Origin of the sequence: Bacillus sp. FSL K6-1033 (assembly GCF_038630765.1) — a bacterium.
GTDB lineage: Bacteria > Bacillota > Bacilli > Bacillales > Bacillaceae > Bacillus > Bacillus altitudinis.
In genome coordinates, this window is the sequence record NZ_CP152041.1 from 1,228,530 (window position 1) to 1,284,991 (window position 56,462).

General features: G+C 40.8%; 63 protein-coding genes, 1 pseudogene, 4 riboswitches and 1 other annotated feature (2 of these 69 cut by a window edge). Of the genes and pseudogenes, 49 read left to right on the forward strand and 15 right to left on the reverse strand.

Features of this window, described 5'->3' with window-relative positions; genetic code table 11:
- On the forward strand, positions 1 to 77 hold the end of the coding sequence (locus MHH31_RS06195; protein ID WP_008358910.1) for a hypothetical protein. The gene continues 253 nt to the left of window position 1, outside the view; only the last 77 of its 330 coding nucleotides appear in the window; its start codon lies beyond the left edge, outside the window; the stop codon is at positions 75 to 77.
- A gap of 13 nt (positions 78 to 90) precedes the next feature.
- Here the strand turns inward: MHH31_RS06195 and MHH31_RS06200 are convergent, their stop codons facing one another.
- On the reverse strand, positions 91 to 1,416 hold the full coding sequence (locus tag MHH31_RS06200; protein WP_024719606.1) for an amino acid permease: 1,326 nt from the start codon (positions 1,414 to 1,416) through the stop codon (positions 91 to 93).
- Between the two features lie 329 nt (positions 1,417 to 1,745).
- Here MHH31_RS06200 and MHH31_RS06205 point away from each other — a divergent pair, with 329 nt between their 5' ends.
- Positions 1,746 to 2,696, forward strand: coding sequence for a ring-cleaving dioxygenase (locus tag MHH31_RS06205; RefSeq protein ID WP_342495383.1), 951 nt, complete (start codon positions 1,746 to 1,748; stop codon positions 2,694 to 2,696).
- 42 nt (positions 2,697 to 2,738) lie between these two features.
- On the opposite strand, the gene MHH31_RS06210 is transcribed toward MHH31_RS06205, so the two are convergent.
- Entirely contained in the window at positions 2,739 to 4,058 is a 1,320-nt protein-coding gene (locus MHH31_RS06210) for a trypsin-like peptidase domain-containing protein (RefSeq protein WP_342495384.1), read from the reverse strand.
- Positions 4,059 to 4,227: 169 nt separating this feature from the next.
- Between MHH31_RS06210 and proG the strand changes: the two genes are divergently transcribed.
- From proG to MHH31_RS06260, 10 genes are all read left to right on the forward strand, one after another.
- Entirely contained in the window at positions 4,228 to 5,052 is an 825-nt protein-coding gene (gene proG, locus MHH31_RS06215) for a pyrroline-5-carboxylate reductase ProG (protein ID WP_061418776.1), read from the forward strand.
- Between the two features lie 189 nt (positions 5,053 to 5,241).
- Positions 5,242 to 6,066, forward strand: a complete 825-nt coding sequence (locus MHH31_RS06220; RefSeq protein ID WP_041092312.1) for a M55 family metallopeptidase — start codon at positions 5,242 to 5,244, stop codon at positions 6,064 to 6,066.
- Between the two features lie 18 nt (positions 6,067 to 6,084).
- A complete protein-coding gene (locus MHH31_RS06225; protein WP_008346233.1) occupies positions 6,085 to 7,020 on the forward strand; it encodes an ABC transporter permease in 936 nt (311 codons plus the stop codon).
- Positions 7,017 to 7,979, forward strand: a complete 963-nt coding sequence (locus MHH31_RS06230; protein ID WP_024719611.1) for an ABC transporter permease — start codon at positions 7,017 to 7,019, stop codon at positions 7,977 to 7,979. Before MHH31_RS06225 ends, MHH31_RS06230 begins: the two co-directional genes overlap by 4 nt.
- A 7-nt stretch (positions 7,980 to 7,986) precedes the next feature.
- Positions 7,987 to 9,000 (forward strand): ABC transporter ATP-binding protein, encoded by a 1,014-nt coding sequence (locus tag MHH31_RS06235; protein ID WP_342495385.1) that lies wholly within the window; start codon positions 7,987 to 7,989, stop codon positions 8,998 to 9,000.
- Positions 8,997 to 10,616 carry a peptide ABC transporter substrate-binding protein gene (locus tag MHH31_RS06240; RefSeq protein ID WP_268361372.1) on the forward strand — a complete coding sequence of 540 codons (1,620 nt, stop codon included), beginning with the start codon at positions 8,997 to 8,999 and terminating at the stop codon, positions 10,614 to 10,616. Before MHH31_RS06235 ends, MHH31_RS06240 begins: the two co-directional genes overlap by 4 nt.
- A 115-nt stretch (positions 10,617 to 10,731) precedes the next feature.
- On the forward strand, positions 10,732 to 11,673 hold the full coding sequence (locus MHH31_RS06245; protein ID WP_017367085.1) for an LD-carboxypeptidase: 942 nt from the start codon (positions 10,732 to 10,734) through the stop codon (positions 11,671 to 11,673).
- Positions 11,670 to 12,749 (forward strand): dipeptide epimerase, encoded by a 1,080-nt coding sequence (locus MHH31_RS06250; protein WP_342495386.1) that lies wholly within the window; start codon positions 11,670 to 11,672, stop codon positions 12,747 to 12,749. The genes MHH31_RS06245 and MHH31_RS06250 overlap by 4 nt, the downstream gene beginning before the upstream one ends.
- Positions 12,749 to 13,666, forward strand: coding sequence for an NlpC/P60 family protein (locus MHH31_RS06255; protein WP_342495387.1), 918 nt, complete (start codon positions 12,749 to 12,751; stop codon positions 13,664 to 13,666). Before MHH31_RS06250 ends, MHH31_RS06255 begins: the two co-directional genes overlap by 1 nt.
- Positions 13,656 to 14,624, forward strand: coding sequence for an oligopeptide/dipeptide ABC transporter ATP-binding protein (locus MHH31_RS06260; RefSeq protein ID WP_008346217.1), 969 nt, complete (start codon positions 13,656 to 13,658; stop codon positions 14,622 to 14,624). The genes MHH31_RS06255 and MHH31_RS06260 overlap by 11 nt, the downstream gene beginning before the upstream one ends.
- 61 nt (positions 14,625 to 14,685) lie before the next feature.
- On the opposite strand, the gene MHH31_RS06265 is transcribed toward MHH31_RS06260, so the two are convergent.
- Positions 14,686 to 15,546 (reverse strand): dimethylarginine dimethylaminohydrolase family protein, encoded by an 861-nt coding sequence (locus MHH31_RS06265; RefSeq protein ID WP_342462462.1) that lies wholly within the window; start codon positions 15,544 to 15,546, stop codon positions 14,686 to 14,688.
- 179 nt (positions 15,547 to 15,725) lie between these two features.
- Here MHH31_RS06265 and MHH31_RS06270 point away from each other — a divergent pair, with 179 nt between their 5' ends.
- From MHH31_RS06270 to MHH31_RS06290, 5 genes are all read left to right on the forward strand, one after another.
- Complete coding sequence (locus tag MHH31_RS06270; protein ID WP_008346212.1) at positions 15,726 to 16,247, forward strand: acyl-CoA thioesterase; 522 nt, start codon at positions 15,726 to 15,728, stop codon at positions 16,245 to 16,247.
- 114 nt (positions 16,248 to 16,361) lie between these two features.
- Positions 16,362 to 16,688 (forward strand): PadR family transcriptional regulator, encoded by a 327-nt coding sequence (locus tag MHH31_RS06275; protein ID WP_019743451.1) that lies wholly within the window; start codon positions 16,362 to 16,364, stop codon positions 16,686 to 16,688.
- 4 nt (positions 16,689 to 16,692) lie between these two features.
- Positions 16,693 to 17,445 (forward strand): hypothetical protein, encoded by a 753-nt coding sequence (locus MHH31_RS06280; RefSeq protein ID WP_342495388.1) that lies wholly within the window; start codon positions 16,693 to 16,695, stop codon positions 17,443 to 17,445.
- Positions 17,446 to 17,555: 110 nt separating this feature from the next.
- On the forward strand, positions 17,556 to 18,044 hold the full coding sequence (locus MHH31_RS06285) for a small multi-drug export protein (protein WP_007498817.1): 489 nt from the start codon (positions 17,556 to 17,558) through the stop codon (positions 18,042 to 18,044).
- Positions 18,045 to 18,060: 16 nt separating this feature from the next.
- Positions 18,061 to 18,606 carry a GNAT family N-acetyltransferase gene (locus tag MHH31_RS06290; protein WP_039168722.1) on the forward strand — a complete coding sequence of 182 codons (546 nt, stop codon included), beginning with the start codon at positions 18,061 to 18,063 and terminating at the stop codon, positions 18,604 to 18,606.
- A gap of 18 nt (positions 18,607 to 18,624) precedes the next feature.
- Here the strand turns inward: MHH31_RS06290 and MHH31_RS06295 are convergent, their stop codons facing one another.
- A complete protein-coding gene (locus MHH31_RS06295) occupies positions 18,625 to 19,668 on the reverse strand; it encodes a trifunctional transcriptional activator/DNA repair protein Ada/methylated-DNA--[protein]-cysteine S-methyltransferase (RefSeq protein ID WP_024719619.1) in 1,044 nt (347 codons plus the stop codon).
- Positions 19,669 to 19,867: 199 nt separating this feature from the next.
- Positions 19,868 to 19,977: riboswitch (guanidine-I (ykkC/yxkD leader) on the forward strand.
- 66 nt (positions 19,978 to 20,043) lie between these two features.
- On the opposite strand from MHH31_RS06295, the gene MHH31_RS06300 reads away from it, so the two are divergent.
- Complete coding sequence (locus MHH31_RS06300) at positions 20,044 to 20,373, forward strand: multidrug efflux SMR transporter (protein ID WP_024719620.1); 330 nt, start codon at positions 20,044 to 20,046, stop codon at positions 20,371 to 20,373.
- Positions 20,370 to 20,684, forward strand: coding sequence for a multidrug efflux SMR transporter (locus tag MHH31_RS06305; protein WP_025207223.1), 315 nt, complete (start codon positions 20,370 to 20,372; stop codon positions 20,682 to 20,684). Before MHH31_RS06300 ends, MHH31_RS06305 begins: the two co-directional genes overlap by 4 nt.
- A 33-nt stretch (positions 20,685 to 20,717) precedes the next feature.
- Here MHH31_RS06305 and MHH31_RS06310 read toward each other — a convergent pair whose 3' ends face one another.
- Positions 20,718 to 20,903: a hypothetical protein gene (locus MHH31_RS06310; protein ID WP_024719622.1), complete on the reverse strand. Its 186-nt coding sequence runs from the start codon at positions 20,901 to 20,903 to the stop codon at positions 20,718 to 20,720.
- Between the two features lie 163 nt (positions 20,904 to 21,066).
- On the opposite strand from MHH31_RS06310, the gene purU reads away from it, so the two are divergent.
- The 6 genes from purU to MHH31_RS06340 all read left to right on the forward strand — a co-directional run bounded on the left by purU (position 21,067) and on the right by MHH31_RS06340 (position 26,637).
- Complete coding sequence (gene purU, locus MHH31_RS06315; protein ID WP_007498809.1) at positions 21,067 to 21,969, forward strand: formyltetrahydrofolate deformylase; 903 nt, start codon at positions 21,067 to 21,069, stop codon at positions 21,967 to 21,969.
- A 43-nt stretch (positions 21,970 to 22,012) separates the two neighbouring features.
- Positions 22,013 to 22,232, forward strand: a binding site (T-box leader).
- Between the two features lie 56 nt (positions 22,233 to 22,288).
- On the forward strand, positions 22,289 to 23,386 hold the full coding sequence (gene proB / locus MHH31_RS06320; RefSeq protein ID WP_138278441.1) for a glutamate 5-kinase: 1,098 nt from the start codon (positions 22,289 to 22,291) through the stop codon (positions 23,384 to 23,386).
- A 12-nt stretch (positions 23,387 to 23,398) separates the two neighbouring features.
- Positions 23,399 to 24,646: a glutamate-5-semialdehyde dehydrogenase gene (locus MHH31_RS06325; protein WP_342495389.1), complete on the forward strand. Its 1,248-nt coding sequence runs from the start codon at positions 23,399 to 23,401 to the stop codon at positions 24,644 to 24,646.
- 125 nt (positions 24,647 to 24,771) lie between these two features.
- A complete protein-coding gene (locus tag MHH31_RS06330; RefSeq protein WP_342495390.1) occupies positions 24,772 to 25,908 on the forward strand; it encodes a Rap family tetratricopeptide repeat protein in 1,137 nt (378 codons plus the stop codon).
- On the forward strand, positions 25,898 to 26,032 hold the full coding sequence (locus tag MHH31_RS06335; RefSeq protein WP_008346190.1) for a hypothetical protein: 135 nt from the start codon (positions 25,898 to 25,900) through the stop codon (positions 26,030 to 26,032). The genes MHH31_RS06330 and MHH31_RS06335 overlap by 11 nt, the downstream gene beginning before the upstream one ends.
- 176 nt (positions 26,033 to 26,208) lie before the next feature.
- Entirely contained in the window at positions 26,209 to 26,637 is a 429-nt protein-coding gene (locus tag MHH31_RS06340; protein ID WP_007498801.1) for an organic hydroperoxide resistance protein, read from the forward strand.
- 33 nt (positions 26,638 to 26,670) lie between these two features.
- Here the strand turns inward: MHH31_RS06340 and MHH31_RS06345 are convergent, their stop codons facing one another.
- On the reverse strand, positions 26,671 to 27,117 hold the full coding sequence (locus MHH31_RS06345; protein ID WP_008346188.1) for a MarR family transcriptional regulator: 447 nt from the start codon (positions 27,115 to 27,117) through the stop codon (positions 26,671 to 26,673).
- Between the two features lie 161 nt (positions 27,118 to 27,278).
- On the opposite strand from MHH31_RS06345, the gene MHH31_RS06350 reads away from it, so the two are divergent.
- On the forward strand, positions 27,279 to 27,695 hold the full coding sequence (locus MHH31_RS06350; protein ID WP_039170286.1) for an organic hydroperoxide resistance protein: 417 nt from the start codon (positions 27,279 to 27,281) through the stop codon (positions 27,693 to 27,695).
- Positions 27,696 to 27,771: 76 nt separating this feature from the next.
- Here MHH31_RS06350 and MHH31_RS06355 read toward each other — a convergent pair whose 3' ends face one another.
- The 3 genes from MHH31_RS06355 to MHH31_RS06365 all read right to left on the reverse strand — a co-directional run bounded on the left by MHH31_RS06355 (position 27,772) and on the right by MHH31_RS06365 (position 32,093).
- Entirely contained in the window at positions 27,772 to 28,242 is a 471-nt protein-coding gene (locus MHH31_RS06355; protein ID WP_056407829.1) for a nucleoside deaminase, read from the reverse strand.
- Between the two features lie 141 nt (positions 28,243 to 28,383).
- Positions 28,384 to 30,672, reverse strand: a complete 2,289-nt coding sequence (metE, locus tag MHH31_RS06360) for a 5-methyltetrahydropteroyltriglutamate--homocysteine S-methyltransferase (protein ID WP_274660234.1) — start codon at positions 30,670 to 30,672, stop codon at positions 28,384 to 28,386.
- Positions 30,673 to 30,827: 155 nt separating this feature from the next.
- Positions 30,828 to 31,020, reverse strand: a riboswitch (cobalamin riboswitch).
- 113 nt (positions 31,021 to 31,133) lie between these two features.
- Positions 31,134 to 32,093 (reverse strand): S8 family peptidase, encoded by a 960-nt coding sequence (locus tag MHH31_RS06365; RefSeq protein WP_007498796.1) that lies wholly within the window; start codon positions 32,091 to 32,093, stop codon positions 31,134 to 31,136.
- A 416-nt stretch (positions 32,094 to 32,509) separates the two neighbouring features.
- Here MHH31_RS06365 and MHH31_RS06370 point away from each other — a divergent pair, with 416 nt between their 5' ends.
- The 9 genes from MHH31_RS06370 to MHH31_RS06410 all read left to right on the forward strand — a co-directional run bounded on the left by MHH31_RS06370 (position 32,510) and on the right by MHH31_RS06410 (position 39,303).
- Positions 32,510 to 32,812 (forward strand): hypothetical protein, encoded by a 303-nt coding sequence (locus MHH31_RS06370; RefSeq protein ID WP_041092341.1) that lies wholly within the window; start codon positions 32,510 to 32,512, stop codon positions 32,810 to 32,812.
- The gene (locus MHH31_RS06375) at positions 32,802 to 33,017 is read left to right on the forward strand and encodes a helix-turn-helix transcriptional regulator (RefSeq protein WP_169476040.1); all 216 of its coding nucleotides are present in this window, start codon (positions 32,802 to 32,804) and stop codon (positions 33,015 to 33,017) included. Before MHH31_RS06370 ends, MHH31_RS06375 begins: the two co-directional genes overlap by 11 nt.
- A gap of 199 nt (positions 33,018 to 33,216) precedes the next feature.
- Entirely contained in the window at positions 33,217 to 33,903 is a 687-nt protein-coding gene (locus MHH31_RS06380) for a response regulator transcription factor (RefSeq protein ID WP_019743445.1), read from the forward strand.
- Positions 33,904 to 33,906: 3 nt separating this feature from the next.
- Positions 33,907 to 35,256, forward strand: coding sequence for an ATP-binding protein (locus MHH31_RS06385; RefSeq protein ID WP_268361394.1), 1,350 nt, complete (start codon positions 33,907 to 33,909; stop codon positions 35,254 to 35,256).
- 66 nt (positions 35,257 to 35,322) lie between these two features.
- On the forward strand, positions 35,323 to 36,012 hold the full coding sequence (locus MHH31_RS06390; RefSeq protein WP_144666439.1) for a PepSY domain-containing protein: 690 nt from the start codon (positions 35,323 to 35,325) through the stop codon (positions 36,010 to 36,012).
- 93 nt (positions 36,013 to 36,105) lie between these two features.
- Positions 36,106 to 36,624, forward strand: coding sequence for a PepSY domain-containing protein (locus MHH31_RS06395; protein WP_327872317.1), 519 nt, complete (start codon positions 36,106 to 36,108; stop codon positions 36,622 to 36,624).
- 174 nt (positions 36,625 to 36,798) lie between these two features.
- Positions 36,799 to 36,942 (forward strand): hypothetical protein, encoded by a 144-nt coding sequence (locus MHH31_RS06400; RefSeq protein WP_008346168.1) that lies wholly within the window; start codon positions 36,799 to 36,801, stop codon positions 36,940 to 36,942.
- A 131-nt stretch (positions 36,943 to 37,073) separates the two neighbouring features.
- Positions 37,074 to 37,237: riboswitch (M-box (ykoK) riboswitch) on the forward strand.
- A gap of 207 nt (positions 37,238 to 37,444) precedes the next feature.
- The gene (mgtE, locus tag MHH31_RS06405; protein WP_007498785.1) at positions 37,445 to 38,803 is read left to right on the forward strand and encodes a magnesium transporter; all 1,359 of its coding nucleotides are present in this window, start codon (positions 37,445 to 37,447) and stop codon (positions 38,801 to 38,803) included.
- A 101-nt stretch (positions 38,804 to 38,904) separates the two neighbouring features.
- The gene (locus tag MHH31_RS06410) at positions 38,905 to 39,303 is read left to right on the forward strand and encodes a lipoprotein (RefSeq protein ID WP_039170299.1); all 399 of its coding nucleotides are present in this window, start codon (positions 38,905 to 38,907) and stop codon (positions 39,301 to 39,303) included.
- A 144-nt stretch (positions 39,304 to 39,447) separates the two neighbouring features.
- On the opposite strand, the gene MHH31_RS06415 is transcribed toward MHH31_RS06410, so the two are convergent.
- A complete protein-coding gene (locus tag MHH31_RS06415) occupies positions 39,448 to 40,311 on the reverse strand; it encodes a LysR family transcriptional regulator (protein WP_039170301.1) in 864 nt (287 codons plus the stop codon).
- Between the two features lie 208 nt (positions 40,312 to 40,519).
- Here MHH31_RS06415 and MHH31_RS06420 point away from each other — a divergent pair, with 208 nt between their 5' ends.
- A complete protein-coding gene (locus tag MHH31_RS06420) occupies positions 40,520 to 40,882 on the forward strand; it encodes a cupin domain-containing protein (RefSeq protein ID WP_081105410.1) in 363 nt (120 codons plus the stop codon).
- Positions 40,883 to 41,140: 258 nt separating this feature from the next.
- Here the strand turns inward: MHH31_RS06420 and MHH31_RS06425 are convergent, their stop codons facing one another.
- Entirely contained in the window at positions 41,141 to 41,470 is a 330-nt protein-coding gene (locus MHH31_RS06425) for a MerR family transcriptional regulator (RefSeq protein ID WP_007498778.1), read from the reverse strand.
- Positions 41,471 to 41,662: 192 nt separating this feature from the next.
- Here MHH31_RS06425 and MHH31_RS06430 point away from each other — a divergent pair, with 192 nt between their 5' ends.
- The 3 genes from MHH31_RS06430 (at position 41,663) to MHH31_RS06440 (ending at position 42,843) form a co-directional block, all read left to right on the forward strand.
- A complete protein-coding gene (locus tag MHH31_RS06430; RefSeq protein WP_008346151.1) occupies positions 41,663 to 41,818 on the forward strand; it encodes a hypothetical protein in 156 nt (51 codons plus the stop codon).
- Positions 41,819 to 41,856: 38 nt separating this feature from the next.
- Entirely contained in the window at positions 41,857 to 42,021 is a 165-nt protein-coding gene (locus MHH31_RS06435) for a hypothetical protein (RefSeq protein ID WP_045034954.1), read from the forward strand.
- 357 nt (positions 42,022 to 42,378) lie between these two features.
- Complete coding sequence (locus MHH31_RS06440; RefSeq protein WP_088004396.1) at positions 42,379 to 42,843, forward strand: MarR family transcriptional regulator; 465 nt, start codon at positions 42,379 to 42,381, stop codon at positions 42,841 to 42,843.
- A gap of 30 nt (positions 42,844 to 42,873) precedes the next feature.
- On the opposite strand, the gene MHH31_RS06445 is transcribed toward MHH31_RS06440, so the two are convergent.
- A complete protein-coding gene (locus tag MHH31_RS06445) occupies positions 42,874 to 45,297 on the reverse strand; it encodes an EAL domain-containing protein (RefSeq protein ID WP_342495391.1) in 2,424 nt (807 codons plus the stop codon).
- A gap of 247 nt (positions 45,298 to 45,544) precedes the next feature.
- Here MHH31_RS06445 and MHH31_RS06450 point away from each other — a divergent pair, with 247 nt between their 5' ends.
- The 4 genes and pseudogenes from MHH31_RS06450 (at position 45,545) to MHH31_RS06465 (ending at position 49,393) form a co-directional block, all read left to right on the forward strand.
- A complete protein-coding gene (locus tag MHH31_RS06450; protein WP_039169164.1) occupies positions 45,545 to 46,159 on the forward strand; it encodes a DedA family protein in 615 nt (204 codons plus the stop codon).
- A gap of 78 nt (positions 46,160 to 46,237) precedes the next feature.
- A riboswitch (yybP-ykoY riboswitch) is annotated at positions 46,238 to 46,344 on the forward strand.
- A pseudogene (locus tag MHH31_RS06455) lies at positions 46,340 to 47,232 on the forward strand (TerC family protein). (Overlaps the previous riboswitch by 5 nt.)
- A 215-nt stretch (positions 47,233 to 47,447) precedes the next feature.
- A complete protein-coding gene (sigI, locus tag MHH31_RS06460; protein ID WP_008346139.1) occupies positions 47,448 to 48,203 on the forward strand; it encodes an RNA polymerase sigma factor SigI in 756 nt (251 codons plus the stop codon).
- Positions 48,200 to 49,393, forward strand: coding sequence for an anti-sigma factor domain-containing protein (locus tag MHH31_RS06465; RefSeq protein ID WP_342495392.1), 1,194 nt, complete (start codon positions 48,200 to 48,202; stop codon positions 49,391 to 49,393). The genes sigI and MHH31_RS06465 overlap by 4 nt, the downstream gene beginning before the upstream one ends.
- 39 nt (positions 49,394 to 49,432) lie before the next feature.
- Here MHH31_RS06465 and MHH31_RS06470 read toward each other — a convergent pair whose 3' ends face one another.
- Positions 49,433 to 49,627, reverse strand: coding sequence for an alpha/beta-type small acid-soluble spore protein (locus MHH31_RS06470; RefSeq protein WP_008346135.1), 195 nt, complete (start codon positions 49,625 to 49,627; stop codon positions 49,433 to 49,435).
- Positions 49,628 to 49,751: 124 nt separating this feature from the next.
- Complete coding sequence (locus MHH31_RS06475; RefSeq protein ID WP_024719639.1) at positions 49,752 to 50,468, reverse strand: DUF1836 domain-containing protein; 717 nt, start codon at positions 50,466 to 50,468, stop codon at positions 49,752 to 49,754.
- Positions 50,469 to 50,748: 280 nt separating this feature from the next.
- On the opposite strand from MHH31_RS06475, the gene htpX reads away from it, so the two are divergent.
- The 5 genes from htpX to MHH31_RS06500 all read left to right on the forward strand — a co-directional run bounded on the left by htpX (position 50,749) and on the right by MHH31_RS06500 (position 54,303).
- Positions 50,749 to 51,648 (forward strand): protease HtpX, encoded by a 900-nt coding sequence (gene htpX, locus MHH31_RS06480; protein ID WP_008346130.1) that lies wholly within the window; start codon positions 50,749 to 50,751, stop codon positions 51,646 to 51,648.
- A 143-nt stretch (positions 51,649 to 51,791) separates the two neighbouring features.
- Positions 51,792 to 53,138: a TrkH family potassium uptake protein gene (locus MHH31_RS06485; RefSeq protein WP_007498761.1), complete on the forward strand. Its 1,347-nt coding sequence runs from the start codon at positions 51,792 to 51,794 to the stop codon at positions 53,136 to 53,138.
- Positions 53,139 to 53,439: 301 nt separating this feature from the next.
- Complete coding sequence (locus MHH31_RS06490) at positions 53,440 to 53,967, forward strand: YetF domain-containing protein (RefSeq protein ID WP_008346127.1); 528 nt, start codon at positions 53,440 to 53,442, stop codon at positions 53,965 to 53,967.
- Positions 53,964 to 54,128, forward strand: a complete 165-nt coding sequence (locus tag MHH31_RS06495; RefSeq protein ID WP_217967280.1) for a hypothetical protein — start codon at positions 53,964 to 53,966, stop codon at positions 54,126 to 54,128. The genes MHH31_RS06490 and MHH31_RS06495 overlap by 4 nt, the downstream gene beginning before the upstream one ends.
- Positions 54,121 to 54,303 (forward strand): hypothetical protein, encoded by a 183-nt coding sequence (locus tag MHH31_RS06500; RefSeq protein ID WP_008346122.1) that lies wholly within the window; start codon positions 54,121 to 54,123, stop codon positions 54,301 to 54,303. Before MHH31_RS06495 ends, MHH31_RS06500 begins: the two co-directional genes overlap by 8 nt.
- Positions 54,304 to 54,336: 33 nt before the next feature.
- Here the strand turns inward: MHH31_RS06500 and MHH31_RS06505 are convergent, their stop codons facing one another.
- The gene (locus MHH31_RS06505; protein WP_007498757.1) at positions 54,337 to 55,356 is read right to left on the reverse strand and encodes an acyltransferase family protein; all 1,020 of its coding nucleotides are present in this window, start codon (positions 55,354 to 55,356) and stop codon (positions 54,337 to 54,339) included.
- 293 nt (positions 55,357 to 55,649) lie between these two features.
- Here MHH31_RS06505 and MHH31_RS06510 point away from each other — a divergent pair, with 293 nt between their 5' ends.
- On the forward strand, positions 55,650 to 56,462 hold the beginning of the coding sequence (locus MHH31_RS06510; protein ID WP_342495393.1) for a PAS domain S-box protein. Its footprint extends 1,383 nt past the window's final position; the window shows 813 of its 2,196 coding nt (coding positions 1-813); its start codon is at positions 55,650 to 55,652; its stop codon lies beyond the right edge, outside the window.

Sequence of the window (56,462 nt, forward strand, 5' to 3'; positions counted from 1 at the left end):
GGGTTTTAAGTAAGCCATACCGGCTGATGAGATATTTAAACGAATCTTATAAGGTCATTAAGCAATATAAAAAATAAAGCAGAGGCTGTCTTAGCGCTCTGCTTTATTTTGTGTTTTTTTCATGTAGTAATAAATCGGCAGTCCAGCAATGCCGATCAGCATGGAGATCAGGCAGCTTTGCCAATCGGTGATCATGGTGCTGATTAAGACAAAGAAAGAGCCGATAATTGCAATGATCGGTGTGAGCGGGTAAAGTGGTACGCTATAAGCGCGCTTCATTCCCCTGTTTTGTTTTCTTAGCTTAAAGACAGCGAAAAAGGCCATCACATAAAAGATGTAAATCATGAAAATTGAAACTTCTGACAGCTTCTCGGGATTACTGACGATCATAAACACAATGGCAATCAAAATCTGTACAAATACAGCGATCCAAGGTGTTTGAAAAGTAGGATGAATGCGTGAAATGGCTTTGGCAAACGGAATTTGTTTTCGTTCTGCCATCGCAAAAATGACACGCGGGAACGAAAGAACCTTTCCATTCAAACAGCCAAAGATACTAATGATGATTCCGATACTAATAATTTTACCGCCAATTGGACCAAAGAGCATTGTAGCAGCTGTGCTTGTTGCATTTTCACCTAGTTGAACGATTTGATCAGCTGGTAACACATGCAAAAGGGCGATGTTAATAAAGAGATAACATGCTGTGACAATTAAAATACCGCCTGCCATCGCGCGAGGAAGCAGTTTCTCTGGATTTTTCATTTCACCGCCAAGCGCTGCAAGCAAAATCCAGCCATCATAGGCGAATAACGTCGCCAAAATTGCTGCACCGAAGTTCATTTGTGCGATACTCTCATTGACGGCTGTGAAAATATGTTCATTTCCTTTCCATAAGCCAAACACAATAATTGCTGCAATTGGAACAAGCTTTCCGATCGTGGTCAGTCCTTGGACAAAACCACCGTATTTCGTTCCCATGATGTTGATCACACATAAAAAAAGAACGGTGATAATGCCAATCGTTGTAGCCCATAAAGAAGAAAGAGAAAATAAATTAGCTAATAATGAACCAAAATAAAGACCAAGAGCACCAATAATCGCTGGCCCGTAAATAATAATTTGCACCCAGCCACATAAGTAGCCCCAAAATTCACCGTATATTTCTTCAAGATAGGCATATAAACCGCCAGTACGTGGGATTTGTGTACCAATTTCAGCGACTGTGAGTCCGCCTGCAAGGGTTAAGATCCCGCCTAACAGCCATGCGAATAAGGCGATGCCTGAGCTTCCTGAATAAGAAAGGACGTTGCCAGGCTTCATAAAAACGCCAGATCCAATAATTGTTCCGATGACAAGAGATAGGGCAAAAAATAAGCCGATGTCTTGTTTTAACGCTGGTTGTTCTTTGTTCATTACACACGACCTCCTGCATCACTTTCGTACGTTACTGTGACATGTATTTTGTTCATTGTAATACGATTTTAGGAAAACTAGAATTAAAAAAATTTTCTGATTTTCGTATTTGTATTTAAAAGTGTTCATTTATTGGAGATATTAGGATGAATGTTATCTTAAAAGCGAACAATAGAAGATTATTTTTGATTTAATGTTAATTTAATAGGCGGAAGCCGAACGTCCAATAAAGATGCAGCCGAATGGTTGACTTTTCTTCTAAAATGACCTATTTTATTCATAAGGATATTATCTTGAATTCGAGATATTTTATAATAGGAGTGAACACAATGAAAATAAATGGGATTCACCACGTATCAGCACTAACAGCAAATGCTCAGAAAAACGTTGATTTCTACCGCCAAATCCTTGGCTTAAAACTGGTGAAAAAAACAGTCAATCAAGATGATCCATCGATGTATCATCTATTTTATGGAGATGAGGTCGCCTCACCTGGTACAGAGCTGACGTTTTTTGAAATACCGATGCTCGCCCGCCGGTTGGACGGAACAAATGCGATCTCACGCACAGGTTTGACTGTCACTTCAGAAGAGGCACTCACATTTTGGGAAAAGCGCTTTGAAGAAAAAGGTGTAAAGAAAGAAACAGCTTCTTTAAGAGGCGGCAGACCTGCTTTGAAATTTACAGATCCAGAAGGACAGCAGCTGTTTTTGACTGTAGAACCAAACGTGCAAGATGGAGCGAAGCCACCAGTGCATGATGAGATTCCTGCTGATTTTGCGATCAGAGGTTTGGGACCAGTAGAATTAACAGTCGCAGAAGCAGATAAAACGATCAGTGTGTTAACGAGCATCCTTGGTTTCACAGAAAAAGCACGTGAACAATCAAATGATGGGGAAATCGTGACGATTTTTGAATCAGGACAAGGCGGAGCTGGAACAGAGATTCATGTCATTGAAAAAGCAGAAGGACCTGCTGAGCGATCTGGCAGAGGGAGTGTTCATCACGTAGCTTTTCGTGTAGCGGACGCAGAAGAGCTTGAAAAATGGCATGATAAAATAGCCAAAGCCGGTTTCACCAACTCTGGTGTTGTAGAACGTTTTTATTTTAAAGCCCTATATTTTAGAGAGCCAAACGGCATTTTGTTTGAAATCTCAACAGACGGTCCGGGATTTACAGTGGATGAAAGCGTGGATGAACTTGGTGATCAATTAGCACTTCCGCCATTTTTAGAGCACAAACGAGCAGAAATTGAACAAAGATTGGTCCCAATCAAGTGAACATGAAAAAAGCAGCTCAATTTTTATGAGCTGCTTTTTTCGTTAAGAACTGACTTGCTTTGATTCAGATTGCGTTAATGTCACTTGTTTTGTTTCTTCTTTTCCATTACGAACGAGTGTGATGCTGATGGTATCTCCTACTTTTGCATTCGTGTAAAGCTCGTGGCGTAATTCACTGCCGGTTGTCACTTTTTTGCCATTGATGGCGGTGATAACATCCTCTGCCTTTAATCCAGCTTTTGCAGCAGGTGAGCCAGCAGCGATTTCTTTTACGTACACGCCTTTATCCAGCTGACTGCTTGTCAGTCCAAGCGTTTCCTTCTGATAAGCATCTGGTACTTGTTCGAGATCCAGCATGCTGATACCGATATAAGGTCGTTCGATTTTTCCTTTTGTGAGAAGCTGCTCTGCAATTGGTTTGACATCATTGATTGGGAGCGCAAACCCGATACCTTCCACACCTGTTTCAGAAATTTTCATACTGGTGATCCCCACAACCTTTCCGTCTGTTGTTAAAAGCGGTCCGCCGCTGTTACCGGGGTTAATGGCGGCATCTGTTTGAATGACATTAATACTGCTTTCGCCAGCTGATGTATCCATAGAAACTGTTCGATCCACACCGCTGACAATTCCTTGTGTCACTGTTCTTGATAAATCTTCACCAAGCGGGTTTCCGATTGCGATGACGGTTTCTCCCGCACGAAGGGATGAGGAGTCTCCAAGTTCAGCGACTTTTGTAACGCCGCTGCTGCTAATTTCCACGACAGCAAGATCAGTCAGCGGGTCAGAACCAACCACTTTTCCTGCTACCGTCTTGCCATTATGCAAGGAGACTGTTAATTTATTTGCTCCTTCAATCACATGGTTGTTTGTTAATACATAGGCTTTACTGCCGGATTTTTTGAAAATAACCCCTGATCCGGTACCGCTTTCTTGTTCTTGACTGCTGCTGTTTTGATTTTGCTGTGATCCACCAAAAGGTGTGTTCATATCGCCAAAATCTGTGGTTGTTTGACTTTGTGTTTGATAGTTTGTAATGCCGACAATGGCTGGTGATACGTTTTCGACCATATTTGAAATACTGCTGGTCGAATTCGATGTTTGTGACGCTGTTGTTTTTGACGAATTTGTACTTGTATCATTTGTCGATACAGCGGCTGTTTTCGTTGACGAATCAGTTGAACTATTTTCTGAATGCTGAGCATATGGAGTTAGAACGTAAACACCTAACGCTAACGTACCTCCTACAATCCCGCTGACAAATGGCTTCAGCCAGCCACTTGGCTTCTTCTGCTTTTTTTTCGGCTGTTCAATGGTTTGTAATTCATAAGAAGTGTGTTTTTCATCTTTGTGATGTGTCATCAAGATCACTCTCTTTCATCGATTTTTACATGTATGTGTTTAAGGTGATTGACCGTATGTGGTGGATACTGACTTTATCGTAAGAAAAAAGTGTGGGATAAAAATGAAAACATTGTGGGAAATTGTTAAAATAAGTAGTGAATCTAAGCAAAATAGAGGAGATTAAACTGTGGAGACTATTGGAATCATTGGATATGGAAGCATGGCAGATATGATGGTACAAAAATGGCTGGACAAAGGAGTACTTCATGCCAGTCAGTTTATGATCCATACAAGAAGTGAAACGGAGCGGCTGCAACAGCTGAAAGAGAAGAACCAGCATGTCAACATTTGCTCTTTAGATGACATCTCTGCATCATGTGATGTCGTGTTTGTTTGTGTACCACCGCTTGCTGTACTTGATGTATTAGATCAGCTGAGCCCCGCAAAGACATCTCTTCATATCGTATCAGTGGCAGCGGCTGTCACGTTAGACAAATTAATGCAACATACGAATCAGCCGGTTTCTAGATACATTCCCACTTTGACATCAGCCGTAGGGACGGGTGTATCCCTTGTGGCGCATGGTGAAACTGCTGGACAGGAGGCACAAGAACGACTCCACCGCCTGCTTTCAGCTTTTAGTATCGTCAGGGAAGTGGAAGAGGACCGGTTTGATGCGGCGAGTAATTTGACAAGCTCTTCTCCGGGCTTTATTGCAGCAATCTTTGAAGAAATGGCGAGAGCCGCTGTTCGGAATAGTGAGCTTTCTTTAGAAGAAGCCTATGAATTTTTAACATATGCGCTGCTCGGTACAGGACAAGTTCTTGTTGAACACGGACTGACATTTGCTGAAACGGTGAATAGGGTCGCAACAAAAGGCGGGATTACAGGAGAAGGCGCTGCAGTCATCCAGCAGCAGGCACCGCAAATGTTCGATGACTTGTTTACACAAACGATGAAAAAATATGCGCAGCTAAAATCGCAAATCGATGAAGCAGACAAACACCACTAAAGACATAGCTAGTGGTGTTTTTTCTGTAAAATAAATCCTTTCGCATCAATGCTTTTGACCTGTATTACCTGAGTCTAATTTCCTTATTTTCAGACATTGTATTGAAAAATCAATCAAGTTCTCATATAATTTTTTAGAAAATTTAGAAAAATATACACAAATTTTAAGTTTAATTAAAGGGGGATGGGGATGAAGCTCTATGTATCAGTCGATATGGAGGGAATTACTGGTCTAGCTGATCATACATTTGTTGATAGCCGCCAGCACAATTATGAGCGCGGGAGAAAAATCATGACAGGTGAAGTGAACGCCTGTGTAGAAGCTCTTCTTACACATGGGGCGACCGATATTTTAGTGAATGATAGCCATTCTAAAATGAATAATCTGTTGATTGAAGATTTGCATGAGGAAGCATCTCTCATATCAGGGGATGTAAAGCCTTATTCAATGGTTCAAGGATTAGATCAAACGTATGATGCCGCTGTTTTTTTAGGCTACCATGCGAGGGCATCAATGAAAGGTGTGATGTCTCACAGTATGATTTTTGGTGTCAGACATTTTTACATAAATGATCATCCAGTTGGTGAAATGGGCTTTAATGCGTATGTCGCAGGTTATTATGGTGTTCCAGTCATTCTTGTATGCGGAGACGATCAAGCGGCACTTGAAGCCGAAAAGTTAATGCCTGGCGTGAAAACAGTGGCGGTGAAAGAAACCATTTCAAGATCTGCTGTGAAATGCTTAACACCAGCGAAAGTAAGCACCCTCATCTCGCAGCAAGTGGAAGCTGCCATGAAACAAATTCATCAAATGAAGCCGCTCACGCCTCCTGAGCAGCCAGTGCTGAAAATCGAGTTTGCCAATTATGGACAAGCCGAATGGGCGAATTTAATGCCGGGTACGGCCATCATCGAAGGGACAACAACGGTGACGTACCAAGCAGAGAATATATTAGAAGCCTACCAAGCGATGCTTGTCATGACAGAGCTTGCCGCACGTACAACATTTTGTTAAGCGAGGGGGAGACAGCAGATGGCCAGCTTTTTGCTCAAGCGTTTGATTGCCATGATTGCCACGATTTTAACCATCACAACTTTAACGTTTATTTTAATGAAGGTCATCCCAGGATCGCCCTTCAATGAAGAACGAAATACAAACGAAACTGTCCAGCGAAACCTCGAAAGCTACTATCACTTAGACGAACCACTCTATGTTCAATATATGATCTATTTAAAATCCATCGTTACTTTTGATTTTGGTCCTTCCATTAAAAAGCCTTCTGAAAGTGTCAATGATTTATTGGCGAGAGGTTTTCCAGTCTCATTAGAACTTGGTCTTATCTCTATTTTGATTGCTGTCATCTCCGGCATCTTGCTCGGAATCATGGCTGCCCTCCGGCATAATGGCTTGATTGATTATATCGCCATGACGATTGCTGTTTTCGGTATATCCATACCAAACTTTATCTTTGCTACCTTATTAATTCAGCAGCTTGCTGTGAATGTAAAGCTCTTTCCTACAGCGATGTGGACAAGTCCAATGCATATGGTGCTTCCTACCATTGCACTGGCGGTAGGTCCAATGGCTATCATTGCCCGGTTAACGAGATCGAGCATGATTGAAGTGCTGTCGCAGGACTATATTCGAACTGCAAAAGCGAAAGGACTTTCCCCTTATAAAATTGTGTTTAAACATGCCCTGCGGAATGCGCTTTTACCTGTTGTCACGATCCTTGGCACACTTGTCGCAAGTATTTTAACAGGCAGTTTTGTGATTGAAAAAATATTTGCGATCCCTGGAATGGGAAAATACTTTGTTGAGAGTATTAATAATCGTGACTATCCTGTCATCATGGGAACCACTGTTTTTTACAGCATCATCTTAATTACCCTTCTTTTCATTGTAGATGTGACATATCGTCTGCTTGATCCAAGGATCCAGCTGCATCAGAAAGGAGGAAAGGCATGAGTATACATCTTCAGCATGATCAAACGAATCAAGCGCATGAAGTGCCAGATGAATGGTTTGCTCCTAAAGAACAAAAGACATCTGAAGTCCATGCCATTAAAAGACCCTCACTTTCGTATTGGGCAGATACTTGGCGACGGTTAAAACAAAATAAACTCGCTATGTTTAGTTTATCGGTGCTGATTTTTCTTTTCGTCATGGCTGTATTAGGCCCACTCCTTGCACCGAATAGTGTGACAGAACAGCGGCTTTCCATGCAAAACTTGCCACCGTCAGCTGCTCACTGGTTTGGAACAGATGAACTTGGACGTGATGTGTTTACACGTACTTGGTACGGCGCACGCATTTCATTATTTGTGGGCGTGATGGCCGCTCTCATTGATTTTGCAATCGGTGTCATCTATGGCGGTATTGCAGGCTATAAAGGCGGGAAGTATGACCATGTCATGATGCGGATCGTCGAGGTGCTTTACGGTCTGCCGTATTTACTCGTCGTCATTTTATTGATGGTTCTGATGGGGCCTGGGCTTGTCACTATTATTGTGGCGCTCACTGTCACAGGATGGATTGGGATGGCAAGAATCGTGAGAGGTCAAGTCCTTCAGCTGAAAAGCCAAGAATATGTCCTTGCCTCGAAAACCTTTGGCGCAAAAAGTTTGCGCATCATTCGCAGAAATTTACTGCCGAATACGATGGGACCGATTATTGTCCAGATGACGCTGACTGTACCGACAGCGATATTTGCTGAAGCGTTCTTAAGTTTTCTTGGTTTAGGGATTCAAGCGCCGTTTGCAAGCTGGGGTGTGATGGCCAATGATGCCTTGCCGACAGTGCTGTCAGATAATGGTCACTGGTGGCGTTTATTCTTTCCGGCATTTTTTATTTCGCTGACGATGTTTTGCTTTAATAATTTAGGTGATGGCTTGCAAGATGCGCTTGATCCGAAGATGAAGAGGTGATGGCGTGATGAAAAAAATGCTTCGGATTATCGATCTGCATGTTAGCTTTCGGACATATGGCGGTTCTGTTCAAGCGGTACGCGGGGTGAATGTGGATGTGTATGAAAAAGAAACCCTCGCCATTGTCGGAGAATCAGGCTGCGGAAAAAGTGTGACGTCTCAAAGTATCATGCGGCTTCTCCCTGCATATAGCGCACAAGTCGATCAAGGGGAAATTTGGTTTCGTGATCGCAACTTGCTGTCATTATCTGAAAAAGACATGCGAAGCATTCGTGGTGTCGATATCTCCATGATTTTTCAAGATCCTATGACGGCACTCAACCCAACGCTGACAATTGGAGATCAGCTGATGGAGGCTGCAAAAGTGCATCAGAAGCTGACAAAAAAAGAAGTGAAAGAAGAGGCGCTTCGTATGCTTGATTTGGTGGGGATACCGCAGCCGAAAGAGAGGCTGAAGCAATATCCGCATCAATTCAGCGGCGGCATGAGGCAGCGGCTCATGATTGCAATGGCTCTTATTTGTGAGCCGAAGGTGCTGATTGCAGATGAACCGACAACTGCACTAGATGTCACCATACAGGCGCAGATTTTAGAACTATTTAAAGAGATTCAGAAAAAAACAGGCGTGACGATTATTTTAATCACACATGACCTAGGGGTCGTAGCACAAGTCGCTGATCGAGTGGCTGTCATGTACGGGGGAAAAATCGTTGAAGTTGGGACAAGGCGAGATATCTTTTACAGTCCACAGCATCCCTATACAAAAGGGCTGCTGCAATCCGTTCCAAGGCTGGATATGAAAGATGAACTCATTCCTATTGAAGGAAGCCCGCCAGATTTATTTGCTCCGCCAAAAGGTTGTCCATATACCGATCGATGTCCGTCTGCGATGAAAGTGTGTGATCATATTATGCCGCATGAAACGCAGCGTTCACCTACACATGCAGTAAATTGCTGGCTTCAAGATGAACGAGCGAAGCAAACGGTTTTATCTTCAACACAAAGGGGGAGTTTTTCATGAGAAAAACAGGTTGGATTCTCAGTATGTGCTTTATCACAGTGATGCTGCTTGCAGGATGTACAGCCAATGAGCAAGCAGGCAAAGGATCTTCAAGCAAGGGTGAAGAGAAAGTTTTAACATTAAATAACGAAAACGAACCGACATCATTTGATCCGCCCATTGGTTTTAATAATGTGTCCTGGCAAGGGCTCAATAACTTAATGGAAGGATTAACGAGACTGAATGAGAAGCACGAACCATCTGCTGCCATGGCGGAAAAATGGGACATTTCAAAGGACGGAAAAACGTACACGTTCCATTTAAGGGATGGGATTAAGTGGTCAAATGGTGATCCAGTCAAAGCAAGTGACTTTGAATATGCGTGGAAGCGGCTGCTAGATCCAAAGACGGGCTCTTCTGCGGCATTCTTAGCTTATATGATTGAAGGGGGCGAAGCGTTTAACAGCGGAAAAGGGAAGAAAGAAGATGTAAAAGTCAAGGCTGTTAATGATCAAACGCTAGAGGTCAAGCTAGCATACCCGCAGAAATCTTTCTTAAATATGACGGCAAACCCTGCCTTTTTCCCAGTGAATGAGAAGGTAGCGGAAAAGGACCCAAACTGGGCCAAGGATGCGAAAACCTTTGTCGGCAATGGACCGTTTAAGCTGACAGAGTGGAAGCATGATGAAAGCTTTACAATGGAAAAAAATGACACATATTGGGACGAACAAACGGTCAAGCTAGATCAAGTGAAATGGCTCATGATCAGTGATCGAAACACAGATTACCAAATGTATCAATCAGGAGATTTAGATACGGCCTTCGTTCCCGCAGAACAAAGTGAAGACCTGTTAAAAAGCAAAGATGTGCAAATTGAGGATCAAGCAGGGCTGTTTTTTTATCGTCTAAATGTCAACATGGAGCCTTTTCAAAATAAGAACATTCGCAAAGCCTTTCAAATGGCGATCAATCCTCAGGATATTGTAGAGTATGTGACGAAAAATGAAGAGAAGCCAGCACGTGCCTTCGTTTCACCAGGAATTTTAGATTCAAAGGGTGAAGATTTCAGAGAAGCTGGCGGCGACCTTGTCAAACATGATACGAGTGAAGCTGTAAAACTATTAGAAAAAGGGTTGAAAGAAGAGAACTATTCAAAGCTGCCGCCTGTCACATTAACATACAGTACAAAGCCTGAAAATAAGAAGAAAGCAGAAGCCATTCAGCAGCAATTAAAAGAAGCGCTAGGGGTAGATGTGAAGCTTGCAAACATGGAAGCAAATGTGTTTGCAGAAGATCAAAAGGCACTCAAATTCCAATTCTCGCAAAGTTCATTTCTAGCTGACTATGCAGACCCTATCAATTTCTTAGAGAGCTTCCAAACAGGAAATGCGATGAACCGGACAGGTTGGTCAAATGATACGTATGATCAGCTGATCAAAAAGGCGAGTCAAGAAGCAGATGAACAAAAGAGAAATCGTATGCTGCATGATGCCGAGGCACTTCTGATGGAAGAAGCACCGATCATTCCCATTCATTTTTATAACCAAGTCTATTTACAAAAAGAAGGCGTAAAGGGCATTGTCCGCCATCCTGTTGGTTACATTGATTTGAAATGGGCACAGGTAGATGGAGAGTAAATGAAAAAAATGAGAGAACGGGACGCTTTGAAAAAAGCGTCTGTTCCTTTATTTGTTCATGTTATGAAGAAGATGCCCATAGATTGAAAGAAACGAAGAGAAAGAGGGGATTGGCGTGAACCATCTGCCAGTGGCACTTCAAACAGGAGATACAGTGGGAATCATTGCACCAGCAAGCCCGCCTGATGAGCTGAAATTAGCAAGAGGTATTTCTTTTTTAGAAAGCTTAGGGCTAAAGGTGAAAAAGGGGAAGTATATCGACTCCCGGTATGGTTATTTAGCAGGTCATGATCATGAACGAGTGGAAGATATTCATCACATGTTTCAAGATCCAGACGTGAAGGCAGTGATTTGTGCTTGCGGAGGATACGGAACAGGAAGAATTGCAGAAGCCATTGATTATGATTTGATTCGCCGGAACCCAAAAATCTTTTGGGGATACAGTGATATTACATTTTTACATACAGCCATTCAGCAGCAGACGGGTCTTGTCACCTTTCATGGTCCAATGCTCTCCTCTGATGTGGGACTTGAAGAGGTTCATCCGTATACAAAGGATACCTTTTTACAGCTATTCACTCCGAAAGCCTTTTCGTATACGAACCACCTGTCACCTCTTCACACTTTTTATCATGGCACGGCTTCAGGCGAAATCACCGGAGGAAATCTTGCCCTTATTGTCACGACACTTGGTACACCTTTTGAAATTGATACAAAGGGGAAGCTTTTATTGATAGAAGATATAGACGAAGAACCATATAAAATCGATCGAATGATGCAGCACCTAGCCTCTGCAGGAAAATTACATGATGCGGCGGGATTTATCATTGGTGATTTTCATCAATGTGAGCCGAAAAAGAAAGAGCAGTCGTTGACGCTCGATCAGTTATGGGAGACGTATATTGTCCCGCAACAGAAACCTGCACTTGGCGGCTTTCGGATCGGTCATTCCTCTCCAAACTTCGCCATTCCAATCGGCGTGCAGGCTACATTAGATGCTACAGGGAAAAAACTGCATATTTCCCCAGGTGTTGCAGCGAAAGAGGCGATCAAATGAAAATCGTAGATGTTCGCACATGCAGAACGAGTGTACCGCTAAAGAAGCCTTTCAAAACAGCATTAAGAACGGTGTATGACGCCGCATCTCTTATTGTGATCATCACCTATGATCAAGGCGATGTCAGCTATGGAGAGGCAGTGCCGACATCGGTCATTACAGGTGAAACACTGGAAAGCATCGACTATGCTATTTGCGCTGTGATGAGGCCGATCTTGATTGGGGCCTCATTGTCACAATATGAACAAATTTTTTCAGCGATCGACCGTGTACTTGTAGGAAACACGAGTGCAAAGGCTGCAATAGATATGGCGATTTACGATGGTTTAGCGAAGCAGGCTGGCCTGCCGCTTTATCAATATCTTGGTGGTTATCGTAATCAGCTGGAAACGGATTACACGGTTAGTGTCAACCGTCCGTTAGAAATGGCAGAGGATGCGAAGCAATATGCAGCTGAAGGCTTTCGTACCTTAAAGATCAAAGTGGGAAAAGATGATATAGATACGGATATTCAGCGGATCAAACGGATTCGAGAAAAAGTCGGGCCGGATATTCAAATCAGGCTTGACGCCAACCAAGGCTGGACATGTAAGGAAGCGATTGTCGCCATTCGAAAAATGGAGGCACTCGATATTGAACTAGTCGAGCAGCCAGTGCCTAAAGAAGACATCGAGGGTCTGCGCCGGGTGACGGAAGCAACAGACACATTGATTATGGCAGATGAAAGTATTTTTAGCCTCCATGATGCCATCAAGGTGTTAGAAACGAGAAGCTGTGATCTCATCAACTTAAAATTAATGAAAACAGGCGGTATCAAAAAAGCGCTGAAAATCAATAGTTTAGCAGAAGCATACGGCGTCAAGTGCATGGTTGGCAGTATGATCGAATCAAAACTAGGGATTACCGCAGCCGCTCATCTTGCTGCAAGCCAACCGAATATTACCCGTTACGATTTTGATGCGCCGCTTATGCTCAAAGAGGACTTAATAGACGGAGGAATTATCTATCAAGGGAAAGATATTCTCTTTCCACCGCATCATGGGTTAGGCATTCAAAGAGTGAAAGGGGTCTTATGATGTTATATGAATCAAAGGTTCCAGTCGCAAATATATGGACAGCACCGCAGTCGCCGAGAGAAATGGATCGACACGTTCTTCAAAGTTCCGTCCAGATCAAAGAATGGATTGATGAGCAAACATATGAACAGAAATTGGCCTTATGTGAAGAAAACCTTATTCAAACCCAAGTACTGCTTGGCGAACGAGTCATTGGGCTGGAGGAGACAGATGGCTGGATGAAAGTTGTCATCCCGCAGCAGGCAAGCCGGAAACACCCGCAAGGCTACCCAGGTTATATCCCCGTAGTGCAATTAAATGAAGTATCAGAGAGTGAACCACCTGCTAGTCCCTTGATTGTTTGTCAGAAAAAAGCGGTTTTATATCAAAACGGAATACCGGATATGGAGATTAGTTTTTTAACAGAACTAGCACTTGTTGAAGAAATGAGCGATTCCTTTGATGTTCTAACTCCAGTAGGAAGAAGAGAAATCAAAAAAGAAGATGTGCGCCACGCTTCATCACCTTCTTCTATGAGCGGCAAGGATGTCTTAGCCATAGGAAAACAATTTATTGGACTGTCATATTTGTGGGGCGGCATGAGCAGCTATGGCTACGACTGTTCGGGTTTTGTTTACAGTATGTACAAAGCGTGTGGATGTTTATTACCGAGAGACGCAAGTGACCAAGCAGTTCAAGGAACTCCAGTCGCATCAAACCATTTGGCGCCAGGTGATCTCATGTTTTTTGCCAATGACAATGGGAAGGGAGCAGTTCGCCATGTAGGGATGTATGCTGGAGATGGCATGATGCTTCACTCGCCTAAAACGGGCAGACAGATTGAACTCCTTTCTCTTTCTGGTACTTCATATGAACAGGAATGGGCAGGAACAAGGCGGTATTTGAAAGCTGAGAGGGGGAGATGTGATGGGAAGTGAACCACTTCTGCAAGTCAACAACTTAAAAAAGCATTTTCATCTATCGAAAGGAAGAACGTTAAAAGCATTAGATGGTGTCACCTTTCAGCTGAAACAAGGCGAAACCTTTGGTCTTGTTGGTGAGTCAGGCTGCGGTAAATCTACACTTGGAAAAGTGCTCATGCGGCTTTATGACCCGACAGAAGGTGAAGCTTTGTATGAAGGGAAAAGTCTCCATCACTTATCGAACCGAGAATCATTTGATTTCAATAGACAAATTCAAATGGTGTTTCAAGATCCGTATTCTTCTTTAAATCCTAGGCTCTCTGTAAAAGATATTATGCTAGAACCGATGGAAATCCACCAATTGTATGGCAGTCAAAAGAAAAGGCTCGAGCGCGTGAAGGAACTGCTTGAAGCGGTGGGGCTAAGTCATGATTTTGCTACACGCTATCCTCACGAATTCAGCGGAGGTCAGAGGCAAAGAATAGGGATTGCTAGAGCACTAGCCTTATCACCAAAGTTTATCGTGGCAGATGAGCCGATTTCTGCACTAGATGTATCCGTTCAAGCTCAAGTCGTGAATTTGCTGAAAAAACTGCAAAAAGAAGAAGGATTGACGTTTTTATTTATTGCCCATGATTTATCGATGGTTAAATATATTAGCGATCGAATCGGTGTCATGTACTTAGGGCATCTCGTGGAGATGACTAGCAGTGATGCTTTATATAAAACACCGCTTCATCCATATACACAAGCATTGCTGTCTGCTATCCCGATTCCAGATCCTGATGTGGAAGATAAACGCAAGCGGTTTATTTTAAAGGGAGAAATTCCAAGTCCAGTGAATCCGCCAAGCGGCTGCGTATTTCGGACAAGATGTCCTGCTGCAATGGATGTATGTGCGGACAAAAAGCCAGTATTACAAGCAGTCGAAGAAGGACATGAAGTGGCCTGTCATTTATATGATAGGAAATAGATAGAGGGAAGAAGGTAAGCATTTAAAAAGCCAGCGAGTAGACAAGCTGGCTTTTTGGCTTTTATGAACGCCTAATAGGTAATGTACAGCATCTAAAAGAGCCGCCGGATTTAATGATTTCTGAAAAATCCACTTCAATGACGGTGTAGCCGCGGGCTGTTAATGCAGCATTTGTTTCTTGGTTGATTGGTAAGCTGATGACTTTTTTCTGACCAATGGACAACACATTTGGTCCAAGTGTGAACTGCTCTTGCTCACTTATTTCAATGAGATCATAATGCTTTTTGAGCATATGAAGATCCTTTTCCGTAAAAGCTTCAGGGTAAATCAAGATCTCATGATGAGAAAGAATATTCATCACACAATCAAGATGCAAAATGTGAGAAGGAAGATGAATAGGAATGATGTCGTGATTCGGCAGTTCTTTTTTGAGCTGCTGGATGGCGGCTAGATTTGTTCTTTTGCTGATCCCCACAAATACCCGGGTTTGGTCTACAAGCACATCGCCGCCTTCAATCGTTCCATCATCCAGCGTGATGGTTGTCCATCCTTTTGTCTGTGCCCATTCATTTAAGGAATGTTCTTCTCCTTGTCTGACAGGGGCTGCCATGTTTGAAACAAATAAAGTCTGTCCAATTGTAAATCCAATATCCCGAGTGAAGACTTGTTCAGGGAAACGTTCATTTGCAGGAAGAAGGACAGGCCGGACATGATGGTTTTTCAGCGTTTGGATGAATTGCTTATGCTGCGTGAGGGCTTTGATTTGAGAAATATTTTCTCTTGCAAAATGCTTTTGGGTTTCATTGATGATCTGTTTAATTTCCATATAAATTGGACTGCATAAGAGGACTTCTTGTAAATCATCATATTCACTCATACATTGCGGCGTTTTATACACTTTCTCTGATTTCATAGAATCCATCAAAGGGCCTCCTTGTTTATCGATAATTATATTATTCCTCCTTCTAGTAAATGTTGAAACATTTCCGAAAGAAAATCTCTCATGAGAGACTAAAGCAAAAAGTTTAGACAAACCTAATAGAATAGTGTTTAATAAAAGTCGTTCCGCATCAACGAAAACAGCAAGAAGGAGCTATGACGATGAGTGAAGAAAATTTCAAATACTGCAAGGAATCGAAAGTTGTGAAAACCAGCAGGGTATTCCCCCTCGATACGAATAACCACCAAACGTTATTTGGTGGGAAATTAATGAGTTATATAGATGACATTGCTTCCATCTCGGCAGCAAGACACAGCCGTAGTGAAACAGTCACCGCATCAATGGATTCAGTTGATTTTTTAGAGCCGATTGGACAGAAAGAGTCCGTCTGCTTAGAATCTTATGTGACATGGGTCGGTACATCTTCTATGGAAGTATTCGTCAAAGTCATTAAGGAAAACTTGATGTCTGGAGAGCGCAGACTCGCAGCAACTTCATTTCTTACTTTTGTCTCGCTTGATGAAAACGGGAAGCCAAAACGAGTTCCACAAGTCATGCCGGAAACAGAGGAAGAAATCATGCTTCATCAAACAGCGAAGCAGCGGGCAGAGGAAAGAAAAAGCCGCCGGAAGCATAGTAAAGCTTTGGCTGACGCACTTGGGACGGATAAGCCTTGGGCGTAAAAATCACCCTTTAAGCGGTGATTTTTTTCTGAGTCGGTATCTTGCATGGCAAGATAGTGTGTGGTAAGATCAAACTATCTTGTCATGCAAGGTACTGAAAGCGGAGGATCGATGATGACACAATCAACACAAATGCTAAAAGGAATTTTAGAAGGATGCCTACTGTCGATTATTTCTGAAGGTGAAATTTATGGCTATGAAATGACAAAGAAGCTTGCGCACTATGGGTTTGATCAAATTAGTGAAGGTAGTATTTATCCGATCTTGCTGCGCATGCAAAAAGAACAGCTGGTCAGTACGTCCACAAAAGCATCGGCGAGTGGGCCGAAAAGGAAATACTATACGCTCACACAAAGAGGCGAAGAAGCGCTGACTGATTTTACCATGCGATGGAATGAGCTGTCAGGGAATGTAGAGCGATTATTACATAAAGGGAAGTGAGAAGATGGTAACAAAAGAAACGAGACACATCTTATTAGAGCTGCAACTCTATCTCATATCAAAAGGGAAAAATCAGGACGAGATCGACGAAGTGATGGATGAATTAACGACACACGCTGTCGAAGCTGAGAAAGAGGGGAAAACAGGGGAAGATGTATTTGGCGGAGATCCACGGGGCTTTGCTGATGAGCTAGCGAAAGAGCTTTCTAGAAATCATAAAGACTGGGTTCCGTTTGTCAGTGCTTTTTTAATTGGATCTCTTTTTTACATGATGTTAGCAGATGCCATCAGTCAAAGTTTATCGTATTCTTGGTATGCACTCATTGGTTATCCGCTGATCATAGTGGCCAATGTGATCATGACCATTGTGATGTTTAGAGCTTCTGCCTTTCAAACAAGCGGGAGGGCATTCTTTTATTTTTGGATATTAGGTGTTTTTCAGATGACAGCCTTGATCACAGTGAAATTATTGGACCAAAAACTTGGTACTCCTTTACTTGTGCTGACCTCGGGCCAAAGATGGGGCGTCATTCTTCTGTTGCTGCTGTGTATTGTCTTATTGAATGCCATTTTAAAAGCCAATATGGTGTCGCTCATTCCGGTGATCTTCTTTGGGCCGCAGCTCCTATTCGAATGGCTTGGATGGACATCACCTCTGATGCTTCTTTTCACAAGTCTGGTATCCATTGTGATTTTAGTCTTGCTCACAATCGCTTTTTTACAGAAAACAAACAAGAAAAATGAACATTTAATGTAGATAGAGCACATCACTTGCGATGTGCTTTTCTTTTTCTAAAAAAATGTAGATATGGGATCACATTTTTCTTTACAATGAGAAGAGGACAAAAATGAAAAGGGGTTCTGTGATTGGATATTGTATGGGGGTATGTACTCGTTTTTATATTGGCTGCTTTACCTTTCTTTGAAGTGGTTGGTGTCGTTCCGCTGGGGATTTTAAGTGGTCTGCATCCTGTGACAACGGCAGTTATTGGATTCGTCGGCAACTTTCTTACCGTCTTGCTACTCATCGTCTTCGTGGACCGATTTAAAGCGTGGTGGCTGAAGAGGAAAGAGGAGAAACATGATGAAAAAGGAGAGAAAAAACAGCTGAAAGCCAGAAAGGTTTGGGAACGGTACGGTCTCCCTGGTTTGGCACTTATCGGTCCTTTTATTATTGGCAGTCATTTAGCGGCTTTTATGTGTATGAGCTTCGGTACGAAAAGAAAACAAGTCACTGTGTGGATGACGGTCAGTTTAATCATGTGGACCGCATTAGCTGCTAGTTTAACGGGTGCGGGGTTCCATTACTTTGCCCCAGATTCAAATGGGTTGTTCGGAGATATTTTTAGCAAGTAAGCAGGGGGGATAAAAAATGGCACATCAAACACGGATCGTGCTCGAAACAGAGCGTCTCAGACTGAGAACAATGGATGAAGACGATGCGCCTTTTTTATATGAAAAGCTGTTCCAAGATGAAGAGGTCATGAAGTATTATCCTTCACTAAAGGATGAAAAGCAGACAAAAGAGTGGATTGCTTGGAATCAAAAGAATGACCGCACATTCCATACATCTCTGTGGATCATTGAAGAAAAAGAAACGAAAGAACCACTTGGACAAAGCGGAATTGTTCTCCAAAACGTCGAAGGACAAACAGAGCTTGAAATTGGCTATATGCTAAAGAGATCGGCATGGGGAAAAGGATATGCTGTTGAGGCTGCAAAAGGCTGTCTTGCGTATGGTTTTGACGAAATGAAGGTGAGACGAATGGTCAGCTTAATTCGCCCTGACAATGAAGCGTCAGTCAAGGTCGCAATGAAAATGGGGATGAAAAAAGAAAAAACTATTTCAAAATGGGATCAAATGATTGATGTTTACAGTGTTACTCGTGACGGAAAAAGCGGCTCGCTTGAATCATAAGGAGAGCCGCTTTTTCTTTTATAGACGCTGTTCTAACTGAAGTAAATATTTCTTTCGTTCGATTCCCCCGCCATATCCGCCAAGTTCACCGCTTGTTTGAATGACTCGGTGACAAGGAATGATGATGGCCAACTGATTGGCACCATTTGCATTTCCAACTGCCCGAACCAAATGGGGATCGCCAAGCATGATGGCAAGATCTCGATACGATCTCGTTTCGCCTGGCGGAATCTGTAATAGAAGATCCCATACCCTTTTCTGAAAAGGGGTGCCATGTATAGCAAGTGGCACAGTAAACTGCGTGAGTTTCTTTTCAAAATATAAGGCCAATTCCTTTGCTAATTGCTGATGGACGTTTGTTTCTCCAACTAAAATACGGGCATGATGTTTTTTTCTGATGTTCTCAATTTCTCTTTCTAATCCTCGCCTGTCCATAAATTCAAGCAAATACACATGGGTTGCATCTGAAATGCTCATCATCCGCCCAATCGGAGTAGAAATAAAATTCGCATGCAAAATATTGACTTGCGCCTTTTTGGGTGGATTTCCCATGATTTTCGTAAAGGCATCATTGAAGGCACTGGAAGACTCGTAACCGAAGGTGACTTGCTGATCAATGACTTTTTTTCCGTTCAGAATCTCTTTAAACGCTAGCCCCATTCGGCGTGATCTAGCATATTGAACAAAGGTCATTCCATAGATTTCTTTGAATTTTCTCCGAGCTGTTGCAGAGTGAATCCCTAATTGGCGAAAATCTTCTTCTTTCCACCGTTTCTCAGGACTCTCTTCAACTGCTGATACAAGTGTTTTGACTTCTTCTGGAATGCTGTTAGGATATGTTAAAGGCGTGCATCGCTTACACGGCCGATACCCTGCAAGCAGCGCCTCCTCTGCTGTAAAGAAAAACTCGCAGTTCTCATATTTTGGTTTTCTAGCAGTGCACGTGGCATGGCAGAAGATGCCGGTTGTTTTAATACCAGCAAAAAACGTGCCGTCATATTGCGGATTCTTATCAACAAGTGCTTGATAAAATTCGTGTTTTTGTTCGTCGGTCATCATCATTTGATCCACCTCTTGTTTTATTATATCAGTGATGTGGTCGTTCCTCTTTCTAACATTTAGTATACTTCGCTTTCATCCACTTTCTTTCGAAAAATGAACAAGTATATTTGAAGGGGAAAAGCAAAGTGGTAGACCGGCATATCAGGGTGTGATACACTTTTTCATACAGAATCGGCTGTATGCTAGATCTGATTATCATGAATTGGTTTTCTAGGGTTCCGTGCGGGCAGCGCAGTCTGGACCGAGAGAAAACACATAGGGTCTAGACAATAGACCGTATGGACACGGAGGGATAAAAGCCCGGGAGATTTGATCAAACGATCGATTTCCGGGCTTTTTTTATTGCTTGGAATCGGTAAGAAAGGAAGAGATCGAATGAAATGGGGAAATGTTTTGATTGCAGCCGTATTTGAAGTCGGCTGGGTGATGGGGTTGAAATATGCTGGCTCTATATTGGAATGGAGCGCAACCATCGTTTGTATTGTTGTCAGCTTTTATTTACTCCTGAAAGCCACGACTGTACTTCCAGTTGGCACACTTTACGCCGTTTTCACCGGACTTGGAACAGCAGGTACGGTCATAGTAGGGATGGTCATGGGTGAACCGGTACAGCTAGTAAAATTACTTTTGATCATGGTGCTTTTAAGCGGTGTATTAGGACTCAAATTGACCACAGGTGAAAAGAAAGGGGAGGCTGAATCGTGAGCTGGCTTTTACTCATTGGGGCAGGCATCTTAGAAATGCTTTGTGTCACCATGATGAATCAATTCCAGAAAGATCGCCATGTCAAATGGATTTTCTTCATAGCAGCTGGATTTTCGCTATCCTTTTTGATGCTGTCTCTTGCGATGAATACAATTCCGATGGGAACGGCGTATGCGATTTGGACAGGAATCGGAGCAGCTGGAGGAGCGATTGTTGGGATGATGTTTTATGGTGAGTCGAAAGACGCAAAACGTATTTTCTTTATCGCACTCATTTTATCAGCAGCGGTCGGGTTGAAAATCATTGAATAAGAAAAGGCTGGCAAACATGTGCCAGCCTTTTTGCTACATCGAATGATGATTGGAATCGTTTTCATTTTTGCGGTAAAGCTGACTCACAAGCAGAAAACATACACCAAATGTAAGTAAAGGAATGAGTCTTTCTCCGGTCATAAATAGATAAATGCCCGTGATTAGACATACGATGCCGAGCCAAAAGCTCACTTTACCAAACAAAGTCATGCTTTTCATCTCCATCACTCCTTTTGTGATAAAAGGTCTATTCATATTATATCACGCTAGGTGCAGAATTGAATGAATATTCAATAAAAAACACGACGCTTAATTGCTTTTTCTCTTTCCAGTCCAGTATAATATTTCATTAGAATGAAAAATGTAAATGAGGTCATAAGAAATGAGAACATTGATTACAGAGAAACTTGAATTACACAGACAAAAGCATGAGCAAAAAGGAAGGCTTTTAGTCAGCTGCCCGGATCAGCCTGGTATTGTGTCAGCTGTTTCTACTTTTTTATTTGAACATGGAGCAAACATCATTGAATCTAGTCAATACACAACAGATCATGAGAGCGGCCGGTTCTTTTTAAGAATTGAATTTGATTGGAAAGACATTTCTGCCAACTTAGATCAATTGAAAAGCAGTTTTGAGCCAATTGCGCAATCATTTCACATGACATGGAGCATGTCGCGTGCAAGTGATCTGAAAAAGCTGGCGATCTTTGTGTCCAAAGAGCTTCATTGTTTACATGAACTTTTATGGGAATGGCAAAGCGGTAATTTAATGGCTGAAATAGCGGTTGTCATCAGCAATCATGAAACGGCAAAAGATACAGTCGAAGCACTCGGCATTCCATTCCACTTCGTGAAAGCAAATAAAGACATTCGCCAAGATGCAGAAAAACAACAGCTTGCATTATTAGAAGAATATGATATTGATGCGGTTGTGCTTGCGAGATACATGCAAATTTTGACGCCAGCCTTTATCGAACAGCACCCGAACAAAATCATTAATATTCATCATTCCTTCCTGCCAGCGTTTATCGGTGCAAACCCATACAAGCGGGCATACGAGCGGGGAGTCAAATTAATTGGCGCGACTTCCCATTATGTCACCAATGATTTAGACGAAGGGCCAATCATTGAACAGGATATTGAGCGGGTAGATCATAGAGATGATGCAGAGGCATTAAAAAATATTGGCCGCACGATTGAGCGCAGTGTGCTTGCCCGAGCTGTCAAATGGCATCTGGAAGATCGAATCATTGTTCATGAGAATAAAACGATTGTGTTTAATTGACCGCTTGACTTTTCTGAAGCAATTGGTGATAATATAAAAAAATTAACGAGCGTTGAGAAGGAATAGTAAGCAGGACCTGATGTGTAAAAGAGAGCAAATGACATGCTGAAACATTTGCCGCAGACAGCTGCTGAACCTACCCTTTGAGCCTTAGAGGAAAAATCTAAGCGCATGCCTGGCGTTACAGGAGTTGAGTGGAATAAGCAGACGTATGCTTATTCAATGAAGGTGGTACCACGGAAAATCCCTTTTTCGTCCTTTACATAAGGAGAAAAAGGGATTTTTTATGTGGTGAAAGGTATAGCGGAGGGAATCAATGATGAAAAAGCAAAGGATCGTCATAAAAATTGGTAGCAGTTCATTAACAGAGCAAAAGGGAGCCATTGATGAACACAAAATGCAGGATCATGTCAAAGCCATCGCAAAGCTAAAAGAGGCAGGACATGAAATCATTCTCATTTCGTCAGGTGCTGTTGCGGCGGGATTTGGCAGTTTAGGATATCCGTCAAGACCTGTGACCTTAAAAGGGAAGCAGGCTGCTGCTGCTGTTGGTCAAGGCTTGTTAATGCAGAAATATACAGAACTATTTTCACAGTTTCAGATGACGCCTGCACAAATGCTTTTAACACGTAATGACTTTTCAGATCGTACAAGATATCGAAATGCTTACGCAACAATGATGGAACTGCTCGAAAGAAAAATTTTACCGATCATTAATGAAAATGACTCTGTGTCCATCGAGGAGCTTACCTTTGGTGATAATGACATGTTATCAGCACTGGTCAGTGGCTTAATTCATGCAGACCAATTGATCATTTTAACAGATATCAACGGAATTTATGATGCCAATCCAAGTGAGAATCCTGATGCGAAGCGGTTTGATGTGCTGACTCACATTTCAGATGAATTGTTCTCATATGCGAAGAGTACGGGTTCAAAGGTTGGAACAGGCGGGATGAAATCTAAGCTTTCAGCTGCACAAACAGCTCTCTCCCTTGGCGTTAAAGTCTTCATTGGCACAGGTACAGGGGAAGACAAGCTTCTTCACATTCTCGCTGGTCAAGGGGACGGCACATATATTGGTGAACAAGACTTATCATCAGTCAATAACCGTCGCCAATGGATTCAATTCCACTCACCAGTCTCTGGAAAGATCATGATTGATGCGGGGGCAGAGGCGGCGATTTTGCATAATGGAAGGAGTCTTCTTCCAGCTGGTGTCATTGATGTAGCTGGTGAATTTTCTAAAGGAGAGGTCGTCGAAGTTGTTGGTCCAAACGGATTAGTCGGTAAAGGACAAACATTGTATGATTCAGATGAGCTTCTTGGCATTAAAGGGATGCGAAGTCATGAGCTTTCTCATGAAAAACCTGAAGTCATTCACCGAGATCACTGGGTTCAGCACGTACAAAACTGAGGAGGGAAAACGATGAATGAAGTTCTAGAAAAAGCAAAAAAGGCAAGCGCAGCCAAAGATCAGCTGCTATTAAAAACAACTGAACAAAAGAATGCTGCATTAGACGCTATTGCAAAAGCATTAAAAGCATCTTCAGCTTATTTAATTGCCGAAAACCAAAAAGATGTTCAGGCGGCTATAGACAAAGAGTTCACGCCATCTGTGATCGACAGAATTACATTAACAGAAGAGAGAATTGAAGCGATTGCAGACGCTACGCATCAACTTATTCAGCTCAAAGACCCAATTGGTGAAACATTAGAGACCATTCAAAAAGAAAACGGGCTTTTCATTGAAAAAGTACGTGTGCCTCTTGGAACGGTTGGGATGATTTACGAAGCAAGACCAAACGTGACAGTCGATGCGGCCACTCTTTGCTTGAAAACTGGAAATGCTGTGATTCTTCGAGGAAGTTCATCGGCCATTCATAGTAATAAAGCGATTGTGAAAGTCATTCATGAAGCGCTGCAACCAACGGATATTCCCGTAGACAGTGTACAATTGATTGAAGATACAGGCCGTGAGACGGCTAAAACCTTGTTCACTTTAAATGACTATCTAGATGTCCTTATTCCACGCGGCGGGAAACATTTAATTGATCTTGTTGTGAGAGAGTCTACTGTTCCAGTACTTGAGACGGGTGCAGGGAATTGTCATATTTACATTGATGAAACAGCCCTAAAAGAAATGGCTGAACAAATTGTTCTGAATGCGAAAACACAAAGACCATCTGTTTGTAATGCCATTGAGAGCATTGTCATTCATGAAACATGGGCAAAAGAACATGGCGCTTCGCTCTTTGAAGCACTTCAGACACATGGTGTAGAAATACGGGGCGATGAAGCAGTATGTGCACTTGCACCTAGTGCCACATTAGCGACGACCACTGATTTTGAAACGGAATTTTTAGCGCCGATTGTCAGTATTAAAACCGTCAAGACCATGGAAGAGGCGATACAGCATATTCAAATGTATAGCTCTAAGCATTCTGAAGCGATCATTACGGAAAACGAGCAGCATGCGGCACTTTTCTTAACAGCCGTTGATGCTGCCGCTGTATATCATAATGCATCTACCCGGTTTACAGATGGCTTTGAATTTGGCTACGGAGCGGAAATCGGCATTAGCACACAAAAATTGCATGCTAGAGGACCAATGGGTCTGCCAGCCCTAACCTCTGAAAAATTTGTCATTCGTGGTCAAGGACAAATAAGAGAATAACCCATCCAAAAAGAGAGTCTTATCGCACAAGGCTCTCTTTTTCCTTTCATTTTTGTATTTCTTCGGTCAAGTATGATAAAATATGGTAATGTTTTATATTTTGAGAAGATTGGAGAAGGCAACGTATGGCGAAAATCATTCCCTCTTCGGATATTGGAGTGAAAATCAACAAGTGGTATGAATTAATCCGCAGATTTGATTCAGAACAAGCAGAACAGTTAAAGCAGGAAATTCGCACCTCTCTTGATTCAATGGAAGAAGATCAGAATTTGCTTCTCTATTTTTCTTTAATGGAATTCAGGCATGAGGTCATGCTCGATTATTTAAAGCCATTAAAGGAAGGAAAGCTTCGCGCCAACTTTTCCGAGCTTTCGAAAGAAATAGATGAGCATCAAACGCATGTCACAGGCATGCTTGAATATTACTATCATTTCTTCAGAGGCATGTATGAGTTCGGCCGGAGAGAGTACATTGCTGCCATATCGTCCTATCAAAAGGCAGAGCACAAGCTTTCTTTTGTATCCGACGATATTGAACGTGCAGAATTTCATTTTAAAATGTCAGAAATATATTATCACATGAAACAAACACACATTTCGATGCACCATGCCAAACTAGCGCTGGATGTCTATATTCAGCACGAACTATATGCGCTTCGTACCATTCAGTGTGAATTTATTGTAGCCGGTAATTATGATGATATGAGAAGGCATGAAAAGGCATTGCCACATCTCGAAAGAGCACTTGAAAGATCAAGAGACTTTCAGAATGTGCGTTTTATTGCTTCTTCTTTGTTTAATATGGGCAACAGTTATTACAGAATGGGAGACTTGAACCGCGCACTCGACTTAATGAAAGAATCCATCTCATTATTTGATCAAAACCAATCTGATCATCTTCGTCGATCGATAGACCCTCTTTATACAGCCGCTCAGATCTTATACAAACAAGGTAAAAACGATGAAGCATTATATTACAGAGAAGAATGTATGAAACGAGCAGAAGCTCTGCAGGATGACATTCATATTCAGAAGACCATTTTTTTAGAAGCATTGTACTTACGACAAGATGCAGAGCATATTAAACGGATTTTCCATTTTTTAGAATCTTCCTATGCATATCCAGATATAGAAGAGCTGGCTTTAGACACCGCAAAGTATTATAATGAAATGGAGGATTATGAAAAATCTTCCATGTTCTATGGGGAAGCGGAACATGCTCGTATCTATATTCAGAGAGGGGATTGTTTATATGAATTTTAAAAAATGGGCAGTCGTCTGTACAAGCATCACGATCTTGGCATTATGGATCACATCACCTAATGCCGACCCCGATAACAGAAACCATACGCTAGAAAAACCGAATCCGCAGCATATCACGATCTGAAAAGCCCTTTTTAAAGGGCTTTTTTTATTGACCGCTTCAATCATCGTAGGTTGCACATTCATAAAAATAAAAAATGGAGGAAAGATGAAAGTGAGTGTTTTTCATTGACTCTTGAATTTAGATTGTGTACAATTCAATTGTAGAAAATATTAATAGAGCGAAAGAGGGTTATATTCATGTCAGAAGTTTTATTTACTGCAACGGTATCAGCTGTAGGAGGAAGAGAAGGTAAGGTTGTGTCAACAGATGGTGTACTAGAGCATGATGTAGCAATGCCAGGAACGCCAAGAGCGAAAAAGCTTGAGAAAGCAACGAATCCAGAGCAATTATTCGCAGCGGGCTATTCTGCATGTTTTGATTCAGCCCTTCAAATGGTCGCAAGACAAGAGCGTATCCGTTTTGAAAGTGAAGTAACGGCACATGTAAGCTTAATCAAAGACAGTTCAGACGGCGGTTTCAAACTAGGTGTCAAATTAGAAGTAAAAGGAACTGGAATTGAGCAATCTGCACTTGATGAACTTGTTCATAAAGCACACGGCGTTTGCCCATACTCAAAAGCAACGCAAGGAAACATTGAAGTAGAATTAGTAGCTGTCGCTCAATAATAGACATCAAAAAAAGGCTGAGGGAATATTCCCTCAGCCTTTTGATTGTGTTAATTTTTGCAGAAGCTCATGTAAAGAAGCGCGAAGTGTTTTCAGCTCTTCTTCTGATCTGCCTGTTCCAGACAGCATTTGAAATGGAATCGAAGTGGCCTTCTCTTGTAAAGCTTCTCCGTATTCTGTTAAACGAATTTGGACCGAACGCTCATCCTCTTTTGAACGTTCACGGATGATGAGTCCATTTTGTTCCATTCGTTTTAGCATAGGTGTGAGTGTACCGGAGTCTAAATATAAAAGCTCTCCCATTGTTTTCACATTTAATGTCCCATGCTCCCATAACAAAAGCAGTGCCAAATATTGCGGGTATGTGATATTTAACTCTTCTAATAATGGTTTATATTGCTTCGTCATTTCTCTTGAACTTGCATATAACAAGAAACAAAGCTGATTTTCCAGCTTCATATGTTCAAATTCATTTGTCATATCTGTCACCAACTATTTTTTGTCATACTTATCATTGTATAAGATTTTCTTCCTTTTTAAAATAACTACAGACTAAAAATGAAAAATTCTTCAATGTGCCATAAATGTTTGAGCAACGAATAGAACGTGAAAGGTATAAGTAGAAGAAGGAGGAGATCAAGATGAAACCATTATTTACTGCAAAAGTAAAAGCACAACACGGAAGAGCAGGACATGTTCGTTCTGATGATGGTGTGCTTGACCACAACATTGTGATGCCAAACGCAAAGAAAGATGGAGAAACTGGTACGAATCCTGAACAATTATTTGCAGCGGGTTATGCGGCCTGCTTCGGAGGGGCGCTTGAACAAGTCGCCAAGAAGCAAGGTGTCGAAATTGAATCAGAAGTAGAAGGACATGTCAGTCTATTAAAAGATGAAAGTGATGGCGGTTTTAAACTTGGCGTGAAGCTGATTGTTTCCGCTAAAGGGCTTGATCATGACAAAGCGAAAGAGCTTGTTGAGGCTGCACATGAATTCTGTCCATATTCAAAAGCAACAAGAGGAAACATCGAAGTAGAGCTCGAAGTGGCGGACTAATGAAAAGAAAAAAGGGCTAAAATTTAGCCCTTTCTCAAGCATCTACTGACACCTGCTGTGGAGCAGGTGTCTTTTTTTAGTATTCTTTCTTTTTGTCGTATGTGTCCCATGCTTCAAATGGAGCAAGGTTTTTTTGAAGGGTCAGCTGGTAAAATGGAATGTTTCTTGATTCGTATTCTTTATTGATTTCTTCATAAATAAAGGAGTCATCAAAACCAGAAGTCGCTGCATCCTTGTGTCCAGCGGCAAAATATACGGCCTTTGGTCTAGCCCAATAGATAGCACCAAGACACATTGGACAAGGCTCACAGCTTGTATACAAAATACAGTCTTCTAATTGGTATGTATGTAGTGTTTGGCACGCCTTTCGAATAGCTGTCACTTCTGCATGTGCAGTTGGATCATTACTTGTTGTGACATTGTTGCTTCCCTCTGCAATAATCTGACCGTCTTTGACAATGACCGCTCCAAAAGGGCCGCCAGTGCCACTATTTACTCCTTCTACTGCAAGATCAATTGCGCGTTGTAAAAAAGCTTCGTGATTCATTGTCTTCCTCCCTTTGTTCGACTGACTTCTCTAGTATAAACGAATCATGATAGAAAAGGAATCATTGTAGGAGGAGATCGAACAGGACAATTTGCGCATAAAAACCCCTGCCAAATGTTCAGCAGGGGAAGAGTGAGTCCATTATGCGTGCTGCGCTAGCTTTTTACGAGCGACTTCAGCAGCTGTCACCATGTTTTTCAAAGCAGCGATGGTTTCAGGTTCTTGTCTTGTTTTCAGTCCACAGTCAGGGTTGACCCAGAAGCGATCTGTCGGACATACGTTCAGTGCATCATCAATGATTTTACTCATTTCTTCAACAGATGGAACGCGCGGGCTGTGAATGTCATACACCCCAAGTCCAAGGCCTTTCAAATACGGGTGTTTTTCTAAATAATCGAGGAACCCGCCATGACTGCGTGAATGTTCAATCGTAATCACGTCTGCATCAAGGTCTTCAATCGTATCAACAATATCCTCGAAGTTACTGTAGCACATATGTGTATGAATTTGCGTTTCATTTTGAACAGACGATGTCGATAGACGGAATGACTCTGCTGCCCAGTTTAAGTATGCTGCCCAATCACTCTCTTTTAAAGGAAGACCTTCTCTTAGCGCAGGTTCATCCACTTGAATCACTTGAATACCCGCTGCTTCTAACGCTTCTACCTCTTTACGTAAAGCAAAAGCGATTTGGAAGGCAATGTCTTTACGAGAGATATCTGTTCTTGGGAAAGACCAGTTTAAGATCGTGACAGGCCCTGTCAGCATTCCTTTGACTTTTTTCTCCGTTAAGCTTTGAGCGTAAACCGTTTCTTTCACTGTCATTGGCTCTGTAAATTCTACATCTCCATAAATGATCGGCGGCTTCACGCAGCGTGATCCATAAGATTGAACCCAAGCGAATTTTGTAAAGGCAAATCCAGCGAGTTTTTCACCGAAGTATTCAACCATGTCTGTACGTTCAAATTCTCCATGAACGAGTACATCTAGGCCAATCTCTTCTTGAATATCAATCCATCTTTTTGTTTCTTTTTTAATAAATTCATCATACTCTGCATCTGTCCACTCATTTTTGCGCCATTTTTGACGAGCACTGCGCACCTCAGCTGACTGAGGGAAGCTTCCGATTGTTGTGGTTGGAAGAAGCGGCAGTTCGAGAGATTCATTTTGAATGCGTAGTCGTTCTTCAAAAGCAACTGGACGTTTAAAATCTTTTGATGAAAGATTGTTGCGCTCTGCTGTCAGGTCCGCATTCGTTCCTTTCGCGAATTCTTTTAACGTCAGAAGTGCTTCATTTGCTGCATGGATGTCTGCATCAATGGCAGCTGCTCCTTTTGATAAGCCTTCTTTTAATAGCGTTAATTCAGCCAGTTTTTCAGTGGCATAAGAAAGTCCGTTTAATAGTTTTTCTTCAAGCTGTTCGCTCGGATGTTTTGCAACTGGTACATGTAGCAGGCTGCTTGAAGGCTGCAGCCATACTTCTTTCGGCTGCACGTCAGCAATCACTTCAGAAATAAACGATAATCTTTCTCCTAGATCTGATCTCCAAATATTTCTGCCGTCGATGATACCGGCTGCTAAAATTTTATCTTTTGGGAAGCCGTGTTTTTTCAATTGTTCAAGGTTTCGTCCTTGATCATGGACAAAATCAAGACCGATGGCTTCAACAGGATACGTCACAAGCTCTTCATAGGCATCTACTGAGTCAAAGTATGTTTGAAGGAGAACGTTTAAGGCAGGTACAGCTTCTTTAATCGTTTGATAGATGGCTTTTACTGCTTTCACGTCGTCACTTGAAGCTGTGACTAAAGCAGGCTCATCAATTTGAACCCATTTTACACCGGCTTCTTCAAGCTCTTTTAACAACTGAGTATAAAGCGGCACTAGGCGTTGCTGAATCTCTTTCACTTCATTGGCTTCATAGCCTTTAGAAAGAGAAACAAATGTATAAAGACCAAGAACGACAGGTTTTGTTTCAACACCAAACGCTTTTTTCACCTTTTCGTATGCTTCAAGCGGTTTGTTATGTGTGAGTTTGAATTCTGTGCTTTTTTCGTATTCTGGAACGATGTAGTGATAGTTTGTATTAAACCATTTTGTCATTTCACTTGAGACAGCATCTTTTGTTCCTCTTGCCATCGCAAAGTATGTATCTAGCGGGTCTTTCAAGCTGCGGAAGCGCTCTGGAATCCAATTGAACATAACGGCAGTATCCAGCACGTGATCGTAGAAGGTGAAGTCCCCAGAAGGTACAACGTCAATTTGTTGATCAATTTGAGTTTTAATAGCGGCTAAAAATTGTTCATCGAGTGTGCTTAAGAGGGTTTCTCGGTCAGTTTGACCTTTCCAATAAGACTCAAGTGCTTTTTTCCATTCTCTGTTTAAACCAATTCGCGGAAAACCTAGATTACTTGTTTTAACAATTGTCAATTTCAATTCCTCCTCTAAATATAAAAAGACACTCACACTCATGGTCAAGATTGATGAGGGCAAATGTCTGGTTTAAAAAGACAAAATGTGTGTGCGAAAGAAGGCGTAAGTATCAATGACGAACGCTTTTCCGACATCTCCTATCAACCGTAGGGGGTTTGATGTGATAGAGCGGCTGGTATCCTGGCTAGTGAATCTGCAAGCTTTTCATCCTTCCCATCTTCACGACAGTGGATGATTAACGAAAAGCTCTCCTCACTTACAGTGGCGGGACCGCGCCGGATTTTCACCGGTCTTCCCAATTAAAATTCGACGTGTGATCGAATTACCGACTCTCAAACTATGAATTTATTGTGTTCGATTATATAACGTTCACTTCATTTCGTCAAAGTAAATTTTGAATAATTTTAATTAAAAAAATCCTGAGAAAATTCTATCTTTTCTCAGGACCTAACATGTACCTATAGAGACAAAAGTTCTGCTTCCAATGTTTTCTCAAGAAGCACATCTGGTGCAGTTAAATATAAAAACCCGTTTCCTACAAGGGTTTTCGATTGTTTTAGCGGAAGGGTTCTCCGTACGAGCTGAGCATATACCTCAGGTTCTGTCAGCTTACGCTGGAACGCTTCTTCTTCGGCATTTTTAATAATGGCGAGTGCACCGCTCACATGAGGGGCAGCCATGGAAGTGCCTGTTAGTCTTCCGTATTTATGGTTAGGGAGAGTGGATAAAATGTCTTCACCTGGAGCGACGAGGTCGATTTCTTTATTCGCATTGGAGAATTCAGAGGATTCTCTTGCAAGAGAGACAGAGCCGACGGCAATGACCTCGTTGTATGCAGCTGGGTAGGAGAACTCTTCAGTACGCTCGTCTCCGTCACCTTCATTTCCTGCTGCGCAGACAACAAGCACACCGCTGCTTACCGCATGTTGGATGGCCTTTTGTAGTTCTGGTTCATTGCTTGGCCCACCGAGAGACATGGAAATAATATCAACCTTCTGTTCAACCGCATAGTTAATGCCATTGATAATCCATTCGTATTTCCCGCTGCCATTTTTCCCTCCAAGAACTTTCACGATCAACAGCTTGGCTTCAGGCGCAACACCTAAAATGCCGCCATTTTGATCCGTTGCTGCAATCGTTCCTGAGACATGGGTACCATGCCCGTTGTAGTCTTTTACATTCTCAGCATCGCCATTGTCATCATCGGTAAAGTTTTTTCCTCCGATAATCTGATCTTTTAAATCGGGATGCTCCGTGTCGCAACCTGTATCAAGGACAGCAATGGTTATGCCTTTTCCTTTGAAGCCACTTGACCAAAGTTCGGGTGCTTTAATCTCCTGAATACTTTCCGGCGTCTCTTTCGCTTCCATCACATTGGCTTTTACTTCATACGGAATTAAGCGAATTTCACCTTTCATAAGAAAGCCCTCCTTATTTTGTTTTCAAAGTAGATTCAGGTTGCGTAATGTTATTGTATAAAACAAATGTTTGATCGGAAAGGGTCAATTGTAATAATTTTTCAAATAATCAAATAATTATTTATTGTGCAGTTCTCCTCATATCTTGCCGAAAGAAGTCGCCTTTTGAGGAAAACTCTTAGTATCATATGAAAAAGAATGAAATGTTGCATAGTGAGCTTGCACCTGTACAGATGAAAATGGGTGAAAAGAACTAAAAAAGGCAGATCGAAAAAACAATCATTTAAAGAGATAGAGGATGACAGAAAAGAAAAAGGTACATGACATGTGCAGATTAATTGTTTTTTCATTATAATGATCGAAAGAATATAGAATGTAAAAAGTATTTGACATTTTGATTGGGAGGGGACTACCCGTTGGATGTTGTCAAAGTTGTGTATTCAGTCATCTTATTAGTGGTCGGACTGTTCATTTTTATCGCGCCTATGATTCAAAAGGGTGATGAAAGAAAGAGATTTATCTACTCAAAAGCTCAATCGTATGCATTTATGGTGGTCATTGGTATGCTTTTATTAGAAGTCGCAGAGTCCATATTTTTAACGACCCAAGGGAACAATTCTGATAAGGGGTTTGGGATTTCTCCCATCATGTTCCTAACTGTGATTTCGGTCATATATTTAGTTACATTACTCATATACAGAAAAAAATATGGTGATTAAATTGCAAAATCATATAAGAGAACTAAGAAAATCCATTAAATTATCCCAAGAAGAACTTGCTAAACGATGTAAGGTCTCGAGACAAACCATCAATGCCATTGAAAACGATAAGTACGACCCTACTTTACAATTAGCCTTTGACATCGCCTCTGTTTTGAATACGACTGTAGATGAGCTTTTTGTCAGTCAACCTAAAAAGAAGTAAGGGACCAGCCTCAGAAAAGAGGCTTTTTTTGTTGATTTGTGTAATGTGAAAGGATCAGCTGAAAATAAAAATCAACCATATTACATAACAATTCCTTATTCATGAAAAATAAGATATGAAGATTGTGACTGTTCCAATGGAGAAAGGCAACATATAATAATGGAAAGACAAGCTTGCCTTTCAGATAGGAGAGATAGAGATGAACAAAGGGAAGATACTCGTGGTAGAAGATGAAAAGAAAATTGCAAGAGTGCTGTCATTAGAACTTGAATATGAAGGATATGAGGTCACAGTCCAAGATACAGGGATGAAAGGACTCCAGGCGCTCGAAGAGGAGAGTTTTGATTTAGTGCTTCTAGATGTCATGCTTCCAGAATTAAGCGGACTTGAAGTGCTTAGAAGGGTTCGAAAGACAAATACGGCAACACCGATCATTTTGATTACCGCAAGAGGAAGTGTTCCCGATAAGGTCAGCGGTCTTGATCTTGGGGCAAACGATTATATTACAAAACCCTTTGATATAGAAGAATTATTAGCGCGAATTCGTGCACAGCTGAGGTTCAATCACAATGCGCAAGAGGAAAAGGAAATTGAGCTAAGTATTGCAGATTTAACGGTGAATGAGAAAACAAGAGAAATTCAAAGAGGCGATCAGACGCTTGAGCTGACACCGAGAGAATATGACTTGCTTGTTCATTTATTGAAACATCAGCAGCAAGTGCTCACAAGAGATCAGCTTTTAACAGCTGTTTGGGGTTTTGATTATTTTGGTGACACGAACGTGGTTGATGTCTATATTCGCTATTTAAGAAAAAAAATCGATTACCCGTTTGAAAAACAATTGATTCACACAGTGAGAGGTGTGGGTTATGTGATGAAAGGATAAAGCATGAGATTAAAAAATAAGATCCAGCTTTATACATCGTTGTCCTTGTTTTTAATGGTGCTGCTGTTTCATACAGCGATTTATTTTATTTTTTCGATGACCTTGACGCAAAAAGATATGTCCAGACTGTCGGAAGTAGCTGAAAATATTGCTATTGCACTAAAGAAGTCAGAAGAAGAGGGACTTCCATCTTCAGAGCTTCTGAAAGCGTATCTGCCTCAAAATGGTATGATCCGTGTCGTCACAGAGAAAGGTGAATCAAAGCTGACCGTCACGAAGGAATCTACGTTTAGCTCACTTCCTTTTACATACGAATCTGGTCAGACAGCAGAAATTCAAGAATACAATAAGCATATGATTGCGTTCGCGGCTATCCCTGTCATTTGGACAAATGGGGACATTGTGTCGCTGCAAGTATATGAAGAAATTGAAAATACAGAAGAGAACTTGGCGTTATTAAAAATGATTTTAATCACTACTGGCGTTTTGTTTATTGTGCTTTCTTATTTTGCAGGCCACATTTTAACAAAACAAATTGTCCGCCCAATTAGTCGAATGACCAATACGATGAAAGCAAGTATGAGAGAAAAGGCATTTAAACGAATTGAATTAACAGGCGATTCAAAGGATGAACTGTATCAAATGGGTCAAACCTTTAATGAAATGGCCGAAATTCTCGAGAAACATTATGAGAAAGAGCAGCAATTTTTACACGATGCTTCTCATGAATTGAAAACACCCATTACCGTCATCATGAGCTACAGCAATTTACTAAAACGCTGGGGGCAAAGCCGGCCAGAGGTCGTAGAAGAATCCTCTCAAGCCATTCATGATGAGGCAAAAAAAATGAAAAGGCTGACAGATCAACTACTCACACTGGCGAAAAATGGGCAGCCGCTTTACTTGGACATGAAGCCGGTTGATCTTGGTCAATTGTGCAGCCAAGTTGGTCATACACTTGAAGTGGCAACCAATCGAACCATCTTTACTCATGTACAAACAGATCAGCCTGTGATTGCTGAAGGGGACGAAGAGAAGATCAAACAGCTTTTGACCATCTTGATTGATAATGCGGTTAAATATAGTGCAGAGCCAGTTGATGTGAACTGCGGACGAGCAGGAGAGAAACCGTTTATTTCGGTTGTTGACAAAGGAATTGGCATAAAAGAAGAGGATCTGCCGAAAATCTTTGACCGCTTTTTCCGTGTGGATGAAGCGAGAAACAGTGAGACGGGCGGAACTGGGCTTGGCCTGTCAATTGCGAAGCAAATTGCTGAAGAGCATGGGGCTGAGCTAAAGGTAGACAGCCGTATCGGTGAAGGAACCGTGATGACCATTCTTTTTCAGAAATAAGTAGGTCTTTTCTCATCAATTTCTCATTTCCTCCTTATAAAATAGGAAATAGGAAGGAGGCGCTGCATGTCTAAAAAAATGAAAATGCTGCTTACGCTCGCAGGATGTCTTTTCATTCTTGTGGCTTTTGCAATGCTCATGATTCAAACCATTGACAAAAAAATATTAAGCGAAGCAGACATTAAAAAAATCATCGCAAAAGACTACAATGGAAACATCACAAATATTGATCTGATCAATCATAAACAGGACTATACATTGACGCTTGAAAATTCAAATGGCATCTATCAAATCATTGCATCTTCCTCAAGCGGTCAAATGAAAGAGATGAAACAGTTAAAGAGCTATCAAAAACCAAATGAGAAAAATGCCGAACTCCAAGCAGAAGAAGTGGCAGTGAAAAAAGTGAAGGGTACCGTGATTCAAAAGAAAGAAAAATCGGATCGCTTTATCTTTACGATTCAATCAAAAAAAGAACTGTATCAAGTGGATGTTGAAAAAGACACGTTCAAGGTGATTGAAGCAGAAAAGAAACAGCCAACCTCTAAAGAAAAGAAGCTGACAAAAATAACGGTAGAAGAAGCCATTCAGATTGCCGTAAAAGAAGTGGGCGGCACAGTGGATGATGCAGATCTTGAAACTTTTAGCGGAATGCTCGTGTTTGAGGTAGAGCTTGATTTGCCGGATGGAAGAGAGGCAGAGGTATTAGTGAATGCCTATACAGGAGATATTGAAGGCATTACGTACGAAAACTAATCATTTTCTCATGATTTTCTCATGTTCCTTTCCTTCCTTTATCATCTTGTTTTTTTAAGATAAAGGAGAAATCAAACAGAGGAGGAGTTAAACATGATAAAAAAAGTACTAGTAGCTACAGCATTCACAGGAGCACTTGTCGTAGGTGGTTTCACCCTTCAAGCGCAAAATACAAATCAAACGGCAAATGCCGAACAAGTGGTGCAAAAGAAATCTTCATTTGTCTCAAAGAAACAGGCTGAAAAAGCAGCATTAAAAGTTGTGAAAGGCTATGTAGATGATGTAGATCTTGAGCGTAAAAAAGGAAAATGGGTATATGAGGTCGAGATTAAAAAAGGCGGCTTTGAATATAAAGTATATGTCGATGCCAAAACAGGCAAAGCGCTCAATGATCCAGTCAAAGAAAAGAAACAAAATGTAAAAATCACCAAAAAACAGGCTGAACAAATTGCCCTTGCAAAAGTAAAAGGAACAGTCACAGATTCAGAATTAGATAAAGAAAATGGTGTGTACTTGTATGAAATTGAAATTACGACACCAAGCGGTGAAGAAGTTGATTTTGAGATTTCCGCTAAAACAGGCAAAATCCTCAAGCAAGAATGGGACGATTAAGCTATAAATGAACCTTTGAGCGTGATAGAAAACCTTTGCAGCCCTAGGAAGGACGAGTACTGGTGCGGGGCGAATTTGACATTCGTGAGCACCAGCACGCACATGCTGAACCTTACACTTTTATGTGTAAGGTTTTTTCATTGGGACAAACTACTGGGAAGGAGGCGAGAGAATATGATGAAGAAAAAAGAAGAAGAACAGACGATGGATCGTGCGGAATATGTTCCCCATCCTGATGGAGAAGGATATGCTTTGTTTTTGCATGATTCTTTTCATCTCCTCTCCCAAGAGGATATGAATCAGCCGGAAGAGGAATAGAAGACGTGAAAGGGCGATGGTCAACTTGTCTATCGCTCTTTTTTTGAAAAGTAAGCGAATACATCAGGAAACTTGGCATCTTGCTTATTGACATCATTGCGCTTTTTCTGTAATCTCAGTGTGTCAACAATATGAGACTTCGTTAGGTGAGGCTCCTGTATGGAGATACGCTGCTGCCCAAAAATGTCCAAAGACGCCAATGGGTCAACAGGAATCATCGACATAAGGTGATTTTTAATGCAGCTGGATGAATCCTATGCCATACAGTGCTAAAGCTCTACGATTGAAGGAGCAAGTGTTTATTTGTCATGCTTACAAAGCGCCTTCATTCGGTTGAAGGTGCTTTTTTATGAGAAAAGGAGGTGTGGGGATGGATCATCCCGATTCGAGACACATAGAGAGTATGTCAAAAGATCAGATTGACGCATCAGATAGAGGAGATCCTGACCCCCGCACAATCTAAGGGATTCGGGTATCTCCTGATTTTGGGGAGGTAACAGCGATGATACAGAACATTACGTACGATGAACTCATTTTACGCATCATTATTTTACTAAGAGATGGAAAACGTAAAGAATTTAAAAACATTATGGAAGAACTTCAGCCTTATGATATGGCCTACTTATTCAAGGAGCTTCCAGAAAAACACCGCGGCCGCTTTCTCAGCTTTTTAACAGTCGATGACGTGACGGAAATGATGGGTGAACTGGAGCGGGAATATCAAGAGATTGTTCTTGAAAAAGTAGGGAAAGACAAAGCCACCTTCGTCACAAACAAAATGGATAACGATGATCTAGCCAACTTGTTTGATGAGATGGAGGATGAGCTGAAGGATCAGCTTTTATCTAACATGGAAGCAGAGGAATCCAAGGCCGTCCAGCTTCTCATGAATTACCCTGCTGAGACAGCAGGCCGGATCATGACCAATCGGTACGTTTGGATTCCGCAGCATTATACGGTTCAGGATGCCGTGGTGAAGCTGAAAAGCTTTGCTGAAATTGCTGAATCGATCAACTACTTATATGTCATAAACGATCAAAAACAGCTTGTAGGGGTACTCTCATACAGGGATCTTATTTTAGGTGAGCCAGATGAAAAAGTGCAGGATCTTATGTTTACAAGAGTCATTGCCGTTGGTGCCTTTCAAGACCAGGAAGAAATCGCAAAGCTCATTGAGCGATATGATTTCCTTGCCATCCCTGTTGTAGAAGAGAACAATGTCTTAGTCGGAATTGTGACAGTCGATGATATCATTGATGTTGTGATTCAAGAGGCAGGAGAAGACTATGAAAAGTTTGCTGCCTCTGGTAAAGATATCACGTTCGACACACCGGCATTTGTGGCGGCATACCGCCGTCTTCCATGGCTCATTTTGCTTCTATTCATTGGGCTGATTTCAGGCAGTATCTTGAATTATTTTGAAGATACCTTGCAGCAAGTCGTTGCTTTAGCATTCTTCATGCCGATGATTGCAGGTATGACAGGGAATACAGGGACACAGTCTCTAGCGGTTGTCATTAGAGGATTGTCAAAAGAAGAATTAACGAAAAAAACCATTATGCGCTTGATTTTCAGAGAGCTGAGAACAAGTATTTATATTGGGATTGTTTGTTCAATCATTATTACGGTCGTTGCCATGGTATGGCAGGGCAATATGATTTTAGGTTTTGTTGTTGGTTCCTCGCTTCTTGCAACACTGATTATTGGGACAATGGCAGGTACGGTCGTGCCGATTATTTTACACAGATTAAACGTCGACCCAGCCATTGCATCTGGACCGCTGATCACAACATTGAATGATATTTTATCCTTACTCATCTATTTTGGAATTGCAACAGCATTTCTTCATACACTGATGTAGTCAAAAGACTGTAAAATGTAACGTTTTACAGTCTTTTTTGAATAAAGATTGCATATAGCGCTTCCATCCTTTACATTTTAAGGAGAAGGTGGGAGAAAAAAATGAAGAAGTTTTTATTCATTTTCATGTGCATTGTTTTGCTAAGTGCATGTTCAAGAGAAGACGAGGGGAAAGACAGAAGACTTGTGGCATCAGAGCATATGCTTGAAGCGATAACTGAAGGAAATAAACGAAAAATGGACAATGTCTATGTCGAAGGCGCAGTCCCAAGCCCAAGTGACATTCTTAAATCGAAAAAGGAATGGGGAATTGAGACGCTTTCTTATGAAGATTTTCAATTGGAAGAAGCCAGCATCCATGTCTTTCATGCAAATTATAAAGATGTAAACACTGGAGAAAAAAAGGCGCTTGCCTTTCGGGTGAAAGAAGATCCTGAAAAAGGCGGCGTACGAATTGACTTTGTAGGGGTTGTTGAAGGAACTGACGCTTCATCTAAATAAAAAGTATCGTTCATATGCTTTATGATAAATCAGGCATAAGTTGAGATAATGTAAAAGGATAGAAGAGCTGAAAGAATGTCGCTCTAACTATCCTCTTTTTTAACACACATGATCTTATTAATGAAAACAATGATTTGTCTCAGATCACATATTCGTAATGCCTATTAACTCCATAAATTGTGACAGAGCACTGGTCATGTACGAATCACGTCGCCTGATCAACACAGTGGGCACGATCCGATGTGGTTCCGGTAATGGATGACAGGTAAATTTGCCTTCCCCCCGAGATTCAACCATAGATTTTGGTAATATAGTCACTCCCAGCCCGCTTTCAACACATTTAAGGACGCCCTCTAACGTACCATATTCCATTACCTTCATAGGAGGATAGCCGTTGTTCTCTAGCCACTTTTGCCATCGTCCTAAATAAATACAATGGGCGAATGACGAGAGCAACGGCTCATGTAAAATAGATTCTACCTGGAATTGCTCCGTGGAGTAGCTTGTAATGAGAACGAGGGATTCTTCCAATACAGGATACTCGATGATTTCTGGATGAAGAATTGGCCCATCTACTAACGCGCTGTCTACTTTGTAGTTGAGGATAGCGCTAACTTGGTCGACTGTAGGTGCCATATACAAGCTCAATTCTACTTGTGGAAATTTTTTGTGATATTCTGTGAAAATGCTGGGCAATCTTGTAGATGCGGTGGACTCTATAGATCCAATGTGTAAAGATCCCCGCGGAGTAGAGGAAAGCTTTACTGCTTCTATCGCTTCTTCGTAATCGTATAGTAATTTATTTACATAGGGCAGCAGTTCACGTCCTGCAGGCGTTAAAGATATTTTCTTATGATATCGATAGAGAAGAGGTACACCTAACTCTTGTTCAAGACGTTGGATTCTTGCGGTGACATTGGACTGCACATAATTTAATTTTTGAGCAGCTTTTGTGATGCTTTGTTCAATGGCAACGGCTTTAAATACTTCCAAAGATTTAATATCCAAACTAACTCTCCTTTTTTGCATCACAAATTATGATGATCTATATGCTATTTTTTGATTTTACGTGATCCAAAGAAGTATGTAAACTAAATGATAGAAGAGGTTGATGCTCATTGCGGCGTCCCTTTTATCTGATCGAGAGGAGAAAATGAGAATTTTTTAGCTGTGGCAACTAAAACAGACGTTTCCATTTAATAAGGAGGGGAATCGATTGATTTCAAAGGTAAATATCGAAGAAAAATTTTCGCAAATAAATGATTATTGGAATCCTAGAATAGGTGGAGAGTTGAACGACTCATACATGAAAATGGTGAAAATGAAGGGTGAATTCATTTGGCATCACCATGATGATGAGGATGAAATGTTCTTTGTGTGGAAAGGCAATCTAGTCATCCGTTTTAGGGATAGGGAAATAACGCTTCATGAAGGAGAATTTCTTGTGATTCCAAAAGGAGTTGAACATCAGCCCATTGCTGAAGAAGAAGTTCACTTGCTCTTAATAGAACCCAAAACGACGCTAAACACGGGGAATGTGCTCAATGAACGAACTGTTTCGATTCCTGAACAAATTTGAAAAACTAAATCGTTAAAGATCAAGTACCTTAGGGGATAAATAGTTGAATGGTTGTTTTAGCTAATAACGAGGCTGCAATTGCTGCCTCGTTTTGTTGCTTCAATGATTCAAGATGAGCTGTAACGCATTTCCTTTCGCTACCTGAAATAGACTCTTCAGCAAGAATCGGTCTTTGGGTCAGTTCGTGCTTTCATCGATTCATATTCAGGACGATTAGATGCTAAGTCTATTTTGCCGAGTAAGCAATTGTTATTTAGTTCATCGATTCTTGTACCGGAAGTGCGCGTTGATCTGTCCTTCCAGCATTTTTTTCTTATATTGTCCGCTTTTTAATGCCTGTTCTTTTTTCTTCATGTCTTTTAAAATTTCCGCTGTCTGCACACCATCTTCCCGTTTATTGGCGATATCCATTAAACGTTCTACATCAGAAAAAGAATATTTCCGTGTGCCTCTTGTTGAGCGCTGGGGGTAGATGAGTTTACGTTCCTCATAATATCGGATTTGCCTGACGGAAAGTCCTGTTAATTCACTGACTATCCCAATTGAAATGACTTTTTTATCTTTATAAGATACATCTTCCTGCGTCATATCCTCACCCCTGCAAGTCTTTTCTTCATATTATATCCAACAGTCAGTAAAAAAACCTAACGTTTGTTAGATAATATAACACAAAAATGAAAAAATCGAAAAACAATGGAAGGAAAATTAACATATAAAGTGCAAATCATATCACGTGAACATATGATAAGAAAAAGAAAAAATAAGGAGGAGGCGCACTTGATGGAGAAAACACAGATCATCCGTATGGCAAAAGAAATCATCGCATTAGATGTGAAGAGGGATGAACTGCTGGAGCAGTTCATGCAGGCTGCAGGTCAGAATGCACATGCTCTTCTTAGAGCCGTACAAAATGATTTGTATAAAAAGTCCTCATAAGCACCCGATCCATATCCATTGATAGGAGGGGAGAAGTCATGCGGAGTATATTAAAAGAAGCTTTAGCGAAAGAAAGACATTATTATACGAAGCAGCTTTGCTCACTTGGGGTGTATAGCCCTGATATGACCAAGAACATGACAATTAGTGACTTAAAAAAAGAGTATCATTTCTTTTTCAACAAAACCGATCGCTATCTTTAACATCCCTTATCATGTGCGTTGTCACATGAAGGGTTCTTTTTTTTTGTGTTTAATATTATAGCAATATTGGATTTTGTAGAAATTTGACGAATCAAATGTAAGAAAATATAGAGCCTTTACAGATTATGTTAAAATTTGTCGTAACATGATGGTTTGCTGGAAAAGCTTTTTTTCGAGATGATTGTGAAAAATAAGAAGGATTTTAAAAGTTTATATCGAAATCTTATACATAACACGAATGGAGTCACTTATGTGGTTGAAAGGGTTTTCAAAAACGTACTTCTATTTTTTACGAAAGGCTCCAACTGCACCGCAAGAAAGCCTTGAAGTTAAAAAAATATTATAAGAGGTAGATATGTGATGAGACTATCGTTTAATGAAGAAGAAGTAGAACGTTCAATGACGCTTTACAAAGTTTTTGCAAGGGCATTTAAAAGCGTTTCCGAACACAGTATTAGAGACAGCAAGGAGCATGGATTCAATCCAACTGAATTTGCCGTTCTCGAATTACTGTATACGAGAGGTGCTCAAAAACTTCAGCAAATCGGCTCAAGACTCCTGCTTGTCAGCGGGAATGTTACGTACGTAATTGACAAGTTAGAACGAAATGGTTTCATTGAAAGAGAACAGGACCCAAAGGATAAGCGGTCAGTTTATGCCCATTTAACGGATAAAGGGCGCAGTTATCTGGATAAAATTTATCCAATCCATTCTCTTCGAATTGCGCGGGCGTTTTCTGGTCTTTCGCGTGAAGAACAGGAGCAATTAATTAGTCTGCTGAAAAAAGCAGGTATTCACAGTCAGCATTTGTTATTTAGATAAAACGAAAAGGTGCCATGGTTGGCACCTTTTTTATGTATCCAGCTGATGAGCAGGATAGGCGATAAATTTTTCAATATCACTAGCTGGAAGTGGCTTGGCATAATAAAAGCCTTGTAGATCGTCACAGCCCTGCGCAGATAAAAGTTGCGCTTGTGCAAAAGTTTCAACACCTTCAGCAATGACTTCTAGAGATAGCTGGTGCCCCATTGCAATAATAGCCCCTGTGATTTGTTCAGACTTTGAATCGCTCAAAATATCCTCGATAAATGATTTATCAATTTTCAGCCGGTGAATCGGCAAATCCTTCAAATAGCTTAAAGAGCTGTGGCCTGTACCAAAATCATCAATACTAATACGGACGCCAAGTTGTTTTAGAGATGTCAGTACTTGTTTTGACTGCTTGATGTTGTCCATTGTCATGCTTTCTGTCACTTCAAGCTCAAGAAGTGATGGTTGAAGGTCGTATTTTTTTAGCGTTAGCTTGATCAAATCAATTAAGTCTTCAGAGTTAAACTGCTTAGCAGATAAATTGACCGCTACAGGGATTTTCAATTGCTTGTCATACCACAATTTTGCCTGCTTACATGCCGTGTCAATGACCCACCTTCCAATATCGATAATCAGGCCCGATTCTTCAGCAAGTTCAATGAAAGCCTCTGGTGATTTTAGAGAACCGTCTGGTGCTTTCATTCTTAAAAGGGCTTCAACACCTGTCATCTGTCTTGTTTTGGCGCTGATTTGCGGCTGATAATGAAGCACAAACTGCTTTCTTTGAATGGCATCTCGTAGCTCCAGTTCGCGATTGAGTCTGTCCTCACTCAATCTCTCCATAGATTCAGTAAAGAATTCATAGCGGCTTTGTTTATGTTTCTTTGATAAATACATGGCCATATCTGCTTTTCTCATCAATTCCATACCATTCTTACCGTTTTGCGGAGAGATGGCGATTCCAATACTAATGGATGTAATGAGCTGATGGTTTTGAATGAAAAAAGGACGTTCAAATTGGCGAATGATGTTTTTCAAAAGCTGTTCAATTTTATGTGTGTTATGCTCCATGTGAGGAAAGATCATTAAAAATTCATCCCCGCCAATTCTTGCAATAAAGCCATTGTCAGGCAAACATTTGGTTAGTCTGTTTGCGGCGGCTTTCAACAGCAGATCGCCTATGTTATGACCAAGGGCATCATTAATAATTTTAAACCGATTTAAATCAAGAAAAAGAACTGCCGTTGACGTTTTTGTCTCTTCTTGAGCGGATAAAACATCATTTAAATGATTAATTCCGTGACGACGGTTCGGAAGTTCAGTTAGTGCATCATAATGTGCCATCACATGAATTTCTTTTTCAGCAATCTTCTGCTGGGTTAAATCCTTTAAAACGAGATAAATGCTGTCAAGTGTATGGTTGACGTGTACGGGTATGTATGTAACATGATAATAATAAAAACGATCTGCTGCTTTCAGTTCTGCTTCGCGCGTAATTGCTTTTTTTGATTGATAAATAAAGTCTTCCCACATCTCAGTCGGCATGACGTATTGACTCACATCATCACCAATCCAGGAATTGCACATTTTCAAAATGTGTTTGCCTGGGTCATTCGCAGATATCACTTTACGATCAACGGATAACACGATAATACCATCTATATTATGTTTGATCAGTGATTGGAACCGCTGTTCATTTTCTTTTAGCTGATCTGATTGTGACATAATCCGGTGATCAATATAGGCGCCGAAAATCATGAGTGATTGGACGATAAGTGTCATCAGGCCGATGAAAATGGACAGGCTGAATGGTGACATTTCAAGAGAACCACCCGCAGCGACCTGACCATCTGAATGAAAAAACATCGTCGAAGACGCCATGCCAGTGTAATGCATGCCCGCAATAGCACCGCCCATCATCAGTGCACCCGCTATTTTTAACAGCTGATCCTCCCGCCTTTTCTCAGAGCGATGGAGCCGGAAAAAAAGGTGTAATGAAAAGAATGAAGCGAGCGCACCAATAAAAAACGAAAGAAAAAAGAGAACAGGGTCATAGCTGATGGTGACATTCGCCATTGATTCCAATCCGAGATAGTGCATGCTGCAAATAGCTGAGCCCATCGTGATCGAACTAATCAAAAGTCGTCTTGTGGAAAGTTGCTGCTGAATACATATTGAAAAAGCAATGAAAGAACCGATAAAAGAGGTCAAAATCGATAAAATGAGTAAGGGTGTTTCATATGTGATACCAGAGCGTAGATGAAACGCCATCATGCCAATAAAATGCATTGACCATATTCCCATCCCCATGATCATCGCACCAATGATCAACCATACTCTTTTCTTTGCGCCGCTCGACTGGATCACCCGGCTGGCTAATTGAAGAGCTGAGTAGGAGGCGACAGCGGCGACAGCGACTGACAGAAAGACAAGCCATCCGTTGTAGCTTCCTGTTAAATGTGTCATGTAAGAAAACCTCCTGTATCTAAAAACAGACATATACTTAATATATCGGATCAAGTGGCGCCTGTGTTCACTTTTCCTTTACTTAAAAAGGGCATTCAGCATTTTTTTGAACATTTTTTATAGTAAAATCAAATTTAATGTAAAAAAACGAAGAAAAGTGAATCGTTTTTGGTGTTTTATTCGTTTAATAGGTGGCACGGTACGATTTGCAAGCATAGCCTGTCAAACTGATTATGTGTGAAAGGGATTGATAAACATCGAAGATTTTATTATTTCATTAGCTGATGCCTTTAAGAATTTGTCGTACTTCGGCATCTTTCTTGCATTATGCATTGAATTTGTTCCTGCTGAAGTGGTGTTGCCTCTTGCAGGTTACTGGGTTTCAAAAGGGGACATGGCCTTCATCGGTGTTGTGGCTGCCGGTTCTATTGGCGGTGTGGCAGGCCCCTTGACCTTGTACTGGTTAGGGCGTTATGGAGGGAGACCCTTTTTAAATAAATATGGGAAGTATTTCTTTGTTAAACCTGAGTCACTTGATAAGTCGGATGCCTTTTTTGAAAAGCATGGCGGATTTGTTGCGTTTAGCGGCCGGTTTATTCCAGGGGTCAGAACCCTTATTTCCATTCCGTGCGGGATTGCGAAGATGAATGTGTGGGTTTTTTGTCTGTATACGTTTTTGGCGATTACGCCGATTACATTTGTGTACGTGTATTTAGGATTTGTCCTTGGAGAGAACTGGCAAGAGGTTGGAACCATTTTAGAACCATATGTATTGCCGATTGGAATTGGTGTGCTCTTGTTGTTTGTTGTCTACGTGTGGCTCAAACGAAGAAAAAGAAAAACAGAAACACCAACGGCTTAATCAGCGGGTGAAGATGAAAAGTCACCTGTTGACAATCCGGGATCTGTTGATTATGATATAAGTAATCTAAATATTCTTAATCCCACCAAAGGGGAGTAGCGTCCGGTTATCACCGGAAACAAAGTCGTCATTACATGGAATCTCATTCCATCGGCTTTGTTGGCATGATTTACATATCACATGTCTAGCAAGACCTTTGCCATTACAGGCAAAGGTCTTTTTTGCATTCATAAGCCTTTGTCTGTTGTGGGACAATAGATAAAAAATAAGGAGGAATGATGATGGATGCAGCAATTATTTTAGAGTACGGGTGGGTTCTTCTCGTATTGATTGGATTAGAAGGGATTTTAGCAGCTGATAATGCGCTGGTTATGGCTGTGATGGTCAAACACCTTCCTGAAAAACAAAGAAAAAAGGCATTGTTTTACGGACTTGCGGGAGCATTTGTCATGCGATTTGGTTCTCTTTTTCTTATTTCGTTTTTAGTAGATGTGTGGCAAGTTCAAGCCATTGGCGCAATTTATCTTCTATATATTTCGATTCACCATATTTTAAAATCGCACGTATTTAAGAAAAAGGAAGCAGACACAAACATGAAACAAAGCGGCTTTTGGGCAACCGTCGTAAAAGTTGAGCTTGCTGACATTGCATTTGCAGTAGATTCTATTTTAGCAGCCGTTGCATTAGCTGTGACTCTGCCAGCAACAAATCTTCCGCAAATTGGCGGGCTTGATGGCGGTCAATTTATTGTCATTCTATTAGGCGGTATCATTGGTCTAGTGATCATGAGGTTTGCGGCGACTGTATTTGTGAAACTGCTTAAAACGAGACCAAGCCTAGAAACAGCAGCATTTGTCATTGTCGGATGGGTTGGCGTGAAGCTGACGCTCTATACACTTTCTCATCCAGCCATTGGGATCGTGTCCTCTCATTTCATTCATTCAACATTATGGAAAATCATTTTCTGGACGGTCCTTCTCGCGATTGCAGCATTTGGCTGGTTTTTATCAAGTCCATCAAGAAAAGGCGGCCAGCAAAACGAGGAAAAACAAGAGATTCGGCTGGAAGAGTAGGTTTTTTGAAAGAAATATCATTTCATTTTCATAACACGTATATTACAAAAAAGGGGGGGATACCCCCTTATTTCTTTGCTTTTAAACGAAACGTTGTAAAGTAGATAAAGAAATACATGTCACAATTGAGTAACAGGAAATGAATTCCTCATTTCTTCCTTTGCGCTTCCCTCATAAATTAGCTATCATAAATGAGTAATATAGGGAGAACTGAGGTGAAACCATTGCTTAGCCTTTTGTTTAAAAAGGGAAAGAAAAAGCAAACATTAGAGCAGTCGGCAATCAACATCCAACAGGGTGATACCGAGCTGCAAAATGCATTAATAGAGCAATACAAACCATTTGTCGCTAAGACGGTTTCATCCGTTTGTAAACGATATATAGATGAAAAAGATGATGAATTCAGCGTAGGCTTAATTGCCTTTAATGAAGCGATAGAAAAATACTCTGCCGAAAAAGGCAACTCACTCCTTGCATTTGCGGAGTTAATTATTAAAAGAAAAGTAATCGATTATATTCGAAAAGAAGCAAGAAACGCGCCAACGGTTCAAATGGACCTTCAAGAAAGTGAGAATGGCGAATACTCACAAAGCATGATTGAAGCAGAGCTTTCTGCAAATGAATATAGGCGTTTAATTGAACAAGAACATAGAAGAGAAGAGATTGAACATTTTAAAGAACGATTGAAAGTATATGGTCTTACGTTTCAAGAACTGCTTGAGCATTCACCAAAGCATGCGGATGCGAGACAAAATGCCATTAAAGTGGCCCATACACTCGTTAAGCACGATGAACTGAGAACCATTTTATTTCAGAAAAAACAATTGCCAGTCAAACAGCTGGAAAAGCTAGTGGAAGTCAGCCGCAAAACGATTGAGAGAAATAGAAAATATATTATTGCGATGGCGATCATTATGACAGGTGATTATGTGTATTTGAAAGATTACCTTAAAGGGGTGCTTAATTCATGAGAAGAGGCATTATAGTAGAGAAAAACAAAAAATATGTCACACTGCTGACCCCTGATGGACAATTTCTGCGGACAAAGTATGAACAGCAAGACTATGAAATCGGTCAAGAAGTGACGTTTCCGAATGAATCACGTCTCGAAAGAAAAAGAGCCGGTTTTTTTGACCTGCTTCGTTTACGTCCGTTAAATGCAGGAATTCTATCAATTGCAGCAATTATTGTCGTGATTTTCACTATGATGCCATCTTTCTCAAGTCAAAAAGCATATGCATATATGACGATTGACATTAACCCAAGCTTTGAGCTGAAACTCGATCACAATTATCAAGTGATCGGTGTCACTCCGCTGAATAAAGATGCGAAGCAAGTACTGGCCAGTATGAAAGATTTAGAAAAAAACGACATGACCAAAGTCGTGCAGGAAATCATCGATGATTGTGATAAAAAAGGATACGTGAACCACTCTAAAAGCATTTATATTTCAACTGTTTATGAAAACAAGCAGGATCATACATACAAAACAAACGTAAAAAGTAAAATCAGCACCATCTCGGGGGAATATCAAAAGCGCAATTATAAGCTGGAAACTGTGGAAGGTGACCTGGAAACAAGAGAAAAGGCACAAAAAGCAGGCATTTCAACAGGAACTTATATTAGAAATCAAGAAATGCAAGACAACGAACAAGAGGACGTTAAAAAAGATGATGAAGATCCAGCAGATGACGAGGCTGTCAAAGAAGAAGAGCCGAAAAATGCTGATGAAGATCAAAAAGACGAAGACAAAAAAGAAGACATAAAGACAGACGATAGCGATGAGATGCAGCCGGATAAAGAGGCTCCTGAAGGCGAAGACAAAGAGCAGAAGGAAGTTGAGAGGGAAGAGCAAGGAGCTGTTCAAAAGCCTCACCAAACAAGCCCTAATCTTGACAACAAAGAGAAAAAGGGAAAAGAAGAAAAGGATCGCTCTTTTGAAAAAGACAAAGAGCAAAAAAAAAATCACTCAACTGATCCAGATGAAAAAAAACATCCAAATGGCACATCACGTGGTGATGCTGAAAAGCATGTAAAAAAAAACGACAGTGGTCAGAATCGTCCGTACGGCGAACGTAACAGAGATGGCGTCAAACAAAAAGGAAACAACACATCGCCCTCATACCGTGAAAACCGGGATGAGCCTACATATGAACAGTAAAAAAACGCCAGAATAGATCCGGCGTATTTCACCATGTCTTTATTTAGTTGAATGGCCCATTTGAGATTGCGCCTGCTGTACGAGTCTTTTTGTCATCTCGCCGCCAACAGAACCGTTTGAACGTGCGACTGTATCTGAACCGAGATTCACGCCAAATTCTTGAGCGATCTCGTATTTAAATTGATCTAAAGCTTGTTCTACTCCAGGAACAAGAAGTTGATTTCGATTTGCCATCACATATTCCTCCTTTCACCTCATGTTTGTTGCGCCTTCTTATTTTGAAAAAAACAGCCTGCAATTATGCTGGCAATTGCTGCACAAAAAAGCCGAGGTGATGAAGGTCACCTCGGGCTCAGTTTTAAGCCTTTTTCAGCTGAAGCGTATTAAACATCATTTCTTGCGCTGTGCTTTGCAAGTGAGAAGTGAAAACGGAGAAAACGGTAGAACTGATAATGCCTTTAATCAAATGCCATTGCGGCTTCGTCAATTCTGTAAACTCTTCGTGTAGCTTGTCCGTCTGCTCTTCAGTCATTTCTCGTAAATTCGTTTCCTTTAATGGAAAATGTGTATGGTGATAAATAAAATCAAGGACGTGCGCATATGCTTCATAAAAACGGATGGGGCTGATAATATCATCCGTTCGATCTGTGATCGTATTAAATAAGGCAGATAAGATCGTACGAATAGCATCAAAATCAAATACTGATTTTAAATCCCGGACAATTAATAAAATAACGACTTGATCAATGGAGTACTTCTTGCCAAGCTCTGGATGGCCGATCATATCTTTAATATCGCGCTTGATCCAGTTTTGAATGGCTGTCGATTTAAGTGAAGTCAACTCACACAAGTTGCCAAGCTCAACGATTTCGTTCGTTGAAAGCCCGTGCTCTGATTTTTGCTTCCGCCGTTCGAGTTTTTCAAAAAACGAAGGGATTTTTAATTCATCATATTCATGTTCCTTATCGCTTTTTACAGATAAATTCAAAAGCTGAAGCGGAGTCAGATCTCCCTCGCCTTTTAGAGAATACAGAAGTCTCGTCATGTCAATTCTCGTTAATTTAAAAGTCACCATGTTCCACCTCATTTTGTACGTCAAAAACGTGATTATTGATCTAATTCAACATCATAATCTCTTTTTAATGAAAATGCAAAATAAACTAAAATAGGACCGATGCGTCACAATTTGTTCACTTGTTTGCGGATGCAAGTAGCGTAATCATTGAAATGACGAGGTTTTAGCCAGTATGATAAACATAGTAAAACGATTCCTTTTTCCTTGCAATTTGAGACGTTTATTTTTATAATTTTATTAATAAGTTCAAATGAACTTAATATGACAGCGGAGGTTATGTATGGGTAAAAGAATATTTCTGTTTATATTAACGAACATTCTTGTTATCACTACGATTGGTATTGTCCTATCGGTTATTAGTGCAGCAACTGGTGTTGGTTCTTATATAGGAGCAGACGGAAGACTTAATATCCTTTATCTTCTTGTATTCAGTGCAGTTGTTGGTTTTGTAGGCTCGTTTATGTCACTAGCGATGTCTCGCTGGATGGCAAAAATGATGATGGGTGTGCGTGTGTTAAATCCAGAAAAGGATTCATTAACATATGATGAGCAGCAGCTTGTTGACCGCGTTCACAGACTATCAAGAGCAGCAGGCCTTTCTAAAATGCCTGAGGTCGGTATTTACCAATCATCTGAAGTAAATGCATTTGCGACAGGTCCTTCTAAAAGAAGATCGCTTGTTGCCGTATCAACTGGATTGCTTCATGAAATGGATGATGCAGCAGTTGAAGGGGTTATCGCTCACGAAGTCGCTCACGTAGCGAACGGTGACATGGTTACAATGACGTTACTTCAAGGAATCGTCAACACGTTTGTTGTCTTCCTTTCAAGAATTGCGGCATGGATCGCAAGCCGTTTCGTTCCACGTGAAGAGCTTGTGCCGATTGTTCACTTTATCGCTGTGATCGTCTTCCAAATTATTTTCTCTATCTTAGGAAGCCTTGTCGTATTTGCTTACTCTAGACATCGTGAATTCCATGCAGACCGCGGCGGTGCGGACCTTGCAGGAAAAGATAAAATGATTCATGCGCTTCGTTCACTAGAGGCGTATACATCAAGAATCAAAGATGATGATCAAGCAGCTGTTGCTACACTGAAAATCAGTGGTAAAAGAAAAGCTTCTCTTTTCTCAACACACCCTGATTTAAACGAAAGAATTAGAAGACTAGAAGCAAAATAAGAAAGATCAAAAGACATTCTGCGTAAGGATGTCTTTTTCTTTTTGATGAAAAAGTAAATAAAGCACAAAATACCTTTAAAATCTTTTTTCTTTTCATTAAAATGATATAGTATTCGAAAAGAAAGATAAAAGAAGGAATAACCATGAATCCAATGAAAAAACTAATCGACCGGCTGTCGGCTTTTCAGTTGATTGCCCTTTATTATTTTCTTGCTGTGACCGTGTCGTTCATTCTACTCAGTCTACCAGTGGCTCACCAAGAAGGAGTCAAATGGACATTTATTGATGCGCTGTTTACAGCTGTGAGTGCTGTCAGTGTCACGGGTCTGACTGTTGTCGATACGTCACAAACATTTAGTGTGACCGGGATGTGGATCCTTGCATTTGTTTTGCAAATCGGGGGTATCGGCATTATGACCCTTGGTACATTCGTCTGGCTGGTTATGCGAAAAAGGATCGGCATTAAAGAAAGAAAATTAATTATGGCAGACCAAAACCAGAGCAACTTATCAGGTATTGTAAAACTCATGAAGCAGGTCTTATATTTAATCTTGCTGATTGAGTTTGTAGGTGGTCTGATTTTAAGTATGTATTTTCTAAAGTATTACGATGTGCAAGGCGCTTTTTTACACGGATTTTTCTCTAGTATCAGTGCCACAACCAATGGAGGCTTTGATATTACTGGGAATTCGTTAATTCCTTATAAAGATGACTATTTCGTCCAATTTATCACGATGCTGCTCATCATTTTTGGCGCTATTGGCTTTCCGGTACTTGTCGAAGTAAAGGATTATTTATTCAATCAAGACCGAAAACATGCATCGTTTTCATTGTTTACGAAAATTACAACAATCACGTTTGGCCTCCTTGTTGTCGTTGGGGCAATTGGGATTTATGCACTTGAAGCCCGGTTCACTTTTCTAGGGAAGAGCTGGCATGAAATCTTGTTTTATTCTTTGTTTCAATCAACAGCTACCAGAAGTGGCGGGCTTTCGACATTAGATATTACGCAATTGACAGAGCCGACACTGTTATTTTTATGTTTGTTGATGTTTATCGGGGCATCTCCAAGCTCGGTAGGGGGCGGAATACGGACAACCACGTTTGCCCTTAATTTACTTGCTTTGTTTCATTTTGCGAGAGGGAATAAGTCCATTAAAATCTTTAAAAGAGAGCTTCATCAAGCGGATATTAATAAATCCCTCATGGTGACGATGATGGCCTTTATTTTAGTGTTTGGTGCTACGTTTCTGTTAACTTTATCAGACCATCATACACTTCTTGAAACTTTATTTGAAGTTTGTTCTGCCTTCGGAACAACGGGACTGTCGCTCGGAATTACGTCTGACTTGTCCGTATTTGGTAAGTGTATTATTATGGTCGTCATGTTTATAGGACGGATTGGAATTCCAAGCTTCTTGTATTTAATTGGCCGCCGGGAAAGTGAAGCGAATTATCATTATCCGAAAGAGCGTGTGATCATCGGCTAACCAGCATTCCTACTGAATGCTGGTTTCAGCGTGTAGACAAACCCTCGCATTCTTTGTCAGTCCTGCGTGCTGGTGCTCACGAATGTGACATTCGCTCCGCGCCAGTACTCGCCCTTCCTAGGGCTGCAAAGGTTTTCTATCACGCTGAAAAGAAGACAAAGAGTTAAAATAACGATCATTTTAACTCTTTGTCGACAATCAGACCAGCATTCCTACTGAATGCTGGTTTTTTTATTTCCATTATATAACTGGCTAAATCACAAAGGATGTTCGCAATCTATAGGTAAGAGGTGAAAGAGACGTGCTGGATGTGTTATGGAAAGCAATTGTAATGCTGCTCGTTGGTACTTTGCTGCTGAGAATAGCAGGGCCTAAATCCATTAGTCAATTAACGGTTCAACAGACAGTCATCATGATTTCGATTGGATCGATTATTATCCAACCCTTTATTGAGCATAATTTACTTGAAACCATTTATGCGGCCGCCATTTTTATTGTGGCGCTTGTGATTATGGAAAAGCTGTCGATCCAATTTGATTTTTTTGAAAAATTGGTTTCAGGGAAGTCTGTGGTGATTTTAGAGGATGGGGAAATGCTTGAACACAAGCTGAAAAAAACGCGGCTGACAAGGGATCAATTCAAAATGCGCTTAAAGCAGCAGGGCATCACAGACATTTGCAGTCTCAAAAAAGCAACACTAGAAGCGAATGGGCAAATTGGATATGAGTTAAAGCCTGAGGAAAAACCAGTGACAGTCAAACAAATGAAAGAGCTGTTTGATCAATTGAGCGAAGAACTAAACATGTTAAAAAGGAATGATGACAAATGAAAAGAAAAACAGCAAAAAATGAAGCACTCACGAATAATATGACGCCTACAGAAAGCATGGTACACGATCAAGGACAAACACAATTTGACGAGCAATCAGAAGACCGCCAAGCGAACCGAAATTCTCATCAAGGTAAACAGGGGGGAGCATCTCGTGACTAAAAAACATGTGAAAAGTAAAGATATGAAAGACCATAAAAAACCGATGAACCCCGATATCTTGGAAGAGGAATTTGGCAGCGAGCTAGGAGATATAAACAGCAGTAAATGGATTGATACCTTAATGAAGCCTAAAAAAAACGATGAATGTCACACTGAACAGAAAAACAAAAAATAAATAGAAAAAAACGATCCTGAGAGATCGTTTTTTCTATTTAATATAACTGTTTTGTCTGCCAGTAATGGTTCGCATCAGACTGGTCATTTTGAGCTCGATGACTGGTTGTGCAACAGTTTTAACAAATGTGCTAGATAAGGTAAAGGTTAAGAGGACCGTAAGCAGCAATAGAATCAATACACTTGCCGTATTTAGAGCCCAATCATCAAACCAAGTCGTTCTTAAAAGCTTAATCACAAAGCCGTGAAGTAAATAGACATATAACGTTCTTGTGCCCCATTTGGTAAAGAAGAACCGGCGTGTAGGGACTAATGCAAAGAAACTAAAGGTAGCAGCAAATGCAAGTAAATACCATGCCATTCGTTTCATAGCTGCAATGAGTCCTTCATCTCCAAGAGAAGCGTACGATTGTGACCCAAATAAAAAGGAATAATCGAATTCATAAAAATAGCAAAACATGAACACGGCCATCAGTACAAGAAGTGCAGTCAGTTTCCCTTTGCTTGTTCGGATAAATTCAAAGTGCTGCTTTTTTAAATAAAAGCCAGCTAAAAACATCGGCAAAAAGACAAACGTACGAGATAGGCTGAGTGTATCGCTAATGCTGTCCACGTAACCGACAAGTAACGCCATCGATAAACTAACAATCATTGCCCAGTGGAATGGCAGTTTTGAAAAAGGAATGAGTAGTAAGTTCCAAAAGAATAAACTGATTAAAAACCATAAAGACCATTGCGGATCAATCGGATTTAAGTTAGAGATGCTTTGATCCTGTAAGAAATAATAATACACAGAATAGATGACCTGAAAAATCAAATATGGGATGATCAGCTTAACTGCGACTTTTTTCATAAAACCTGGTTTTCTAAAACCTTTGGCAAAGAAGCCAGACACCAATATAAAAGCGGGCATATGGAATGTATAAATAAATTTATATAAGTAGAGTATCCAGTCATTATCATGTATGAATGACCGTAACAAATGACCAAAAACAACTAGAAAAATCAGAAGAAATTTTGCATTATCAAAATAACTGTCTCTCGTTGACGTCATAACATCACCTTTCCTGCTTCTTTTCGAACATAAACGTTCTAAGTGCACTGTTCCCTCATTTGCCCCATTTTAAAATACAAATTGGCTCATTTCGCTATTTGATGTGAAATTGTAGAACGGTTGTAAAAGAAGCGTAAGAAAAGAGAATCGTTATACAATCGTGTCATCCAAATGAAACAAATGAAGCAAGCCTCGTGTAAAAAGTTCTCTTTTTTTATGAGTCGAATGAAGGAACAATGAAAATCTTGTAGAAATATTGTAGAGGAATGAGGCTGGAAAAGGAGTGTAAGAGAATGACTGAAACGCTCGATGGTGCGAAAAATATCAGAAAATTAGAAAAAGAGAACGAATATTTGCGAAATGAATTGATACAGCACAAAATGCTGTTAAATAAGACGTTAGATGCGATTTTTATATTTGATCAGCACCTCAACATTATCCAAGCCAATGAAGCGACATGCAGGCTTGTACAAACACCGAAAGAAGACCTCCTCAATAAATCCGTTCTAGATTTCCTATACGGCATCCCGAAAAACAAAATTGACTGCTCGCTTGAGATTTTTTTTAGAAAAGGAACGTTAAAAAGAGAGATCTCCATTCAACTTGAAAATGGAGAGACAAAATATATTGAATTTGTGGCGGAGCACGACGTGGTGAATCAACAATATATTGTCGTCATGCGTGATATTTCTTCAAAGAAAATATTAGAGCGAGAACGTTCGATGAATGAGCAGCTGTTTAAAGATTTATTTGATCGAGCGATTGACGGTATGGTCATTTTTGATCAGGATGGTTGTATGATTGACGCCAATCACTCTTTTTGCCAGAGCTTTGAACTTCAAAAAACAGATTTAACAGACCGCTACTTAAATGAATTTGTTGAAGAAGAAAACCTTCCAGCGCTCCAGCAGCTCTTAACTTCATTGAAAGAAACAGGGAAAGCAAAGGGAGAACTTCCTGTTACCCTTCAATCTGGGCAGCACAAATTATTCGAACTGACCATCACATCCAATGTGATGAGTGGTTTTTACATGTCCATCATGCGTGATATTACAGAAAAAAGATTAATGGAAGAAAAGCTGCTAAAAAGTGAAGAACGTTTTAGA

Coding starts and splice junctions, on each gene's coding strand:
- MHH31_RS06470 (WP_008346135.1), bottom strand. CDS start 49,627: ATGGCAAATCGAAATCAACTTCTTGTTCCTGGAGTAGAACAAGCTTTA.
- MHH31_RS06280 (WP_342495388.1), top strand. CDS start 16,693: ATGGTAACAAAAGAAACGAGACACATCTTATTAGAGCTGCAACTCTAT.
- MHH31_RS06385 (WP_268361394.1), top strand. CDS start 33,907: ATGAGATTAAAAAATAAGATCCAGCTTTATACATCGTTGTCCTTGTTT.
- MHH31_RS06380 (WP_019743445.1), top strand. CDS start 33,217: ATGAACAAAGGGAAGATACTCGTGGTAGAAGATGAAAAGAAAATTGCA.
- MHH31_RS06240 (WP_268361372.1), top strand. CDS start 8,997: ATGAGAAAAACAGGTTGGATTCTCAGTATGTGCTTTATCACAGTGATG.
- MHH31_RS06265 (WP_342462462.1), bottom strand. CDS start 15,546: ATGGATTCTATGAAATCAGAGAAAGTGTATAAAACGCCGCAATGTATG.
- MHH31_RS06220 (WP_041092312.1), top strand. CDS start 5,242: ATGAAGCTCTATGTATCAGTCGATATGGAGGGAATTACTGGTCTAGCT.
- MHH31_RS06325 (WP_342495389.1), top strand. CDS start 23,399: ATGAATGAAGTTCTAGAAAAAGCAAAAAAGGCAAGCGCAGCCAAAGAT.
- MHH31_RS06235 (WP_342495385.1), top strand. CDS start 7,987: ATGAAAAAAATGCTTCGGATTATCGATCTGCATGTTAGCTTTCGGACA.
- MHH31_RS06250 (WP_342495386.1), top strand. CDS start 11,670: ATGAAAATCGTAGATGTTCGCACATGCAGAACGAGTGTACCGCTAAAG.
- MHH31_RS06425 (WP_007498778.1), bottom strand. CDS start 41,470: ATGACGCAGGAAGATGTATCTTATAAAGATAAAAAAGTCATTTCAATT.
- MHH31_RS06275 (WP_019743451.1), top strand. CDS start 16,362: ATGACACAATCAACACAAATGCTAAAAGGAATTTTAGAAGGATGCCTA.
- MHH31_RS06205 (WP_342495383.1), top strand. CDS start 1,746: ATGAAAATAAATGGGATTCACCACGTATCAGCACTAACAGCAAATGCT.
- purU (WP_007498809.1), top strand. CDS start 21,067: ATGAGAACATTGATTACAGAGAAACTTGAATTACACAGACAAAAGCAT.
- MHH31_RS06225 (WP_008346233.1), top strand. CDS start 6,085: ATGGCCAGCTTTTTGCTCAAGCGTTTGATTGCCATGATTGCCACGATT.
- MHH31_RS06255 (WP_342495387.1), top strand. CDS start 12,749: ATGTTATATGAATCAAAGGTTCCAGTCGCAAATATATGGACAGCACCG.
- MHH31_RS06335 (WP_008346190.1), top strand. CDS start 25,898: ATGAATTTTAAAAAATGGGCAGTCGTCTGTACAAGCATCACGATCTTG.
- MHH31_RS06430 (WP_008346151.1), top strand. CDS start 41,663: ATGGAGAAAACACAGATCATCCGTATGGCAAAAGAAATCATCGCATTA.
- MHH31_RS06475 (WP_024719639.1), bottom strand. CDS start 50,468: ATGGTGACTTTTAAATTAACGAGAATTGACATGACGAGACTTCTGTAT.
- MHH31_RS06355 (WP_056407829.1), bottom strand. CDS start 28,242: ATGAATCACGAAGCTTTTTTACAACGCGCAATTGATCTTGCAGTAGAA.
- MHH31_RS06410 (WP_039170299.1), top strand. CDS start 38,905: ATGAAGAAGTTTTTATTCATTTTCATGTGCATTGTTTTGCTAAGTGCA.
- MHH31_RS06270 (WP_008346212.1), top strand. CDS start 15,726: ATGAGTGAAGAAAATTTCAAATACTGCAAGGAATCGAAAGTTGTGAAA.
- MHH31_RS06310 (WP_024719622.1), bottom strand. CDS start 20,903: ATGAAAAGCATGACTTTGTTTGGTAAAGTGAGCTTTTGGCTCGGCATC.
- MHH31_RS06365 (WP_007498796.1), bottom strand. CDS start 32,093: ATGAAAGGTGAAATTCGCTTAATTCCGTATGAAGTAAAAGCCAATGTG.
- MHH31_RS06390 (WP_144666439.1), top strand. CDS start 35,323: ATGTCTAAAAAAATGAAAATGCTGCTTACGCTCGCAGGATGTCTTTTC.
- MHH31_RS06300 (WP_024719620.1), top strand. CDS start 20,044: ATGAAATGGGGAAATGTTTTGATTGCAGCCGTATTTGAAGTCGGCTGG.
- mgtE (WP_007498785.1), top strand. CDS start 37,445: ATGATACAGAACATTACGTACGATGAACTCATTTTACGCATCATTATT.
- MHH31_RS06485 (WP_007498761.1), top strand. CDS start 51,792: ATGAATCCAATGAAAAAACTAATCGACCGGCTGTCGGCTTTTCAGTTG.
- MHH31_RS06395 (WP_327872317.1), top strand. CDS start 36,106: ATGATAAAAAAAGTACTAGTAGCTACAGCATTCACAGGAGCACTTGTC.
- MHH31_RS06375 (WP_169476040.1), top strand. CDS start 32,802: ATGGTGATTAAATTGCAAAATCATATAAGAGAACTAAGAAAATCCATT.
- MHH31_RS06350 (WP_039170286.1), top strand. CDS start 27,279: ATGAAACCATTATTTACTGCAAAAGTAAAAGCACAACACGGAAGAGCA.
- MHH31_RS06290 (WP_039168722.1), top strand. CDS start 18,061: ATGGCACATCAAACACGGATCGTGCTCGAAACAGAGCGTCTCAGACTG.
- MHH31_RS06260 (WP_008346217.1), top strand. CDS start 13,656: ATGGGAAGTGAACCACTTCTGCAAGTCAACAACTTAAAAAAGCATTTT.
- MHH31_RS06340 (WP_007498801.1), top strand. CDS start 26,209: ATGTCAGAAGTTTTATTTACTGCAACGGTATCAGCTGTAGGAGGAAGA.
- MHH31_RS06230 (WP_024719611.1), top strand. CDS start 7,017: ATGAGTATACATCTTCAGCATGATCAAACGAATCAAGCGCATGAAGTG.
- htpX (WP_008346130.1), top strand. CDS start 50,749: ATGGGTAAAAGAATATTTCTGTTTATATTAACGAACATTCTTGTTATC.
- MHH31_RS06345 (WP_008346188.1), bottom strand. CDS start 27,117: ATGACAAATGAATTTGAACATATGAAGCTGGAAAATCAGCTTTGTTTC.
- MHH31_RS06400 (WP_008346168.1), top strand. CDS start 36,799: ATGATGAAGAAAAAAGAAGAAGAACAGACGATGGATCGTGCGGAATAT.
- MHH31_RS06200 (WP_024719606.1), bottom strand. CDS start 1,416: ATGAACAAAGAACAACCAGCGTTAAAACAAGACATCGGCTTATTTTTT.
- MHH31_RS06445 (WP_342495391.1), bottom strand. CDS start 45,297: ATGACACATTTAACAGGAAGCTACAACGGATGGCTTGTCTTTCTGTCA.
- proB (WP_138278441.1), top strand. CDS start 22,289: ATGAAAAAGCAAAGGATCGTCATAAAAATTGGTAGCAGTTCATTAACA.
- MHH31_RS06495 (WP_217967280.1), top strand. CDS start 53,964: ATGAAAAGAAAAACAGCAAAAAATGAAGCACTCACGAATAATATGACG.
- MHH31_RS06435 (WP_045034954.1), top strand. CDS start 41,857: ATGCGGAGTATATTAAAAGAAGCTTTAGCGAAAGAAAGACATTATTAT.
- MHH31_RS06505 (WP_007498757.1), bottom strand. CDS start 55,356: ATGACGTCAACGAGAGACAGTTATTTTGATAATGCAAAATTTCTTCTG.
- MHH31_RS06465 (WP_342495392.1), top strand. CDS start 48,200: ATGAGAAGAGGCATTATAGTAGAGAAAAACAAAAAATATGTCACACTG.
- MHH31_RS06210 (WP_342495384.1), bottom strand. CDS start 4,058: ATGACACATCACAAAGATGAAAAACACACTTCTTATGAATTACAAACC.
- MHH31_RS06295 (WP_024719619.1), bottom strand. CDS start 19,668: ATGATGATGACCGACGAACAAAAACACGAATTTTATCAAGCACTTGTT.
- MHH31_RS06330 (WP_342495390.1), top strand. CDS start 24,772: ATGGCGAAAATCATTCCCTCTTCGGATATTGGAGTGAAAATCAACAAG.